Origin of the sequence: Bradyrhizobium liaoningense (assembly GCF_018130785.1) — a bacterium.
Taxonomy (GTDB): Bacteria; Pseudomonadota; Alphaproteobacteria; order Rhizobiales; family Xanthobacteraceae; genus Bradyrhizobium; species Bradyrhizobium liaoningense_A.
In genome coordinates, this window is record NZ_JAFCJT010000001.1 from 1 (window position 1) to 57,671 (window position 57,671).

47 protein-coding genes (1 of these 47 running past the window's edge) are annotated in these 57,671 nt (G+C 61.9%); 19 read left to right on the forward strand and 28 right to left on the reverse strand.

Annotated elements, in window-relative coordinates; all coding sequences use genetic code 11:
* Window positions 1–57 precede the first annotated feature (57 nt).
* The 4 genes from JQ627_RS00005 (at window position 58) to JQ627_RS00020 (ending at window position 7,438) form a co-directional block, all read left to right on the forward strand.
* Complete coding sequence (locus JQ627_RS00005; RefSeq protein WP_212483115.1) at window positions 58–783, forward strand: SOS response-associated peptidase; 726 nt, start codon at window positions 58–60, stop codon at window positions 781–783.
* Window positions 784–1,324: 541 nt separating this feature from the next.
* On the forward strand, window positions 1,325–2,995 hold the full coding sequence (locus JQ627_RS00010) for a hypothetical protein (RefSeq protein WP_212482130.1): 1,671 nt from the start codon (window positions 1,325–1,327) through the stop codon (window positions 2,993–2,995).
* Window positions 2,982–6,605 (forward strand): AAA family ATPase, encoded by a 3,624-nt coding sequence (locus JQ627_RS00015; protein WP_212482131.1) that lies wholly within the window; start codon window positions 2,982–2,984, stop codon window positions 6,603–6,605. Before JQ627_RS00010 ends, JQ627_RS00015 begins: the two co-directional genes overlap by 14 nt.
* Before the next feature lie 80 nt (window positions 6,606–6,685).
* Window positions 6,686–7,438: a DUF3800 domain-containing protein gene (locus JQ627_RS00020; protein WP_212482132.1), complete on the forward strand. Its 753-nt coding sequence runs from the start codon at window positions 6,686–6,688 to the stop codon at window positions 7,436–7,438.
* A 122-nt stretch (window positions 7,439–7,560) separates the two neighbouring features.
* Here JQ627_RS00020 and JQ627_RS00025 read toward each other — a convergent pair whose 3' ends face one another.
* Window positions 7,561–8,967 (reverse strand): DUF2130 domain-containing protein, encoded by a 1,407-nt coding sequence (locus tag JQ627_RS00025; protein WP_212482133.1) that lies wholly within the window; start codon window positions 8,965–8,967, stop codon window positions 7,561–7,563.
* A 394-nt stretch (window positions 8,968–9,361) separates the two neighbouring features.
* Between JQ627_RS00025 and dcm the strand changes: the two genes are divergently transcribed.
* The 3 genes from dcm to JQ627_RS00040 are packed head-to-tail and all read left to right on the forward strand — an operon-like array spanning window position 9,362 to window position 12,249.
* Window positions 9,362–10,582 (forward strand): DNA (cytosine-5-)-methyltransferase, encoded by a 1,221-nt coding sequence (gene dcm, locus JQ627_RS00030; RefSeq protein ID WP_312015719.1) that lies wholly within the window; start codon window positions 9,362–9,364, stop codon window positions 10,580–10,582.
* The gene (locus tag JQ627_RS00035) at window positions 10,575–11,024 is read left to right on the forward strand and encodes a very short patch repair endonuclease (protein WP_212482134.1); all 450 of its coding nucleotides are present in this window, start codon (window positions 10,575–10,577) and stop codon (window positions 11,022–11,024) included. The genes dcm and JQ627_RS00035 overlap by 8 nt, the downstream gene beginning before the upstream one ends.
* A 1-nt stretch (window position 11,025) precedes the next feature.
* Window positions 11,026–12,249, forward strand: coding sequence for a type II restriction endonuclease (locus JQ627_RS00040; protein WP_212482135.1), 1,224 nt, complete (start codon window positions 11,026–11,028; stop codon window positions 12,247–12,249).
* 21 nt (window positions 12,250–12,270) lie between these two features.
* Here the strand turns inward: JQ627_RS00040 and JQ627_RS00045 are convergent, their stop codons facing one another.
* The 7 genes from JQ627_RS00045 to JQ627_RS00075 all read right to left on the reverse strand — a co-directional run bounded on the left by JQ627_RS00045 (window position 12,271) and on the right by JQ627_RS00075 (window position 22,795).
* Window positions 12,271–12,912 carry a hypothetical protein gene (locus JQ627_RS00045; RefSeq protein WP_212482136.1) on the reverse strand — a complete coding sequence of 214 codons (642 nt, stop codon included), beginning with the start codon at window positions 12,910–12,912 and terminating at the stop codon, window positions 12,271–12,273.
* 14 nt (window positions 12,913–12,926) lie between these two features.
* Window positions 12,927–14,708, reverse strand: a complete 1,782-nt coding sequence (locus JQ627_RS00050) for an AIPR family protein (RefSeq protein WP_212482137.1) — start codon at window positions 14,706–14,708, stop codon at window positions 12,927–12,929.
* Window positions 14,705–15,721 (reverse strand): PD-(D/E)XK motif protein, encoded by a 1,017-nt coding sequence (locus JQ627_RS00055; RefSeq protein WP_212482138.1) that lies wholly within the window; start codon window positions 15,719–15,721, stop codon window positions 14,705–14,707. Before JQ627_RS00055 ends, JQ627_RS00050 begins: the two co-directional genes overlap by 4 nt.
* Complete coding sequence (locus JQ627_RS00060) at window positions 15,705–18,539, reverse strand: Z1 domain-containing protein (RefSeq protein WP_212482139.1); 2,835 nt, start codon at window positions 18,537–18,539, stop codon at window positions 15,705–15,707. Before JQ627_RS00060 ends, JQ627_RS00055 begins: the two co-directional genes overlap by 17 nt.
* Before the next feature lie 13 nt (window positions 18,540–18,552).
* Window positions 18,553–20,046, reverse strand: coding sequence for an ATP-binding protein (locus JQ627_RS00065; RefSeq protein ID WP_249142804.1), 1,494 nt, complete (start codon window positions 20,044–20,046; stop codon window positions 18,553–18,555).
* Window positions 20,043–21,878: a sigma-70 family RNA polymerase sigma factor gene (locus JQ627_RS00070; protein WP_212482140.1), complete on the reverse strand. Its 1,836-nt coding sequence runs from the start codon at window positions 21,876–21,878 to the stop codon at window positions 20,043–20,045. The genes JQ627_RS00065 and JQ627_RS00070 overlap by 4 nt, the downstream gene beginning before the upstream one ends.
* Window positions 21,879–22,444: 566 nt before the next feature.
* On the reverse strand, window positions 22,445–22,795 hold the full coding sequence (locus JQ627_RS00075; RefSeq protein WP_212482141.1) for a hypothetical protein: 351 nt from the start codon (window positions 22,793–22,795) through the stop codon (window positions 22,445–22,447).
* A gap of 346 nt (window positions 22,796–23,141) precedes the next feature.
* On the opposite strand from JQ627_RS00075, the gene JQ627_RS00080 reads away from it, so the two are divergent.
* On the forward strand, window positions 23,142–23,438 hold the full coding sequence (locus tag JQ627_RS00080; protein WP_212483118.1) for an AlpA family transcriptional regulator: 297 nt from the start codon (window positions 23,142–23,144) through the stop codon (window positions 23,436–23,438).
* Here JQ627_RS00080 and JQ627_RS00085 read toward each other — a convergent pair.
* Both JQ627_RS00085 and guaA read right to left on the reverse strand, forming a co-directional pair.
* A complete protein-coding gene (locus JQ627_RS00085; RefSeq protein WP_212482142.1) occupies window positions 23,392–24,648 on the reverse strand; it encodes a site-specific integrase in 1,257 nt (418 codons plus the stop codon). The genes JQ627_RS00080 and JQ627_RS00085 overlap by 47 nt on opposite strands.
* 292 nt (window positions 24,649–24,940) lie before the next feature.
* Complete coding sequence (gene guaA, locus JQ627_RS00090) at window positions 24,941–26,539, reverse strand: glutamine-hydrolyzing GMP synthase (protein WP_212482143.1); 1,599 nt, start codon at window positions 26,537–26,539, stop codon at window positions 24,941–24,943.
* Window positions 26,540–26,689: 150 nt separating this feature from the next.
* Between guaA and JQ627_RS00095 the strand changes: the two genes are divergently transcribed.
* Window positions 26,690–27,061 (forward strand): nuclear transport factor 2 family protein, encoded by a 372-nt coding sequence (locus JQ627_RS00095; RefSeq protein WP_212482144.1) that lies wholly within the window; start codon window positions 26,690–26,692, stop codon window positions 27,059–27,061.
* A gap of 241 nt (window positions 27,062–27,302) precedes the next feature.
* Here the strand turns inward: JQ627_RS00095 and JQ627_RS00100 are convergent, their stop codons facing one another.
* Complete coding sequence (locus JQ627_RS00100; protein ID WP_212482145.1) at window positions 27,303–27,755, reverse strand: helix-turn-helix domain-containing protein; 453 nt, start codon at window positions 27,753–27,755, stop codon at window positions 27,303–27,305.
* Window positions 27,756–27,848: 93 nt separating this feature from the next.
* On the opposite strand from JQ627_RS00100, the gene JQ627_RS00105 reads away from it, so the two are divergent.
* The 3 genes from JQ627_RS00105 to JQ627_RS00115 all read left to right on the forward strand — a co-directional run bounded on the left by JQ627_RS00105 (window position 27,849) and on the right by JQ627_RS00115 (window position 29,993).
* Window positions 27,849–29,105: an MFS transporter gene (locus JQ627_RS00105; protein WP_212482146.1), complete on the forward strand. Its 1,257-nt coding sequence runs from the start codon at window positions 27,849–27,851 to the stop codon at window positions 29,103–29,105.
* Between the two features lie 80 nt (window positions 29,106–29,185).
* Window positions 29,186–29,518 carry a DHCW motif cupin fold protein gene (locus tag JQ627_RS00110; protein WP_212482147.1) on the forward strand — a complete coding sequence of 111 codons (333 nt, stop codon included), beginning with the start codon at window positions 29,186–29,188 and terminating at the stop codon, window positions 29,516–29,518.
* A 265-nt stretch (window positions 29,519–29,783) separates the two neighbouring features.
* Complete coding sequence (locus tag JQ627_RS00115) at window positions 29,784–29,993, forward strand: cold-shock protein (RefSeq protein ID WP_008141931.1); 210 nt, start codon at window positions 29,784–29,786, stop codon at window positions 29,991–29,993.
* A gap of 212 nt (window positions 29,994–30,205) precedes the next feature.
* On the opposite strand, the gene JQ627_RS00120 is transcribed toward JQ627_RS00115, so the two are convergent.
* Window positions 30,206–31,504 (reverse strand): RsmB/NOP family class I SAM-dependent RNA methyltransferase, encoded by a 1,299-nt coding sequence (locus JQ627_RS00120; RefSeq protein ID WP_212482148.1) that lies wholly within the window; start codon window positions 31,502–31,504, stop codon window positions 30,206–30,208.
* Window positions 31,505–31,540: 36 nt separating this feature from the next.
* Window positions 31,541–31,963 carry an MAPEG family protein gene (locus JQ627_RS00125; protein WP_212482149.1) on the reverse strand — a complete coding sequence of 141 codons (423 nt, stop codon included), beginning with the start codon at window positions 31,961–31,963 and terminating at the stop codon, window positions 31,541–31,543.
* Window positions 31,964–32,121: 158 nt separating this feature from the next.
* Here JQ627_RS00125 and JQ627_RS00130 point away from each other — a divergent pair, with 158 nt between their 5' ends.
* Window positions 32,122–32,736 (forward strand): acriflavin resistance protein, encoded by a 615-nt coding sequence (locus JQ627_RS00130; RefSeq protein WP_212482150.1) that lies wholly within the window; start codon window positions 32,122–32,124, stop codon window positions 32,734–32,736.
* Window positions 32,737–32,806: 70 nt separating this feature from the next.
* A complete protein-coding gene (locus JQ627_RS00135) occupies window positions 32,807–33,649 on the forward strand; it encodes a metallophosphoesterase (RefSeq protein WP_212482151.1) in 843 nt (280 codons plus the stop codon).
* Between the two features lie 14 nt (window positions 33,650–33,663).
* On the opposite strand, the gene JQ627_RS00140 is transcribed toward JQ627_RS00135, so the two are convergent.
* The 3 genes from JQ627_RS00140 to guaB all read right to left on the reverse strand — a co-directional run bounded on the left by JQ627_RS00140 (window position 33,664) and on the right by guaB (window position 36,945).
* The gene (locus JQ627_RS00140) at window positions 33,664–34,005 is read right to left on the reverse strand and encodes a hypothetical protein (RefSeq protein WP_212482152.1); all 342 of its coding nucleotides are present in this window, start codon (window positions 34,003–34,005) and stop codon (window positions 33,664–33,666) included.
* Between the two features lie 160 nt (window positions 34,006–34,165).
* Window positions 34,166–35,188: an NADP-dependent oxidoreductase gene (locus JQ627_RS00145; RefSeq protein ID WP_212482153.1), complete on the reverse strand. Its 1,023-nt coding sequence runs from the start codon at window positions 35,186–35,188 to the stop codon at window positions 34,166–34,168.
* Window positions 35,189–35,451: 263 nt separating this feature from the next.
* Window positions 35,452–36,945 carry an IMP dehydrogenase gene (guaB, locus tag JQ627_RS00150; RefSeq protein WP_212482154.1) on the reverse strand — a complete coding sequence of 498 codons (1,494 nt, stop codon included), beginning with the start codon at window positions 36,943–36,945 and terminating at the stop codon, window positions 35,452–35,454.
* A 472-nt stretch (window positions 36,946–37,417) separates the two neighbouring features.
* Between guaB and JQ627_RS00155 the strand changes: the two genes are divergently transcribed.
* Window positions 37,418–38,908 carry a DHA2 family efflux MFS transporter permease subunit gene (locus JQ627_RS00155; RefSeq protein WP_212482155.1) on the forward strand — a complete coding sequence of 497 codons (1,491 nt, stop codon included), beginning with the start codon at window positions 37,418–37,420 and terminating at the stop codon, window positions 38,906–38,908.
* Between the two features lie 619 nt (window positions 38,909–39,527).
* On the opposite strand, the gene JQ627_RS00160 is transcribed toward JQ627_RS00155, so the two are convergent.
* On the reverse strand, window positions 39,528–40,220 hold the full coding sequence (locus tag JQ627_RS00160) for an RlmE family RNA methyltransferase (RefSeq protein WP_212482156.1): 693 nt from the start codon (window positions 40,218–40,220) through the stop codon (window positions 39,528–39,530).
* Between the two features lies 1 nt (window position 40,221).
* Window positions 40,222–41,295 (reverse strand): Ppx/GppA phosphatase family protein, encoded by a 1,074-nt coding sequence (locus JQ627_RS00165; protein ID WP_212482157.1) that lies wholly within the window; start codon window positions 41,293–41,295, stop codon window positions 40,222–40,224.
* Between the two features lie 210 nt (window positions 41,296–41,505).
* Here JQ627_RS00165 and JQ627_RS00170 point away from each other — a divergent pair, with 210 nt between their 5' ends.
* Complete coding sequence (locus tag JQ627_RS00170) at window positions 41,506–43,878, forward strand: xanthine dehydrogenase family protein molybdopterin-binding subunit (protein WP_212482158.1); 2,373 nt, start codon at window positions 41,506–41,508, stop codon at window positions 43,876–43,878.
* A 55-nt stretch (window positions 43,879–43,933) separates the two neighbouring features.
* On the opposite strand, the gene JQ627_RS00175 is transcribed toward JQ627_RS00170, so the two are convergent.
* Both JQ627_RS00175 and JQ627_RS00180 read right to left on the reverse strand, forming a co-directional pair.
* On the reverse strand, window positions 43,934–45,376 hold the full coding sequence (locus JQ627_RS00175; RefSeq protein WP_212482159.1) for a DUF5107 domain-containing protein: 1,443 nt from the start codon (window positions 45,374–45,376) through the stop codon (window positions 43,934–43,936).
* Window positions 45,377–46,177 (reverse strand): hypothetical protein, encoded by an 801-nt coding sequence (locus tag JQ627_RS00180; RefSeq protein WP_212482160.1) that lies wholly within the window; start codon window positions 46,175–46,177, stop codon window positions 45,377–45,379.
* 107 nt (window positions 46,178–46,284) lie between these two features.
* Here JQ627_RS00180 and JQ627_RS00185 point away from each other — a divergent pair, with 107 nt between their 5' ends.
* Genes JQ627_RS00185 through JQ627_RS00195 form a run of 3 tightly spaced genes read left to right on the forward strand, consistent with a single transcriptional unit; the run spans window position 46,285 to window position 49,685 of the window.
* On the forward strand, window positions 46,285–46,788 hold the full coding sequence (locus JQ627_RS00185) for a YaiI/YqxD family protein (protein ID WP_212482161.1): 504 nt from the start codon (window positions 46,285–46,287) through the stop codon (window positions 46,786–46,788).
* 2 nt (window positions 46,789–46,790) lie between these two features.
* Window positions 46,791–48,602, forward strand: coding sequence for an ABC-F family ATP-binding cassette domain-containing protein (locus tag JQ627_RS00190; RefSeq protein ID WP_212482162.1), 1,812 nt, complete (start codon window positions 46,791–46,793; stop codon window positions 48,600–48,602).
* Between the two features lie 3 nt (window positions 48,603–48,605).
* Window positions 48,606–49,685 carry a D-TA family PLP-dependent enzyme gene (locus tag JQ627_RS00195; RefSeq protein ID WP_212482163.1) on the forward strand — a complete coding sequence of 360 codons (1,080 nt, stop codon included), beginning with the start codon at window positions 48,606–48,608 and terminating at the stop codon, window positions 49,683–49,685.
* 100 nt (window positions 49,686–49,785) lie between these two features.
* On the opposite strand, the gene JQ627_RS00200 is transcribed toward JQ627_RS00195, so the two are convergent.
* The 8 genes from JQ627_RS00200 to JQ627_RS00235 form a co-directional block, all read right to left on the reverse strand.
* Window positions 49,786–51,015: a TIGR03862 family flavoprotein gene (locus JQ627_RS00200; RefSeq protein ID WP_212483119.1), complete on the reverse strand. Its 1,230-nt coding sequence runs from the start codon at window positions 51,013–51,015 to the stop codon at window positions 49,786–49,788.
* Window positions 51,012–51,929 carry an SDR family NAD(P)-dependent oxidoreductase gene (locus JQ627_RS00205; protein ID WP_014495942.1) on the reverse strand — a complete coding sequence of 306 codons (918 nt, stop codon included), beginning with the start codon at window positions 51,927–51,929 and terminating at the stop codon, window positions 51,012–51,014. The genes JQ627_RS00200 and JQ627_RS00205 overlap by 4 nt, the downstream gene beginning before the upstream one ends.
* A 227-nt stretch (window positions 51,930–52,156) precedes the next feature.
* Complete coding sequence (locus JQ627_RS00210; RefSeq protein WP_212482164.1) at window positions 52,157–52,636, reverse strand: MaoC family dehydratase; 480 nt, start codon at window positions 52,634–52,636, stop codon at window positions 52,157–52,159.
* The gene (locus JQ627_RS00215; protein ID WP_212482165.1) at window positions 52,637–54,352 is read right to left on the reverse strand and encodes an AMP-binding protein; all 1,716 of its coding nucleotides are present in this window, start codon (window positions 54,350–54,352) and stop codon (window positions 52,637–52,639) included. It abuts the gene before it with no gap.
* Window positions 54,352–55,359, reverse strand: coding sequence for a 3-hydroxyisobutyrate dehydrogenase (mmsB, locus tag JQ627_RS00220; protein WP_249142858.1), 1,008 nt, complete (start codon window positions 55,357–55,359; stop codon window positions 54,352–54,354). The genes JQ627_RS00215 and mmsB overlap by 1 nt, the downstream gene beginning before the upstream one ends.
* Window positions 55,269–56,336 carry an enoyl-CoA hydratase/isomerase family protein gene (locus JQ627_RS00225; protein WP_212482167.1) on the reverse strand — a complete coding sequence of 356 codons (1,068 nt, stop codon included), beginning with the start codon at window positions 56,334–56,336 and terminating at the stop codon, window positions 55,269–55,271. The genes mmsB and JQ627_RS00225 overlap by 91 nt, the downstream gene beginning before the upstream one ends.
* Window positions 56,333–57,478 (reverse strand): isobutyryl-CoA dehydrogenase, encoded by a 1,146-nt coding sequence (locus JQ627_RS00230; RefSeq protein ID WP_212482168.1) that lies wholly within the window; start codon window positions 57,476–57,478, stop codon window positions 56,333–56,335. Before JQ627_RS00230 ends, JQ627_RS00225 begins: the two co-directional genes overlap by 4 nt.
* A 118-nt stretch (window positions 57,479–57,596) precedes the next feature.
* On the reverse strand, window positions 57,597–57,671 hold the final stretch of the coding sequence (locus JQ627_RS00235) for a CoA-acylating methylmalonate-semialdehyde dehydrogenase (protein ID WP_212482169.1). 1,422 nt of this gene lie beyond the right edge of the window; the window shows 75 of its 1,497 coding nt (coding positions 1,423–1,497); the start codon falls outside the window, past its right edge — the gene reads right to left on this strand; it ends in the stop codon at window positions 57,597–57,599.

A 57,671-nucleotide genomic window follows, 5' to 3' on the forward strand; every position in this document is an offset into this window, starting at 1 on the left:
ATAGCAAGCGATCTGGCCAAAAGTCTGCTACAATCCTGACAAGTGGGGGCCGTCCACATCTGCAATCTCTACTCGATCACAACCAACCAGGCTGCCATTAGCGCGCTTTTTCGTGTGGTGAACCGATACGTTGGAAATCTGGCACCGATGCCGGGGGTCTTCCCCGATTACAAGGCACCGATCGTCCGGATCGGAGCCGAAGGCCGCGAGCTCGCTACGGCGCGGTGGGGAATGCCATCGTCATCAAAGGCGCTGATGGACGCCACAAAGAAGCGAGCCGAGAAGCTGCAGGCCAAGGGCAAGGCAGTGGATTTCAAGGAATTGCTCAGAATGGAGCCGGACGGCGGGACGACCAATATCCGCAACGTGAAGAGCAAGCATTGGACGAGATGGCTGGGAGTCGAAAACCGCTGCGTAGTGCCGTTCAACTCTTTCAGCGAATTCAACAAAGCCGAGGGCGGCGACATATGGTTTGCGCTCGATGAGACCCGTCCCCTCGCCTGCTTCGCTGGCATCTGGACCAACTGGACGTCCGTTCGGAAGGTCAAGGAAGGTGAGACGACCAACGACCTCTTCGCGTTCCTAACGACAGAGCCGAACGCCGAGGTCGGCGCCATCCATCTCAAGGCGATGCCAGTGATCCTGACGACGCTGGATGAAGTCGAGACTTGGATGACGGCGTCTGCAGACGAGGTCCTGAAACTGCAACGGCCGCTTCCGGACGATAGCCTCCGGATCGTGGCCCGCGGAGTCAAAGAAGACCCAGCCAAACAGACAACATGATCGAAAAGGCGAAAGCCGGACAGGGTCTCGCCTCGCGGCAATGCCCCGTGAAGCCCGATTTCAAGTTTACAAATAGTCCCCCAAACACATCCGGGAGATCTCCGATCAGACCCCGATCATCGAGCCGCTCGCGACGACGAAACGACCACGTGCCCACCATCGGCGCAGCGCGCATCGTTTGCGATCCGCGCAAATCAGGCAGTCAGCGATCGATTCGTGACGGCTGTCGACACTCGTGCTGGAGGTGCGGCGTCGCAAAGCAACGCTCTTGTGCGCATTACCGCCTAGCCTATAAGTTGTAGCGAGGGCGATCACATCTTACTGGCGCAGTCAATTCACGTATGTCGACCAAGTTAAATACCGACAATTCGATGCTTATCTGCAAATTCATTTCACAATGATCAATGTCTCACGAGTCGACCTCACTGACCGAGGTGTCATAATACCGCACGATCGGGTAGGAGTAGTAATTGCTCAACCCCATCTGACATTGACGCAGCATGAGCCATATCGAACCCCACTCGCTGGCAAACCCGAGCTCTTGCGTAATCTGACCGCGACGCTTGCAGTCTCGAGGGCCGCGCCGCATCAAGCTGAGAAAACGCATTTCACTATCTTCCCGGAATACAGCATCCCCGGTCTAGATGGGATCGGCCTGATCGACGCGGCGCTCGCGGACCAGCAGTGGCCGACGGGAACAATCGTCATCGGCGGGGTGGATGCGCTTTCGAAGGCAGATTTCGAAAATCTGGCGGGTCGCGCGGGTAGCCAACTCGATACCGAGCATAACGCGTTGGGCAACATCGGCGCCAACGAATGGATCAATTGCGCGATCACTTGGACTAAGGCTGCCGATGGTACGGTCGAGCGTTGGTTGCAACCCAAGCTTTGGCCGGCTTGGGAAGAGCAGAACATCAGCTACCAGAATATGTACCGGGGCAAGTCGATCTTTTCCTTCAAGGGGGATTTGTCCAATGGCTCGAAGTACCGCTTCTCCTCGCTGATCTGTTTCGACTGGATCGCGACGATCAGTGCCAAGCCCTCGTGGCGGTGGGCCCTCGATGATCTCGGCATCCAGGCCGGCGAAGGCGAGCTGCCGCTTTCATGGATGTTCGTCATTCAATACAACCCACGCCCTTCCCATCCAACATTCATGAACGCGACAGTATCCTTCTTCGATGGGACGATCGTGCCGAAGGTCCAGCGGGATCGGACATGCCTCGTGTTCGCCAACAGCGCGGGCAAGCCTGCCCCTGGGCGATCCGAACTCTACGGCGGCACCAGCGTGGTTTTTTCACCTAAAACTCTATTTCAGGAAACCGCTTCACGGCCGACCGTCACGAGGGGCGGCCCGCGCTTCAGAGGCAATCCGCTGTTAAATGCCTTCCGCGATGCGTATTTCCGTGAAAAAGGCGCGTGCATTCATTCGTTTGTCCAGATCAATCCCGACTCTGTAACTGCTGGTGCCGCAAACCGCTCGTTCGCGGTCGATAGGCCGTTCGTCTTCCCGCTGGCCGCGGCCGCCGACCCACGCACGCCATCCGACCTAGTCCCGGCCTGCGTCAAATGGATCAACGATGAGCTTGACGATGTAACGAGCCTCAGCGATTTCCAACCTGCGGGCGACCTCGGTGCCTGCGCCGACGCCGCACATGCGACATCGATTCAGGAATTGCGCGCGCTCTCCGCGCCCTCTTGCGACAAGGTTATACGGTTGGCCACCGCGCGCGACGGTCAGACAAGCGGACGCGGCGCCGCCGAAGTCGACGCCGATGCATGGGACGCCGATGAACGGGACGCCCTCGGTCATGTGGTGCACACGCTCGATCTGCTCGCCATGAGCGGCGGGGCTGCTGCAAGCGATCAGGACGTCGGACATGCGACCGTGTCGGTCGGCGGAAAGACGCTCGACCTGCTCGCCGTACGGGGCAAGACGCATGACCAATGCCACAAATACGCAAAGGCCAAGTTCACGCCGAATACCCGCCGGCAGACGATCCTGGTAACGCGCGATCGTGACAACTCGCCGCGCAAACGCCGAGCTGGCAGCATCCTTCAAACCACCGCGCCGAAGCTCGGTGAGGAGCGCAAGATCACGGATCCTGAAAGCGCGATTATCCACGTCGATTATCAAGGGTTGGTAGCCGCCTTCATCGATGCGGCCACCGTCGAAGAACTCTCACAAAAAGTAGCTGCCCATGCCGGCGCTTAACGAAGGTCACGCGGAAGCGGTGAAGGCGTGCCTCGGTCAGGTGCCGGGTGGCACCCTGTCGATGTTGGAGACTGGAATAGGTCTTCCGGTCACAATCCTGCAAACCGATCGGGTCATCGCCGCCTTCGCCTTTGCAGGTTCCGACCCGCACGCAACATTCGAGGAAAGCTACGAAGCGTTTAAGGACGAGGCCGAGCGATCGAAGGAATGGGATCAATACGATCTATCTTACGTGCTTTGCGTCGCAAGCGACACTGATAAGCTCGACCAGTTCGCATCGGATATCGAAACCGACGTCTATTTTTGCCGTAAATTCGTGGTGCCGCTCAGCGAGCACGTCGGGAACGCACTCGCGCGGCTGCCCTTCCTTCCATTGACGCAGCTTGACGGCCCAGCCCTTCGTCCCGCATCAGCGCAAACATTCCTTCAACAGTCTGGAGTTCCGACGAACTTAGCCAGGCAGATCGTCGCTCAGCATGAACGAAGCGCGGAACGGATCGTCGAAGCGTGTCTGACCGACGAGTATGGAAGCCCCAAAATACCGACACGTGTAGCGACCTTATCCGCAGCCTCTGACGAGCAGACCAGCGCGCCTGTGCTGCTGGAATCCGTCACGATCGAGAACTTTCGCGCGTACCGCGTTCCGATGACGTTCGAGATCGGCCGCGAGATCACCGTGCTCTTTGGTCCCAACGGGTTCGGCAAGACCTCGTTCTTTGACGCGATCGACTTCGGGGTCACCGGATCGATCGGCCGACTCAAGGTTACCGACAAGAACCGGTTCAACGAGGTAGCAGCCCATCTCGACAGCAAGCCGGAAGAGGCTCGCGTCGCCTTGACGTATCGATCAGACGGGAAATCCCACACGATCGAGAGGACAGTTTCCGAGCCAGCGCGTGCATTACTGGATGGATCCCCGGCCGACCGTAAGCCGATCCTCAAACAGCTAACCAAGAGTGGCGAGGCCGTCGCCGAGCGGGTGGACAATCTCATCAACTTGTTTCGCGCTTCCCATTTGTTCAGCCAGGACAATCAGGCGCTGATGCAGAACTTGAAGGATCACTGCACCTTGCCGCGCGAGATTGTCTCGCGCATGTTGGCGTTCGAAGACTATGAGAACGCGCTGAAGAAATCCGCCAACATCGTGGCAATACTCAAGAACAGCCTCGATACGCTTTCTTCCGAAATATCGGAAACCACGGCTTCCTTGAAGGCGGACAAGTCCGAGCTCGACGGGCTTCGACGTACCATCAAGGACAAGTCGAACATCGGCGCTCTCAATGCCGAGCTTCGCAATTTGCGCGCCGCGTTGAACGATATCGGCGTCGATGCGGGCTCTGGTGCACCCGACGCCACGAAGGTGCGTGGCTGGCGGGCAACGCTGGAGGTCCGCATCGCTGAAAGCGACGGCAGGATTGCCCTGCTTTCCGAACTCGCCAAAGAAGTCGTCCGGCTTTCGCCCCTGATCCAGGAAGGGAAGGACCTGCGCGCGCAGATCGGAGCGGGCGATTCTCGCAGACTGGCTTCCGAGCAAGTGAAGGCATCCGCCCAGCAGCAACTGGACGCCGTTCGCAAGCGCGTTGCTGAGATCGCCGCACAGATCCGGCAAGCTCAATCTGCGCTCGACAACCTCAAATGGGTGCGCGATCAGCGCCCGGGTTACGCGAGCGCGCTTAACTCGCTCAACGCACAGATCGCACGGCTCAATCAGGCGACGGACGCGGTGGCCGCTGATCGCAGCCGGTCAGCAACCGCCTCAGCCGATCTGCAGCAAAAATCAAATCGGCTAGCGACGTCTGTTGAATGGCAGGCTGCAGCGAGGAAGCGTTTTACCGATCTGGAAGCACTTCGTGCGGCCCTGAGCCCGTGGAAGGCGAGTACCGACCGCCTTGCCGAAATCAAGCAGCAAGAAGCCACTCTGAATGAGACTTTGCAGGAGTTGCGCTCCGCAGAGCCAACGCTTCAAGCGCAACTGGATTCGAATGCGCCGCAGCAGGCAGCGCTTGAACGGGTGATAGCCGATGCCGATCGCAGCCAGTCTGAGCTTCGACAATTGCTTTCCCAGCTGCAAAAACATATCGCGGACGGCAACTGCCCTCTGTGCGGGGTCGATCACGGAAGCCAAGATGATCTGGTCCGCCACATCCAGGAGAAGATGACCCTCGACGGCGCGGGGACAGCACGCATCGAGCTCGCCGGATTGCAGCAGCGTATCCAGGAAATCGCCCGACAGCTCGCGGGAAATCGTCAGGCCCAAAAGTCCGTTCAAGCGCAATTGACCCATCTCGCAAACGATCGCATCGCCCGTGATCGCGAGATCAATGATTGGGCGAATACCGCTGACGACCTCGGCTTGGATGCATCTGCGGGTTTGCCTGATCTGACCCGACAGATCGCGGCCAATTCCACCGAAGCCCGCAAGGATATCGAAGACAGCAATGCTGCCGTGAAGGCGGCCGCGGATGCCGCCGACGCCGCAAAGACCGCCCTTGACGTGCTCACCAAGTCGATCGCCCAGCAAGAGACGGCGAGGACCAGGCTAAATACGGAACTGGAGCGAATTCGCAAGGGGCTCACGACATTACGTAGCGACCCGCGCTTAAGCGGCGTGACGTTGGATGCGAGCAATGATGAGTTGGATGAAGCGGAGCAAGATCGCTCGGGACTGCTCGACGAGCTTCGCCAGTCTCACGATGCCGCGACGGAAGAACAGACAAGGCTGCAGGGACTGCTCGATGCGGAATCACGCATCATCGCGGAACTCGCAGGCCAACTCCCTATCCTTCGCAGGCGTGCGAACGAGAACGAACAGGCCCGCAAGACCATCGTCGCGCGGCTGGTCGACGCCGAATTGCCGGAAGATTCCGACGAGCAGGAATTGATCGGCAAACTGGGAGAAGAGACGCAGGCACTTGCGCGCCTTCGCGCGCTACATCAGCGTGTTGCGAGTGCCGAAATTGGCCTCGATGCCGCAACGACAGCCGCGGCGCTCGCCCGACTTGAAGCAACCATATCGGCGAAAGAGAAACTCATTGCCGACAAGAAAGCATCGAGCCACGCGCGTAAGCCTTGGCGGGAATACTTCGCAGCGATTGAGAAGATCCTGTCCGACGAACAGGCCGCGGCCATCGCCAACTTCACGCGTCAATACGGCCCGCGGACGTCGGTCATTCAGCGACGGCTTCGATCGGTCTACGGCTTTGACGACGTCGAGATCATCAACCGCAGGTCCGAGATTTCGGTCACGGTTAAACGGCATGGTGTTGAGCTGCGACCGGTCGACTATTTCAGCGAGTCCCAAAAGCAAACACTACAGCTCGGTCTCTTCTTGACGGCCTGCAGCGGACAAAACTGGTCGGCGCTGGCGCCTGTCTTTCTCGATGATCCCGTAACGCACTTCGACGATCTCAACATCTATGCTCTGTTGGATTTGATCATGGGTCTGTTGAAGTCAGACTTTGGCACCCGGCAATTCATCATCTCGACGTGTGACGAGAAGTTCTTTCAGCTCGCGCGGCAAAAATTCAGTTACCTGAGGGACAGCGTGCGCTTCTACCGTTTCAGCGCCATAGGCGAAGACGGTCCGCTCATCGAGCGTATTGGTCAATGAATCGATCCATGCCGCTACATCAACGGCTGCTATGGTTAGTCGAGCACGACATCTAATTCACTCAAGCTAGAGGCGCTGCTGTGATCAAGATCTATGTTGATGAATCCGGAACCCATGGTGACGCGGATGTCGTAACCGTCGCGGCCTACGCTGGCCGGCCCAAAGCTTGGCTGGAATGGTCGCGGGAATGGAAGAAGGCAAAACGCCCTATCAAGGTTTTTCATGCAGTTGATGCTGCGAACCGCGTGGGCGAATTCGAAGGTTGGTCGCCAGAAGAGCGTACTGAACTGGTGAAGAAGCTTCTTCCGGTCATCATGGGCAACAAAATTTCCGGGGCTGTTATCGCGCTCAATAAAAAGGAGTTTCGCGAAGCCACCGAGGGCAAGGAAGAGCTGCTGAAATCGCTCGGCAATCCGTACACTACCTGTTTTCACTGGCTGGTGCAGTCCTTGCTCGAACTTCTAAAGCCCAACAAGAAAGAACTTCTCAAATTTATTCACGAAAACAACAGCTACGAGAAAGATGCCATTACTTCATTTGATTTCATCAGCAAGAACGCGAACCCAAACAAGGTACCGATGAGGCTGCTGTTTGGCGGCAAGCTTGAGCAGATGCCGTTACAAACTGCGGATATCTTGGCCTACGAGGCCTACAAGCGATTTCTGGAGCCAGACAAGCCAGAACGGAAACCTTGGCAGATTCTCAAACCCAAAGTCGTCGCGGTCCATATCGGAAAACATAACATGGGTCGAATAGTGCAATCGCTCGAAGGGATCGTAAAGAATATAAAAGATCAACCCGGGCCCTCGGCGCAAAAGAGCGTGGCTTCCTGACAGTTTGCCGATCTGGTGGTTGGCCGGTGCTACATGACCTCGTTGTCTGCCAATCCCTAGCTGAGGAGGAAGTGAAATGGTTTTTAGGTGAGTGCTTTATGCAAGGTCGGCTCACGGCATTATCACTCGGCGGCCTCAACCTGGCTTTTTAACTCCGCAAATTTCGCTGCCATCGTCGGATTGCCCCGCGTTAGCTTCTTGATCGTCACGTCCTGAGCCTTGTCATTCGCGAGGCGCAGGTTGCGGTCTGCGCCGATCAGTGCGTCCTTCGTCTTCTGGAGATGGTCGATGGACTTGTCGATCTCGTTGATCGCCGTCTGGAAGTTTCTGGACGCAAGATCGTAGTTTTTGGCAAAGCCGTTCTTGAACGTCTCAAGCTGGCTTTCAAACTGGGTGATGTCGATATTCTGCGCCCTAACGAGCGCCAGCTCCGTCTTGTATTTCAAAGAGTTGGTGGCTGCGTTTCGCAGAAGCGTAATTATCGGCAGAAAGAACTGCGGCCGGACGACATACATTTTCGGGTAGCGGTGGAAAACGTCGACAATACCGGCGTTGTAGAGTTCGCTGTCGGGCTCGAGCAATGAGACCAGAACGGCATACTCGCAGCCTTTTTCGGCGCGATCCCGATCGAGCTCCTTGAGGAAGTCCTCGTTCCTGCTCTTCGTGCCGGTTCTATCGCTCTCGTTCTTCATCTCGAACATGATGGAGATGATCTCGGTGCCGGCGTCGTCCGAGTCTCGAAAGATGTAGTCGCCCTTGCTGCCAGTCCGTGCGTCGTTGTCCTTCTCGAAGTACGCGCGCGGAAAGGCCATCGAGCGTACCCGGTTGAACTCGGTCTCGCAGTGTTGTTCGAGGGTCTCGCCAACCATCTTGGTCGAGAGCCGGGCTTTCATATCCTTCAGACGATCGATCGTGTCATCGCGATCCTTGATCTGGGTTTCGTACTTGTCCTTGAGCGACTGTTCAGAGAGCTGCTTTTCAAGCTGTACCTGCTTGATGCCGTTCTTCAGCTCATCGCGCTCTTTTTCGATCGTGCCGACGGCTTCGGTCACCGCAAGCTTTCTCTCAAGGTCGACGGCCTGGAGCCTGGCCTTCAGTTCCCGGATTTCTTCTTCCTTGGCAGCGGAGACCTTGTGCAACTCGCTGGCCAGAAGGGCATCAGCAAGCTCTGAGGCAGCGTTCTTCTCGCGTTGGGCTTGCGCAAGCGCGTTCGCGAGCGTGTCACGCTCTTTTTCCACCGCACTAAGTGCTTCTGTAACGGCAAGCTTCCGAGCAACTTCACTCGTGGCGAGTTTGGATTTCAGCTCAAAAATCTCTGCTTCCTTGGCGGCGGCGACCTTCTGCATGTCGCTGCTGACTGTCGCCTTTGCCAATTGCACAGCGTTGTGCTTTTCCCGCTCAGCCAACTCCAGCCGTTCGTGCAGTTGTTTTTCAAAGTCCCCGTCACGGACCTGCTTCAGAATCTCCGCATAGCCGGATTCGTCGACCTTGAAAGCCTTGGCACAGTGGGGACAGATGATCTCGTGCATGTTTCCCTGTCTGAGGGTTGAGCCGGTTGCTGTTGTCCAAAAGGAGTTGGTCCAACCTTGCTGGTCGGCTTTCGCCGGCTCCCGACAATGAGAACAAAATTAGAACGTGTCCGTCTGGATGGTCAAGGCACGCTCAACGCTTCGGGGGCATCCTCAACCAGAAATCCCCCGGTTTTCGAAGGAGCGCCAAGTCGGCGGGGCGCGAAACGGAGAAAACAGCCGCCCCACAAGACGCGCCCTTCTTCTCAACAGACACTGCCTACCCCAAGCTATGCGGCGCTAATTTTCCTGTGCGCCACCCGCGCCACGAGAACAAATTAGGAACATTTTAATTGTTAGCTGGGAATCTTTGTGTCACGGTGAGACTCGATGACACAGATTCGGGGGACAAACGGTGGTCGGTAAACTGACGCGATTCACGACGTTACGCCAGCAGGCCGGCCTGTCCTTCGACGAAGCCATTCATTTGATTGGTGTTTCCCGCAGCACCGGGTTCCGTTACCAGAACGGCAAGACTAGGCTCGAAGGCGCCGAGCTGAAGCTGTTGGAGCAGGCTGCCGCGGCCCGCGTAGCTGACACTCCCGGCTGGTTCCGTTTCATCGACCTGTTCGCCGGCATCGGCGGCCTGCGAAAGGGCTTCGAGAGCATCGGCGGCCGCTGTGTTTTCACGTCCGAGTGGGACAAGAACAGCCAGAAGACCTACGCCAACAACTTTCCCGATAATCACCCGATCGCCGGTGACATCCGCGAGTTTTCAGAGAAACCCGATCTGATCCCGGAGCATGACGTGCTGCTGGCGGGCTTCCCCTGCCAGCCCTTCTCCATTGCCGGTGTGTCGAAGAAGAACGCACTTGGAAGAAAGCACGGCTTCCTTGACGAGACGCAGGGCACTCTGTTTTTCGACACAGCTCAGATCATCAAGCATCATGAACCTTCGGCGTTCGTGCTGGAGAACGTCAAGAACCTCGAGAGCCATGACGGCGGCAAGACCTTCAAGACCATCATGAAGGTGCTGACTGATGAGCTGGGCTATCATGTCCAGCATCGTGTCATCAGTTCGGAGCCGTGGGTGCCGCAGAAGCGGCAACGCATCTTCATCGTTGGCTTCAAGAACCCGACCACATTCAATTTCAAGGCGCTACAGTTGCCGCCGGCCGACAAGGGACCGAAGCTCGGCGACATCCTGGAGCCGGAGGTCGATCCAAAGTACACGCTGACCGCACACCTCTGGAAATACCTGCAAGACTATAAGAAGAAGCACAACGCGGCCGGTAACGGTTTTGGCTTCAGCTTGTTCGGCCCCAACGATGTCACGCGCACGCTATCGCAGCGCTACTACAAGGACGGTTCGGAGATCCTGGTAGAGCAAAAGGGAAACCGCCCTCGCCGTCTGACCCCGCTTGAATGCGCGCGCCTGATGGGTTTCGACCGGCCGGGCAAACCATTCATTCTGAAGGACGTGTCTGACACACAGCTCTATCGGCAGTTCGGGAATGCCGTCGTCGTGCCGGTTGTTGAATTCGTGGCCAAGGCAGTGAAGCCGCATCTCGTTGAGGCCATCAAGCCTGAACAGGACGCTCAGCGAGCGTTGGACCTACGCGTCGCCAATGGCTGACGTCGTCTCTCCGGAGGTTCGCAGCCGGATGATGTCCGGCATCCGGGGAAAGAACACCAGGCCCGAGATCTTCTTGCGCAAGGGCCTCCACGCGCAGGGCTTTCGCTTCCGCATCCATGCGCCATTGCCCGGAAAGCCCGACATGGTTTTCCCGAAGTGGAATGCCGTGCTTTTCGTTCACGGCTGCTTCTGGCACGGCCATAACTGCCATCTTTTCAAATGGCCCTCCTCTCGCCCGGAATTCTGGCGGACAAAGATTAATGGCAACGTCACGCGTGACGAAGTGAACATCACGAAGCTGCAGGAAGCAGGCTGGCGGGTCGGAGTCGTGTGGGAATGCGCCCTCAAGGGGCGCACCCGTCTTGACTCTTCGCGCGCCATCGAGAGGTGTTCGAAGTGGCTGAAGTCCAGCAGAAAACGCTTTGAACTCACCGGGGCATAGAATGCAGCGAGGGCTTCTGTCCGATTACTTCGATGGAGTTGCTGTCAAACGCCTCAGCGCCGTCGAGGCCGATCCAAGGCGTTCGCACCAGCACGAATTTCAGGGCGGCCATCTCCGCAGGCTGCTCGGCGATGATGACCGGCTTAAGATCCCTGCCCGGTTCATCTGGCTCAGCGATGAGCAGGAAGCAATCTCCGAGGACAGCGTCGTAAGCTGGTACGACGCTCGCAGGAAGCAGGCGCACAGATCCGCGGAGTACCGTCTCTACTATTATGCGAATGGCGTCACAGCATTGATGGGCGCAGGCGACACATTCTTTGTTGCGATGCGACCTGACGGGACGGCGATGATCATCGTAACGCCCAGGGACAGCACGATCCAGAGCCAGCTCTTTTACCTGTTTGGCCTCGAAGAGCAGCCCGACTTGACCTTCAGAGTGAAGGAGATCCCGGAAGACCAGTCATCGCGGCTCGACTTTGCGGCACGGTACATTCTTGACGAGCTCGGGATCGATGCCGAGGAGCCGGAAGCAGACAAGCTCGACAGCATCCTTGAGCCGTTTGGCATCAACTTTCCCGCCACTGCTGACTTTTCAAAGCTGGCAAGGGACTCGCTGGCGGACGTGAGTGCCAACGACAACGCTGATGCCGTGCTCATGGCGTGGATCGAGCGCGAAGAACTTTTATTCAGGCGGCTGGAGCGGCTCGTCGTTGCCGACCGCCTGCGAGCCGGCTTTCTTGCTGACAAGGTTCCGGATGTGGACGGCTTTATCTCGTTTTCCCTCAGCGTTCAGAACCGGCGCAAATCGCGCGCGGGCAAGTCGCTGGAGCATCACGTCGCTGCGTTGTTCTCTGCCCGCGAGCTGAAATTCGAGCGCGGTGTTGAGACCGAGCTGCGCAACAAGCCCGATTTCCTTTTTCCCGGCAAGGCCGCGTACCACGACTCGGAATTCAAGGCCGAAAAACTGACTATGCTCGGCTCCAAGTCGACCTGCAAGGACAGGTGGCGCCAGGTGCTTTCGGAAGCCGAGCGCATTCCGCACAAGCACCTGCTCACGCTGGAGCCCGGTATCTCGGAGAACCAGACCGACGAAATGCGCGCCAAGAAGCTGCAGCTTGTGCTGCCGGCCGCCCTCCACGTCACCTACCGTGATGTCCAGAGAAGCTGGATGATGAATGTCGAGGACTTCGTAAATCTGGTCCAGACGAGGCAGATTGCCGAGTGACGACCGGACGTCACATGCCCCTCACCATTCGCCATCTTGAGACTGAAACTGGTTACCAGATGTCGATGCCTTGCTTAGTCTCCGTTGCAGCTCCCGAACAGCGGATCGTATCTCCGGCCGCTCCTCCTCAAGTGCTGCGTGACTCTCAGCTTCCCAGGCCGAGGGCAACTCGGAAAGACCGATTTGCAATCCTTCACTCAGTCGCTCTTTATCCGTGCGCTTGAGATCCAGAGCCGCAAACGCAGCACCCGGCTTGATTTCGATACCGAACAGCCATGCAATGCGACTGGCAGCTGCTCCGGTAGACGGAGCCGTCAACAAGAATGTCGAACCATCGAACTTGCGACCGATGAGCAGCGAATCTCCTGCAGACGCCTTTTGCGTGACGGAGTTATCGTAGTAGTAGAGCCGATACTCAGTCCGGGTCGGGTGTCGGGCTCTCGCGTCGTACCAGGTCAACATTCCTGATGCAGACGTCAACTCGCCCGCGCTGGACATTCGATGAAAGTCCGTTTGAAGACGCTGTGGCTGTTGCCGTCCGAACAAATCAATCAAGGGCTTCGAGCCATTAAACTCATGTTGATTTGATCGTTTGGCGTCGACCTCCACCGGGGCCAGCTGCTTTACCACTACACCGCGAAATAGCTTCGAAAGAATGCCCATATCGATCGCCGTGTCTATCGAGACAACTCCGGAATGCCGGCTGGTATCGGTGGAAACGTGCCTGATTGAACCCTCGCCCAGCACTCCTCCTTCTTGGCCCATTCTGAGATCTGGGCGCCGGCCGCAGTTTGTCGCAGGACCTCATCCATTCTGGATGCGAGTACCTTTGCAAAAGCGGACAACTGAGGCGAAATTGACTGACGCTGCCAAATCGACTCCAGCGATATTTTATCCCGGACTTGCTCGGCAAGCCAGGAAACCGTGTACGCAGTGATGTTCGCCTGCGCCTGATTGAAGTCGCCTGCGAGGACGATCTTGTGCACTGCCTTGAAGATTATAGCTTGAGCGATCAGCTGCTTGTAACCGGCAACATCGAGCGATACCGACGCGGCGGCACTTTCAGGGTCCGACATAAACCGATCGAAATTCTTCTGGCTCCCCAGCGAAACAATATGTGGGTTGCCTGACCAGGCCTGGATGTACTTTGCCAGATCTGTCTTGCCAAACTTTCTGGACGAGGGAAGCATCTCCCTGATCTTTTTGAGCTTCGCTGGCGTAGTGCCTTCCCGTGCAAGCATGACATTGTAGCTACCCGACGCACGCTCGTAAAACCACCTACCAACACCATCGGGGCAGTAGGTCGCTAGGGCCAGCTTCTCGAGCTCGATGTGGAAGGGCTTGTTCGCAGAAAGGTCCGACACCTTCACCGCGTTCTGGCTGTTAGCGTATTTTGAGATATCGCCAATCAGAATGTCTTCCGATTCCGGATCATGACGATGAAGAATAATAACCTTTGCTGGCACTCTGACGCGTCCGAGATCGACTTCGGGGTGCTTGCGTTTGGTAAAGTAAATAGACGCGGTAGTTTGACCGCCATTAACAATTTGCATTCCTTTCAGCCACGACAGCCCGGTAGAACCGTCAGATGTGCGTGAGAAGCTTGCTTCATCAGCGATCAGAACGATTCCATTGTTGTAAGCCATGAAGCGCTCTGGCGCATCGCGCAATGTATCCCGGATACCCTTGTTCACTTTTCCAGTCTGGCTCAAAAACGACCGCACGTTGGCCTCCAGAAGGCGCGCCCCGTACCGATCATACAATAGACGGAGAGCGTTGCCCGGCATCGCCGTCAGCGCATAGTCGTAGTCCTCGTCTTCGCCAGGGACATACACGCACGGTATGGCAGATCCACATATTTCCTCGAAGTTCACCACCAGTTCATCACGCGGCTTGCCCTCGGACCAATGTCGGTAGAGGCGCTCTATGTCCATCGCCTCAAGTCGCACCGACCGGCCCGCGACTTCCTTCGATTTGAAGGACTTCGTCTTGGCCTGACGGTCAGTGATGACGTAGACCCGGATTTGCTCCAGTTCGGCGTAGCAATCCCTGATCGTCAGACAGAGCTCATATGCATCATCCGAGGGATCAATGGCGTTCGCCAGCGTTCCATCTGCAGCCTTGCCCAAAAATCTCAGGCACTGCTCTGCAGCTTTAACGACTTCGCTGTCTGGAATGCTCTCTACGGTGTCCGTTCCGGCATAGAGCGTAACAAACAGATCAAGCTGGTCGGCATCATCCGAAACAGCGTAGCCGTTCAGCTTCAGCATCGCTCCACTGATTTTACGCTCGATATGAAGCGGCCGCGTATCGAACGTCATGCCGCACTCCGACAGGTGCTGCATAACCACATCTGTGAAGGCCGCCTCTGCTTTTAGGTACCCTCCTTCTGCCATCCGTTCGCTCACGAGCTTACGAACGTCGCCTTGTGTCTGTACGAGAAACTCTTCAAGGGTCATGGCTGACTCACTCCAAAGCGTGCGAGCGCCTCCGCATGCGAGACCGTCGCTCCGTTCACAAGTTCAAGATCGATCTCATAGGTTGCCGATCTTATGGCGGGTGGTACCGAACTGCGAACAAGGCATGGAAATGCGTTATCGACTTCCAGAATACGCATTTCGATGAGCGCCAGCCGCCGAGTGTACAGTGCTTCAGCCTGCGGCTCGTAGCCTGCCAACAGCAGAGCGCGGTCGAGCGACGTCAATATGGAAGGCAAATGCGCGACTTTATCTCGCAGATCGACGACCAGTTCCGGAAGTGTCTCCCCGGACTGCTGCTCACACAGGCGCATCGCCGCGAGCAAGATAGCGCGACCGGCCAGACTATCGAGCTGTTCAAGGGAGCTTATCTGGGAGGGAAAGCCATTTGCGGAAGTCGTCGACTTGACCTCAATTCCTACCGTATCGGTCTGGAAGTCCTGAAGCCCTCCGCGCGGGCCTACCCACGCCTGAACCAGCAGGTTGGCAACTGCTCCAGCAGCCAGCGACGAGCGAAGGAATGACAGCTCGCCAAAGAGGCCAATCTCCTCCTCCAGCGAGAGCCGGTCAGACTTGGGCCTGCGCATAAAATCTTGCCACGCGCGGATTCTGGCCAACATGAGAGAGAGCAACCAGGCTTCCGACTGCGGGGTCGATCCTGAAACAGCGGCGACCACGTCAGCCGCCATCTGCACGAACAAGGCAAGACTGCCTTCACGAACGAGACAGATTCCAGTTTTGAAGCCCGGCACGGGCGACTCTTTAGTGACCTCAACCCGAAATCCGAAGCCCTCCGGCAACTGAGCTTTGGGGGGCGCCGTTTCAACGTCAAAGCCGACCAGCAGAACTTCGCTGGCCTCCGGGAATTTAACGCCCCCCCGGAACCGGGGTCCGGAATGACCCAACGCGACCGAAAGTATCCCGTGTTCCGGCTTCTGCCCAGCAAGCGCATTCCAGGCCGCCTCCAGCTCTTCCGTGTCAGTCAGCACCGCCATACTCCTGCATCCAGGCGACGTTGTTCACCTTGTACTCAACCTTCGTGCCAGACTCGCTTGCCGGAAAGCTGATGCCGAACCCAACGACGGGAGGCAGCCCGGCCAGACGGGCGTCATCGGCTTGAGCGGGGTCAAGCAAATAGAGAAGAAGGAGGCCGCGTTCCGGATGACCGTCTTGCCCGTTGATGCCCTCACCTCGTACCCGCCTGATTGCGGGGCCCGATGGCTCCGACGGTGCCTCTGTCGACTTCGAGCGGGCCGGGTCAGGCTTCCAGCTCGCTTGCGTGGCCGACAGCGCCGCATTCCACTCAGCGGCATTCAGATCGAGACCCTCATCGCGTGGCGAGAGCAATCGACCAATTGAATAACGCCCCTCAGCCCCTTCTGAAGCACGCTTTAGCATGGATACACTCAAACCATCAGAAAGGCTGCAAGACTCACCGCGACCGCCTCCGATAACAGCGACGGTCCACTTCGTAAGCTCTCCCACCGCATTCATCTTGCCGATGAACTCCGCCAGAAGGATGCTATTGACCTTGTAGGCGACCGGGTGCGTCTTATAGCCATTCAAAAACGCAATGACATCACTTCCAGCGACCCCTTCCCACAACCTACCCTGCCAACGTTGCGTCGTTTCTCCTCTATTGCGCTCGGGATCATCTTCTCCGTCTCCAAGACGCGAAACGAATTGTCTGGCCGCGTCCAGATTGCGGGCCAATATCGCAGGATCGGTGAACAGAGTGACTGTTTCGGAAACCTGACCGCTGAACGACAGCATCAGGCTCTTGGCCGCCCTCATTTTCAACCGCGAAGTCACGAGCAAGACCGGATGCGACTGCACCTTCAACCCGTATTCCCTTGGGGTTGCGCCTGAAGCCGCCATAATATCGAATTCTTCCCGCAGCTCCTCCGCGGCGTCTGCAATGTGGCCAAACCAGTCTGCGAGCTCAGCCGTGGTGTAGAGCCGACAAAGATCGATGTAGCCCGGCCGATAACCGAACCAGCGCCCCATCTGCATCAATGTGTCGTACATTTTGGATGTGCGCAGGAAGTAGCTGACACACAGGCCTTCGAGTGTCAGACCTCGCGATAATTTATCTCCGCCGACCGCGATGACCTTCAGACCAGGTCCGGTCTGGTCGGCATAGTCCAGAGCATCCTTTGCGGTACCGTTGATCATCCGCACATCGACATCTGCCACTATCAAGCGAACTGATTCAAGAACATCCGACCATGCAGGCGGGTCCATCTGATCAACGAAAGACGGAAAATTGCGCCTTGCACTTTCGATTGTTGGCAGGAAGTCACTGTTCCATAGATGCTCAAGTCGCGCTTCGGCATCTTCGTGACCGATGCGACGCACCAGCCGCTGCCGCAGCGACAGCACGTGCTCTTCGACACGTTGATGGACAATCTTCTGAACGGACGTGAATCGTGTGACATGCACGAGCATCGAGCAATGGGCAGCTCCCTGACCGCGCAGCTTTCTGACAGCGCAGGAAATCAGGAACGACTCTATCGCACGCTCGAGCGATTCCGGGATTCCCGTGTCCCTCTCGGAGACTGGAACGTACCCGTTTTTGTGCGTATGTGGCATCCAGCCACCCTTGCCATCTTCGCTGACGTGATCCTTGATTTCACGGTACAGGGGAAGCCCAAGAGTCCGACCTGCATCCGATCGCAATCCAAAAATCTGGGCTGGGCCAACGTAGGTCGAGGGAGCGGCCAGGTTTGCAATAAAGGCCGACGGAAACAGGTCGGGCCCCTCCTCTGCAGTTTGTCCCCGTTCGTGAATGAAGATGTTCGCGAACGGTGTTGCCGTATAGCCCACATAGGCAGATCGGACGAACGTGTTGAGAATCTTGCGCGTCAGACTATTGATGGCCGTGGGCTCGTGCTCTTCATCCGGCAGGCCATTCTCGTCGAAGATTTGCTCTCCGGTATCCACCGACGCGTGGTCGGCCTCGTCATCGATGAGCAGCAGCGGCAGCCGTCTCACAACCTTGCGCCCGTTTGCGTCCTGATTGTCGGCGACGTGATGCCGGATCCAGGCCAGCAGCCTCGTCAGGATCGTTTTGTTTTTCTTGACCACAAAGAGCCACGGCCGCTGCTCTGGCGTTATGCCCAGCGTGTTCGCGCGTGCGGTGTTAAAATCGCCATTGTTCGTCCTGTTGGTAACGTAGTTCGGCCGAATTGCTGGGTCACGATCGATCAATCCAACGCCAATTTCGCGAATGTCGTCTGCAATCGGCCGGGTCTCGTAGCCCAAAAACCCCTCATCCAGCCGCATCTGGGTCTGCGATCGCAGATTGTTGTGAAGCCCGGCGAGGACGATGATGATCTTGTAGCCAGCGTCCGCCGCCTTGCAAACAAGCCCGGTGTAGTTTCCCGTTTTACCGGACTGAACGTGACCAACTACAAGGCCCCGCCGATCCCACGGACCTTCTCGTAGTGGATCCTCGAGCATTCCGAGTATCGTGTCGGTAGATCGATCGAGTGCATCGACGGCCAGAACCGACATTCGCGATTCAAGATATTCACGATAGCGCTGCCAGTAGCGCCAGTCTGTCTTGCGCGCGGCCTCAAGCCACGGCTTGTGACCGTCGTCATTGTGGATCGTTGAGTCCGTTCCCACCCACAGACTGAATCGCCTCACAAGTTCCGCAATGGCTGCCTCGCGATCAAACCCGTTCTGCCAGCTTGGCTGGAACGCGAGCACCTGATCAATCTTCGCGTTGATAAGCGCCGGACTGACGGTATTACGCTCCTCGTTGAGCAATAATTCCTGGGCAAACTTGATAACACTCTGGTTGCTCACGAGATCGATTCCTTCATGTCCGCTTCAACGTCGCGATGAAGCCGGTCCAGTTATCAAACGGCTCGGTGACTGCGAGCTGACGGCGTGCAGCGTCCTCGCTCATGCCTTTCCGGATCACGAGGTTGTTGAACAATGTCTGAGCGATCGACTTGACTTCTTCGGGGGGCATTCCATCAAAGCCAATTCGCGGCGCCTCCTTTGCCTCGGCAGTGTCGAGCCAGATTTGCTGAACCGGAACAGTCTCCTCGATGACTCTCAGCATTGCGACGACGTCGTCGCGCATTGCACCAGACTGGTCGAGGACGGAAGCCACTGCCGGGTGATCACGCTCAATTCTGTAGCGCAAGCCGTCAGCACTGCGCGTCGCTCGCCATGCAGGCGAAATCGGACCGGATTTTGACCCGCGTTCCCTCTTCCCACGGAATGCAAAGACCCGGCGCGCCCGCTGGCGAACGTCTTCAGCAAAAAGAGAAAGCCGCTGTCTTGCCTCTTGTGGCGGGCGCGCGGTCGACTTTCGGATGTCGATCTTCCAGTCTTCATCCGCGCTGTTCGGAATGTCCAGCCTTATGCGCGCTAACTTGAACGGCTCTTCTTTTGTCCACGATCGCCCCTGACCAAGACCGAGCCAGTGACCGGCGACAAGAAGGCGTTCATGTCGATAAACGTAGAAACCTTGTTGGGAAGTCCAGCCGTCGGGACCCGCCGCGTCTTCATAAACTTTTGGCGGGAGCCGGTCCTTGTGGGGCAGCACAAAGCCTTCGACAGTGATCTCACGTCCATTAACCGGGAATCGGTCGGCACCGGATCTCCAGGTGTCGGAGCGAGCAGACAGGAATGGATCCCATGGACGAATTGGCGATCCGTTAATTCGCACCGTGAGCCGGCGCCCCTCCAGAAATCGGTGAAATACCATCGAGAGATGCTTTTCAACTCGATCGACCAACGTAAGGAAATGCTTGTCAGTCACTCCGGCGGAAACGATACGGTCCAGGTTCTCCCAAAGGACAATCGTGCCTGACGTCATCTTCTCCAGAGGCGCCAGCAGGGTCGCGGATTCGGGGGCCGCGCCTTCCAGCAGCGTCCACTCGCCTTTTGGGTCGTCTCGCAGCACATCAAGATCCCAACGAAGACAAGAAACCGGTCCCTCGCGCCTCGAAGCGACCGTAAGTCTCCTGGCTTGGGAAAACGATGCAGTCTTCAGACCAAGGCCGAAACGACCGAGATCGCTCTCACAACGGTGATCGAGAGGGCTCCGCTCACCAAGCCTCATCGCCAAGTCGAGAGCAGTCGCGTCCATGCCCGAGCCATTGTCCACTATGGCAATTGAACTTTGTTTGCCACTCCAGTTGAATTGAACGTCAATTTCTGACGCGCCCGCGGCAATGCTGTTGTCTATGACATCCGCAATGGCTGCCGCTGGAGAATAGCCCAGGCCTCGCAGGGCCTCGATCATGGCGCTGGCACGCGGCGGTGCGTTGCGCGAAGCCGGCGCAGATCCTTTGCTCATCGGGATGCCTGCAGCAGCTTGAGACGCGCGGGGTGACTGAGAATTCGCAACGCCTTCGCCTCGATCTGACGAACCCGCTCTCTGGTAACATCAAAGCGCTGGCCTATTTCCTCTAGCGTCTGGTCGTCGATACCTCCCAGCCCGAAACGAAGGCGAATGACGTACTCGCTGCGCGGTGGCAGCTTGCTCAACAAACCTCCCAAAAGGCGCTTCAGAGACTTCTCGTGCGGGATTTCATCTGCAGGGGCCAATTCCGTGTCGGCCAGTCCTGCGGGGATATTCCCGGTAACGACGCTGGGTATCTTGAAGAGCCTGCTTGCAACAGCGGTCGAGCACTCAAGTTTTACGGCCAATTCTTCTACGGTTGCATCCCGATTAAGCGCCGCCTTGGTCGCTTCGCGAACACGCGCCGATTTTCTCAAAGTTTCGGCGAGATGAACCGGAATCCGGATTACGCGCGACTGATCATCAACGGCGCGTAACATACTTTGCCGAATCCAGTATGTTGCGTAAGCGGCGAAGCGTGTCTGTTGTGAAGGATCAAACTTTTCAACCGCACGCATGAGACCAAGAGTGCCTTCCTGGATGAGATCTTCCAGCGGAAGCCCTCTGCGAGAATATTTCCGTGCCCAGAACGGCAAAAGCTTAAGGCCGCCCTCCATCGCCCGGTCTCTGGCCTTGCGATACTTCGCGAGAGTTTTCTGAAGCGTGAGCACGGCAGGGTGAGACTGCTGGTCGACAAGCCTTGAAAGCAATTGGCAAGCCGTCTCGAAAGGTAGACGACCGAGCTGAGCTTCAGTGTCTTGCACAACAATACCGGAGAGCGGATCTGCCTCATCTAGCGTTTCCGCTGCGTCGTCGTCCGACACGGTTTCAGCCTGGTCTTCAGATACTGCGCCGGCAACGCGCATGCAAACCGCAATTCCCTCAAGCAACTCTTCTTTGGCGTTGGCGAGCTCTCGAAAAATGCGTCTTTCGCGATCCAGGCTGAAAGACGTGTAGCGATCGATATCGCCCAAAAATCTGTCGGCTATCGTGAGATCCTGGGCTAGCTCATCCTCTAGGTGAGCAATTGCACTCTCGACCTTGTCAACATCAGACGGAGCGACGGCGGCCTCGCCGCGGCTGCTCCAGGTCGCATCTTTTCGACCAGACGTGACCTTGATTCCAGCTTCCTGCATGACAGTGCAGAACAGCTGAAACTGGGCAGCAGTGGCGCCCGGCCAAACGCTTCGCAGCTTCTTGACCGGGATGGACCCTGCCGCGATGGCCGCGGCCATCGTCGATCTTGCGTCAACAGAGAAAGCCAACGGCTGGCTTTGCCTACTGCTCGGAAGCGCAATCTCGACGAACGACCATTCGTCGTGTTCTTCCTTCAGACGATATACGGAGATCGCATCCTGGATTTCGTGACACACTTCGTTGGAGGAATGCGTGGAAGCGGGAAGGAGAAACTCTTCTTCGGGTTCCCATTCGCCCGCGATATCGTCCCGGTCGACGTCGGACGCGGGATCTTCAACCGGCCGGGTCTGAAGAACGGTGATTGGCTTCGAGAGCCGAACAGCCAAATCGTAATGTCCCTCCACCTCAGCGAGCCGCGAGGCAGTCCGACCTTCCGAGTCTTCGAGAAAAGGATCCGCTCCTTCTTCAAGCAACAACAAACAAACGTCAGTGCGTCCTGCCTGAGCCGAGATCATGAGAGGTGTGCGGCCCGAGGAATCCCGACCGTTTGGCGAAGCGCCTCTCCTGAGATGCAACAAGACGAGACTCTGCTGGCCCTTCGAGAGAGCCAGGCGAAAGAGCGGCGGGATCGCTACCGTCGGATCAAGCAAAGCCCCACATGCCGCAACGCAACATCCCCCGTAAAATCCCGTACATACGAATCGAGCCCCGCCAGAACAAATTCAGCCAATCGAGTAACGAAGCCAATTATGCTTTAGGAGCAGCTTAAACTGGTGCGCGGTTCCGATGTATACTCTTACTGGCGTTCGAAATCGAGCTTGGCGATGTGCGCGTCAGAGTCCGGCCGGCACAATTTCCGCTGGATTTTTCCTGCATAATTCCAGTCAGCTCGCGGTTCTCCATCGGCCAGAAACCGGGGCGCATTTGATTTCCTTCCAGAACGCACTATCGCTACTCGTCAGCGCAATGAACAGCTGATCGACTTCTTCCTTCACCAGCCGCAAGCGTCATGGCGGCACGAGCCTGACGTCAACGTCTCTATTCTGCCTGGAAGAGCCGTTGGCGCTGACCATAAAACCGAAGTTCGTGAGCATGTTGGTTGGCATCCGCGCGCGAGCAAAAGCAGACCAACCGCTCCTCTCGCATGTTCATCGCGCGCCCGCTCCGAACTCGAATTTGCAAGAGCTATCCCGACCAGTTCGCCGCGCTGATGAGGTCAGGGTCGTAACTTTCGCTTCCAAACGGGTTGCGGCACCTGAGAATGGATACTTCGAGGCTCAATCGGCGGTGGAACGCCGAGTGGGCGGCTGTCCCTTATGCGCTTGAGCTCATCCAACTCCTCTTGCGCCCATTGCCTGCTTTCTCGAACCAAGCGCGATATCTTTTCAAGTTCCTTATCTTGCTCGGCTTGCCATTTTCCGAGTTCGACCGGGTCCTCGGGATCGGCACAACCCTTCCTGCGCATCTCCTCAACCCATTCATCGAACTGCGCCATTCGCTCAAGCTCTTCCGCTTCAACTTGGCGCAAGTCCCTAAGTACCCGACCAGTCCTTGGTTTATCGTTCATCGTGCCCCCTTGCCGGACGCGGTATAGCAAGCAGTTGAGCGCATGGAAGCCCTCCCTTTGGCGGTGGTCGTCGTAGCGATCCAATAGCCTGCATCGTGGCGTTCCAAGGGAAATGCCCGACCAGCTTGACGCTGACTGGGCTGTTCAAATCTGCGGGGTCGATTTTCCTGTTGGACGTTTTGCTGGAAGTCTACAGCACAACGGGGTTCGAACCCTGGATGGATTAGATTGCCTGAAGGTCGTCGCCGGATGTTTCTTTTTCCACGATCACTCACCAAGGAAGCTTGCACGACGCGCTCAATTTCCTACCGCTGGAACGATCAAGTTCGATCTTGTGAGCAGCAACTTGGCACATCGGGAAATAACACCCATCAAACGCACCATCCGGCGAGATCAGCTTCGCGAGATGGTCCCGCTCGCCGACAGCACCATCTATGAGATGGAACAGCGCGGAGAGTTTCCAAGGCGGTTCGCGCTCTCGCCCCGGTGTGTCGTGTGGGACCTCGCGGAGGTCGAAGCATGGCTGGCTGCGCGCAGAGCGACACCTCTTGCTCGTGCGCCTCATCCTGATGTCAGGCAGCGACGAACCCGGCCGGTCAAAGTGCCGGGTCGAGCTGCAGGAGCGGCATTGAAGGGGGAATAAGGATCGGGATGTATTTCTGGCCACCAACCCAGGCATCAATGATGTTGGACCACTCCTGCATCATATGACGACGCTGCACCTCGTATTCGGCCTTGTTGTAGACGCCCCTTGATGACCGCCCGTCCTCGTGCGCAAGGCACTTTTCAATCCAGTCGCTGTTGAATCCGAGCTCGTTCAGAAGGGTTGACGCGGTCCTGCGCAGATCATGAACTGTGAACGGCTGCAGCGGAAGCCCTTCCTTGCTTGCCTGCTCGACGACCGAATATGTGACCCGGTTGAACGTTGCCCGCGACATGGGAGCGTCGGCGTCATAGCGCGACGGCAGGACATACCTTGAATTTCCCGCACAGGTCTTCAACGCGATGAAGATATCAAGCACCTGGCTCGAGAGATACACGTTGTGCGCCTTCGAACGCTTCATGCGTTCCTTGGGGATCGTCCAGACCGCATTCTCGAAATCGACTTCGTCCCATGTGGCATCCTGCAGTTCGCTCTTGCGGACCATGGTGAGCAGATAAAGACGCAACCCAAGCCTGATGGTTGGCAGTGTCGCAACATGAGCCAGTTGTTTGAGCATGATGCGGATTTCGGCGGGTGAGAGCGAGCGGTCTCTCGGGACAAAGCTTGCGATCGATGCCGGTCCAACCTCGTCGGCCGGGTTTGCGATATTCTCTCCGTGCAGGATCGCGAACCCGTAGATCTGTTTCACGATGTCCCGGACGTGGATCGCTGTTGCGGGAGCACCGCGCTCGACGATAGCTGCGCAATGGGCGCGAAGGTCGCCAGGCGCGATCTCATTCAAAAGGCGCTTGCGCCAAACGGGAAGCAGTTCGCGCTCGAAGATCGATCGCCGCATTGCCCGGGTGCTATCGGCCATGGGCGCCGCGACGAGCCACTTCTCTCCGAGCTCACCGAAACTCCTGGCTTCAAGGAGACGTCGCTTCTCGCGCTGCTTCTCAATAGCGGGGGACCGCCCCTCGCCTACTGCGCGCTTCGCATCGATGCACTTCTCGCGAGCGCGTGCGAGCGACAACCCTGTCGGGCCGTACTTTCCGAAAACCACAGTCTCGCGTCGACCATGCAAACGGTAGTCGAGCCGGAACGATAGCGTCCCCGCGGGCGATACAACCACGTACATGCCGTCGCGGTCGGTGACCTTGTACGATTTTTCCTTTGGTCTCAGCGCCTTGAGCGCAGCGTCTGTCAGCAAGGACTTCTCCTCCAGGCAAAATACCGTCTGCCACTTTTGAGCTGCGTTTGACCGGAGATTTCCTTGTTTTACAGTCACTTGAACAAAGAAAAATGCCGTCAGACGCATCTTCGCGCATGACGGTATTGATCAGGATCGGTGGTTTCAATGGACGGCGACACCGTCAGGTGCTCCGTCAGCCCGGATTCGTGCGTGCCGATAGTTCTCGAATGTCTATGACGAATTCGATCGCAAAATCAGGCCGTTAAGTCGCGCAATTGGATGGATCGGGATAGTCCCGGACGGGCCCGAATTATTCCCACTCAATCGTCCCGGGCGGCTTGCTCGTCACGTCGTACACCACCCGGTTCACGCCCTTCACCTCATTGATGATGCGCGTGGCCGTCTCGCCGAGAAACTTCATGTCGAACTGGTAGAAGTCGGCGGTCATGCCGTCGGTTGAGGTGACGGCGCGGAGGCCCACGACGTAGTCGTAGGTGCGGCCGTCGCCCATGACACCCACCGTCTTCACCGGGAGCAGCACGGCAAAGGCCTGCCAGATGTCGTCGTAGAGGCCGTGCTTTCTGATCTGGTCGATGTAGACGGCGTCGGCCTTGCGCAGGATGTCGAGCTTGTCCTTGGTGATGTCGCCGGGGCAGCGGATGGCGAGGCCGGGGCCCGGGAACGGGTGACGGCCGACGAAGATTTCGGGGAGACCGAGCTCGTAGCCGAGCTTGCGCACCTCGTCCTTGAACAGCTCGCGCAGGGGCTCGACGAGCTTCATGTTCATGCGCTCGGGCAGACCGCCGACATTGTGGTGCGACTTGATGGTGACTGAAGGTCCGCCGGTGAAGGAGACGCTCTCGATCACGTCAGGATAGAGCGTGCCTTGCGCCAGGAAGTCGGCGCCGCCGATCTTCTTGGCCTCCGCCTCGAACACCTCGATGAAGAGGCGGCCGATGGTCTTGCGCTTGGTCTCGGGGTCGGTGACGCCTTCGAGCTCGCCCAAAAACTGCTTGGAGGCATCCACGTGCACGAGCGGGATGTTGTAGTGGTGGCGGAACAGGTCGACCACGGTCTTGGCTTCGTCGAGGCGGAGCATGCCGTGATCGACGAACACGCAGGTGAGCTGGTCGCCGATCGCTTCATGGATCAGCACGGCGGCCACGGCCGAATCGACGCCGCCGGACAGGCCGCAGAGCACCTTGCCCTTGCCGACCTGGGCGCGGATCTTCGCGATCTCCTCCTCGCGGAAGGCGCGCATGGTCCAGTCGCCGGACAGGCCTGCGATCTTGCGGACGAAATTGCGGATCAGCTTGGCGCCGTCGGGCGTGTGCACCACTTCGGGGTGGAACATCAACCCGTAGTATTTGCGCGTCTCGTCCTGGATGATCGCGAAGGGCGCGTTCGGCGAGGTGCCGGCAACCGAGAAGCCCGGCGGCATCTTGGTGATGCGGTCGCCATGGCTCATCCAGACCTGGTTCTTGCTGCCTGATGACCAGACGTCCTCGAACAGCTTGCTCTCGGCCTTGACCTCGACATCGGCGCGGCCGAATTCGCGGTGATGGCCGCCCTCGACGGTGCCGCCAAGCTGCTCCGCCATGGTCATCTGGCCGTAGCAGATGCCGAGCACCGGCACGCCGGACGCGAAGATCAATTGCGGGGCGCGGGGCGAGCCGGCCTCATGCACCGATTCAGGCCCGCCGGAGAGGATCACGGCTTTCGGCTTCATCTCGTTGAAGGCCTGTTCGGCCTTGTTGAACGGGACGATCTCGCAATAGACGCCGTCCTCGCGCACGCGACGCGCGATCAGCTGCGTCACCTGGCTGCCGAAGTCGACGATGAGAATCTTGTCGTGCGCCGAGGCCACCGAGGGCGTCGACGCGGAGCGGTCGTTCTGTGCTGCTGTCATGGCCAGCAGATACGCGACCGCGCCCCTGCCCGCAACCGCGTGGGTGCGCGCGCCCACATTCTTCTTTGGGCATGGACAAACGGGTATAGGTAAGTATTATTGACCTAATTTGCCTCGCACGTCAAACAGGGGCCAATCAGGGAGACCGCCATGTCACAGCACCATCAGCCGTCAACGCTTGCCAGGCTCGGCCGGACCTGGGTCGAGGCCTGGAACACTGGAGATCTCGAGCGCGTGCTCACGCTCTATGACGAGGCGGCCGTGATGACCTCGGACCGCATCCCGGCGATGGGGTTCGACGCCAGCGGCACCGTGCGCGGCAAGGACACGCTGCGGGCCTATTGGGGCAAGGCGCTCGCCCTGCTGCCGGAGCTGCATTTTACGCTGATCGACCTGTTCGTCAGCCCGGACAGTGTGGTCGTGTTTTACGAGAACGAGCGGGGCAAGCGGATCTGCGAATATCTGCGGGTGAATGATGCGGGGCTGATCGTGCAGGGGTCGGCGAACCATCCGGCGCAGTGACGCTTGCGTCTCTTGCGCAGTGGCGCCCCCCTCTCCCCGTCATCCTGAGGTGCGAGTTCTGCGGCGCGTAGCGGCGCAGGGCGAGCCTCGAAGGATGCATGGCCACGCTGCGAGAGCCGGGCCGTCGCCCTTCGAGGGCCGCTGAAGAAGCGGCCACCTCAGGGTGACGGTCGGATAGTTGGGCGTGCTGCACCTAAGCTCGTCATTGGAGAGCGCGTGCGCTGACAACGGCCCCGCGCCGTCAGCGCTTCCGCGCGCCGACCTTACGCACCCTCGTATCGGACCATGCCAGCGGCCGCCCGGTTCGCGACGGCAGCACCAATTGCCCGACCGGCTGGCCCGTCTGATCCAGCAGGTCGGAATGCGCCTCACCGCGCGCATAAAGATGGGCCTCGCCCCATTGGCGCAAGGCGACGACCACCGGAAAGAGGTCGTGGCCCTTCCGCGTCAAGGCATATTCCTGATAGGCGCTGCCGTCCGAGGCGGGAACCAGCTCGAGCACGCCGAGCTCCACGAGCTTGTGCAGGCGCGCGCTGAGCATGCCCCTGGCGATGCCGAGATTCTTCTGGAAGTCGCCGAACCGGCGCAGCCCGTCGAACGCATCCCGCACGATCAGCAGCGACCACCAGTCGCCAATGGCATCCAGCGCCCGCCCCACCGGGCACTCAACCTTGGCAAAAGCGGTCCGCTTCATCAGGCCCTCCCAACTGGTCCTAAAATAAGACTAGACAGCGCGACGCGCAACTGGTCTTTTTATAGAACCAGATTGAACGCACCGGAGACGACGATGACGAACGAGAATGCGAGGGCTGGGTTGCGAGACGACCCGGCAGCCGGCGAGATCGCCGGGCGCGGGCTGTCGCGCCCGATGGCCGTGCTGTTCGCGCTGACCTGCGGCCTGAGCGTCGCCAACGTCTACTTCGCGCAGCCGCTGCTCGATGCGATGGCGCCGGATTTCGGCATCGCACCTGCCGCGATCGGCACGGTGATGACTTTCACGCAAGTCGGCTACGCCTTCGGCCTGATCCTGATCGTGCCGCTCGGCGATCTCTGGGACCGCCGGCGTCTGATCGTCGGCCAGATCACGCTGTCGTCCATCGCCCTGCTCGTCGTCGCAACCGCCTCGCATGCCGCCGTCCTGCTCGCCGGAATGGCGCTGGTCGGCGTGCTCGCGGTCGTCATCCAGGTCCTGGTCGCCCTCGCCGCGACCATGGCACGCCCAGAAGAGCGCGGCGAGGCGATCGGCACGGTGACGAGCGGCGTCGTTGCCGGGGTCTTGCTCGCGCGCTTCGCCTCGGGCACGCTCGCCGATATCGGCGGCTGGCGCCTGGTGTATCTCGTCTCGGCTGGCCTCATGCTCGCCATGGCGGCCCTGCTCCTGCGCGTGCTGCCGCGCGGCCGGCGGACCGTGTTGACCGGATCCTCCTATCTGGCGCTGCTGCGCTCGACCGCCGCCCTGTTCGTCGAGGAGCGGATCATGCGCGAGCGCGCATTGTTCGCGTTTCTGATCTTCGCAAATCTCAACGTGTTCTGGAACGCGATCGTGCTGCCGCTTTCCGCGCCTCCGATCTCGTTGTCCCGCACTTCGATCGGGGCCCTCGGGATCGCGGGCGTCGCCGGAGCGCTCGCAGCCCGCAATGCCGGCCGCCTCGCCGATCTCGGATGGGGCCAGCGAACCACCGGCCTGTCGTTGCTGCTGATGCTCGCGGCCTGGGTTCCGATCGCCTGCCTGCAAACCTCGCTCTGGCTCCTCGTGGCCGGCGTGATCATGCTCGATTTTGCGATCCAGGCCGTGCACGTGACCAGCCAGAGCCTGATGGTTGCGGCGCGCCCCGATGCCGCGAGCCGCCTCGTCGGCGGCTACATGGTGTTTTATTCGATCGGAAGCGCGACCGGCGCGATCGCATCGACGATCGTGTACGCCATGACCGGCTGGATGGGCGTCTGCATGCTCGGCGCTGGAATCAGCGCCGCGGCGCTGCTGGTCTGGGTCATCACGGCAAGCCGGATCGAGGCGCCCACGGGCTGTGCAGCGATGCACTAACGCAGCAGGAATGGAACGAAGACTTGCGCGGATTCCTGCGCTAGCACTGCGCCCGCCGGCTCTGAGACAGGATTCCCACCATGAAACTCCCCGCCTCCCCCTTCACCGTCACCGACTGGAGCAAGGTCGAGGCCACCACGCATCCCGGCGAGACCGGGCAAGCCCTCTGGCGGACGCTCAATATCGGCGATCTCCGGGTGCGGATGGTCGAGTATTCGCCGGGCTATCTCGCCGACCATTGGTGCGACCGCGGCCACGTGCTCTACGTGCTCAAGGGCGAGCTCGACTCGGAGCTGCGCGACGGGCGGAAATTCAAGCTCACCGCGGGGATGAGCTACCAGGTCTCCGATTTCGGCGACGCCGCGCACCGGTCCTCGACGGCCACCGGCGCGACGCTCTTCATCGTGGACTAAAGCGCGCGGCGGCCCCTGTTTGCACCGCAAAATAGCAAAGTCCCGCGACGTGCCGGCTCACGGGTGGTGCCTTGAAGTAGCCCCAAATTCTCGCTATATTGTGATCATCGATACTTGGCCGAACGACTGGGCCGCTTCGCTTCGTTGCACACGGGCGCGCACGCTTCAGATGTCTTCTCCAAACATCGACGGAACAGGATCATGGGCGCAATGCTGCGTACCGGTCCACGTGCGTATCCTCTTTAACTAACTAAAGGAATTTCCCATGGCTATGGGCACCGTGAAGTGGTTCAACACCCAAAAGGGTTATGGTTTCATCCAGCCGGACGACGGCCAGAAGGACGTGTTCGTGCACATCAGCGCGGTCGAGCGCGCCGGCCTCTCCTCCCTCAACGAGGGTCAAAAGGTCTCGTTCGACATCGTTGCCGACCGCCGCAGCGGCAAGTCGTCGGCTGACAATCTCCGCGTCGGCTAACGCCCACGCACCGTTCTGACCACGGACGTACCGGCAGAACGTCGAGTTAGAAAGTCCCGCGAGCTTCGGTTCGCGGGGCTTTTGTTTTGGGGTGCAACCGGGCCACGGCACAAGCGGTGCCGTAGGGTGGGCAAAGGCGCGCGCTCTTCGCGCCGTGCCCACCATTTTACCGCGAATGGTGGGCACGCTTCGCTTTGCCCACCCTACGAGGGCTATCTCTTCTTCAGCACCGACACGAAAAACCCGTCCGTGCCGGTCCGCCGCGGCGTCATCAGCCAGCCCTCCGGTGATTGCAGCGCGGCGTCCGCAAACGCCTCCGCCTTGTCCCAGAGCACGCTCGCGGTCTGCTCGGGCGGAACGACTGCGAATTCCGGATGGCGCCCCACGAACGCCCTCACCTGCTCGCCGTTCTCTTCCGCCAGCACCGAGCAGGTGATGTAGGCAAGGCGGCCGCCGGCCTTGACCAGCGGCACGGCACGCTCCAGCACCCCGGCCTGGTCGCGCAGGCGGATCTCCAGAGCGCCCGGCCGCATGCGCCATTTGGCGTCCGGATTGCGGCGCCAGGTGCCGGTTCCCGTGCAGGGCGCGTCGATCACGACGAGGTCGGCGGTGGCGCTGATGTCGGCCAGCGGATCGGCCTCGCCCTTGGGCGTGCGGACATCGGCATTGTGGACGCCGGCGCGCGACAGCCGCTCGTGGATCGGCGCAAGCTGGCGCTTGTCGCTGTCGGTCGCGATCAGCCGGCCCTTGCCCTGCATCATCGCTGCCAGCGCCAGCGTCTTGCCGCCGGCGCCGGCGCAGAGGTCGATCACCTGCTCGCCGGGTTTTGCCGCAGTGAAGCTGGCCGCAAGCTGCGATCCCTCATCCTGAACTTCAACGCCGCCCTTGATGAAATCCTCTTCGGCCTGGACGCCGGGGTTGCGCGCATCGGCCGAAAGCTCGATGCGCAGGCCGTTTGCGGACCATGGGGTCGGTTTCGCGTGAAGATGAGCAAGCGCCCGCAGCACCTTGTCGCGACTGGATTTTAGCGTGTTGACGCGCAGATCGAGCGGTGCCCGGCTCGCCATCGCGGCGGCCTCCGCGGCGCGTTGTTCGCCGAACACTTTTGCAAAGTACGGGTCGAGCCATTCCGGATAGTCGCCGGCGACCGCAGCCGGTGCGTCCTCCAGGGAGCGCGAGGCCAGCGCGGCCTGCTCGGCCTCGGTCAGCGGCGCCGGTGCAAACCGGCTGCCGTCGAACAGCGCGCCCATAGTGGCCGCGTCCATGTTGCGCTCGAGGCGGAGCATGCCGATCAGCCGGGCGCGCGCGGTATCGGCGTCCATCAGGAAGGCGCTCGAGGCATAGCGGCGCAGCACGTCCCAGACGAGGCCGGCGATCGCGGCGCGGTCGCCGGAGCCGGCGAAGCGATGCGCGGTGCCCCACTCCTTCAGCGCCTTGGCGGCGGGCACGCGGTCCTTCTCGATGGTGTCGATCAGTTCGATGGCTGCGGACAGCCGGGCAGCGGGAGTCATTTGAAATCTTTCAGATCAGGATTGGCGGATAGGCGCCTAAATCAGCAACAGCATCTTCAGCGCGAAGTAGATCCACATCGCCAGCAGCACAAGCACGCCGGCGAGCCAGATCGTGGAGCGCCGGCCGAGATTGTTTGACGAAACGAAAACGCCGGCGTGCGCGAACCGCGTCACCACGAACACCCAGGACATCAGCACGATGAAGAGGTCGGCATGGCGCAAGGGCAGCGCCAGCGCGATCAGCGCGTAGAACAGCACCGGCAATTCGAACTGGTTGCGGTAGCTGTTGGCGAATTGTGTGGCACCCTTCGGCCAGTTCGGCTCGCCGAGCGCAATGTCGCGGCTCTTGGTCTCGCCGGAGACCAGCGCCTTCCGGCGCCCGAACACCATGCCGATCAGGAGCGCGAAGGTGAGACCGACCTGCACGAAGACAGGCAGCAAAACCATTTGGATGGACATCGGAACTTTCCCGTAAGGCGGACCGCCGCGGACCGTCATTAGCCGCGACTTCTGGCGCTGACAATCAACGAGTTGAACCGGCGTTCCCAATGAGGCGACCAACTGGCGATAGTTAAAGGCGATTTTGCCCCCGTCGGGCCGCAAGGCGAGAGAGCGCCATGAATTCCCTGATCGGCGTTTTGACCGAATCCGCTGACGGCCGGCTCGGCATCCTGATGTCGGCGCTATCGGGCATCGCGGCGGCGCTTGCGGTCGCGCTGGCAATGACGGTCTATTTCCGCATGAGCTACCGCAGCTGGCGCGACGTCGTCAGGCACGGCCTCGCCGCTCTGGCCGCCCTCGCCCTGTTCGCCTTTGCCGCCTACGACATGCGCCACGCGGCGCTGGCCTATCTCGGCCTCAATCCGTCAAAACCCGCGGTCGAGTTCGAGATCCGCATGCCAAGGGAGACGTTGACGGCGGTCACCGACAGCCAGATCGAGCTGCACACCGACCGCAACCAGACGCTGGCGCTGATCGACGGCGTACGCGAGCTCGGCGACGGACGCTCAGTGCTGCGCGGCGCGGTCGCGCTTAACCACCACACCGCAGACCGCGTGCTGGTCGTGAACCTGCCCGGCAAGGGCACGTTTGAATTCCGCCTCCGCCTGCCCGCCGAGCCGCACCGGTCCGAGCAGTTCGGGCCCTGGCACCTCGCCGACCGCATCGCGTCGCCGGCAACCGGCAGCGTCGCGCCGCAGGACGCCTACACGATCCGCTATCGCGTGCTTTAAACTTTGTTTCATCGCGATGCATGCGCGCGCCGTCATCGTTCCGACGTGCGACAACGCGTATGCTGATCGCATGTCCGAATTTCGCCTCACGCAGATTTCCGACACGCATCTCGGCCGGCGCTTCCCCGGCCTGATCGCCAACTTCCAGGCGGTCAGCGCGCACATCGACGCCGACAGGCCCGACCTCGTCGTCAACACCGGCGATGTCTCCTTCGACGGCCCCACCGGCCGCGACGATGTCGAATTCGCGAAAGGCCTGCACGACGCCCTGCCCGTCGCCTGCCGCTACATTCCCGGCAATCACGACATCGGCGACAATCCGACCGCGATCGGGCCCGCACCCAAGCCGCCGGTCACCGAGGCGCACCGCCAGCAATTCCGCGACATCATCGGTGAGGATCATTGGTCGTTCGAGGCCGCGGGCTGGTGCTTCATCGGCCTCAACTCGCTGGTGATGCACTCAGGGCTCGCCTTTGAGGCCGAGCAGTTCGACTGGTTGTCCCGGGAAATGGCGCGCATCAACGGCCGGCCGGTCGCGCTGTTCGTGCACAAGCCGCTCTTTCTCAACCTGCCCGACGATCCTGAAACCCCCGAGACCTCGATCCGCTACGTGCCGCAGCCCGCACGCGCGCGGCTGATCGAAATGTTCGGGACTATCGACCTTCGCCTGATCGCCAGCGGCCACGTGCACCAGCGGCGCGACTTCACCTGGCGCCACACCCGCCATGTCTGGGCGCCATCGGCCGGCTTCAGGATCAATGACGCGCGTCAGGATCGCGTCGCGATCAAGGAAGTCGGTCTCGTGGAATACCGCTTCCGGCCGGACAGTTTTGAGGTCCGCCACGTCAGGGCCGCGGGCCAGGTCGATGTCGACATCGAGGAGCTCCTCATCCAGATGGGCGGCGAGCACTAGCCCCCACCGGCCCCTTACGCGACGCTCTTGAGATCCTGCTGGATTGCAGCCAGCAGCGACTGCAGCGCCGCGCTGTTTACGGGCCTGGCCTCAGGGAGCGCGGGCCGGACGTTCGCAGGCTGGACGCTGGCGCTCGGCGCACTGACGGTCTGGACACTCGCGCGCGGCGCAGCCTTGCCCGGACGTATCGGGAATGGCGGTGGTGGCGCTGGCATCGCGGCTGGCGCGAAATCGCCCTCCTCGTCGACGTGGACGAACTTGCCATGGATGACGTCGTCGCGACGGCCCATGACGAACAGGGTCGCCCAATAGCCGGCAGCCAACAGGATTACGCTGAAAATACCAATCTCTAACATCGCAGCACCTAAAATATGCGCGATGATTCAATGCCTTCGCTCAGCCGTCAATGAACCGACGGTCACACCTGCGGCTTTTGCGGGCAGGTGTGGCCGATCGGTCACTCTTTGTTAACCATCGATGTCCGGGGTGTGACGCCCCTGCAACTAAGCCTTGCAGCTAAACCCTATCCGGCCCGACCCGCACCAGCTGCTTGCCGAAATTGGCGCCCTTCAGGAGCCCCATGAAGGCGCCGGGCGCGCTCTCCAGGCCCTCGGTGACGAACTCCTTGTACTTGACCTTGCCGTCGCGGACCCAACCGGACATGTCGCGCAGGAAGTCGCCATGGCGGCTGGCAAAGTCGGAGACGATGAAGCCGCGGAAGGTGAGCCGCTTGGTCAGCGTCGCGCGCATCATGCTTGCGGCCCATTTCGGTGGCTTGGCCTCGGTGTCGTTGTAATGGGCGATCAGGCCGCAGACTGGCACGCGGGCAAACGGATTGAGCAGCGGGAAGACCGCTTCGAACACGGCGCCACCGACATTCTCGAAATAGACGTCGATGCCCTTCGCGCAGGCAAACTTCAGCTTCGCGGCGAAATCGGTTTCGCGGTGATCAAGGCACTCGTCGAAGCCGAGCTCCTTCACGACGTAGTCGCACTTGTCCTTGCCGCCGGCGATGCCGACCGCACGCGCGCCCTTGATCTTCGCGATCTGGCCGACGGCCGAGCCGACTGCACCGGAGGCGCCGGCGACGACGACGGTCTCGCCTTCCTGCGGCTTGCCGATGTCGAGCAGACCCGTATAGGCGGTCATGCCGGGCATTCCGAGCACGCCGATGGAGGTCGAGATCGGACCGAGCTTCGGATCAACCTTGATCAGGCCCTTGCCGTTCGAGATCGCGTGCGACTGCCAGCCCGACCGTATCCGCACGATGTCGCCCTTGGCGAAGTCCGGATTGTTGGAGGCCGCAACCTCGCTGACGGCCTCGCCTTCCATCACGCCGCCGATCGGCACAGGTGCTGCGTAGGACGGGCCGTCGCTCATGCGTCCGCGCATATAGGGATCGAGCGAGAGCCAGATCGTGCGCAGCAGGACTTCTCCCGCGCCGGGCGTCGGAATCGCGAATTCCTCGATGCGGAAATCGGACGGCTTTGGCTCGCCGACGGGACGCGCTGCGAGAACGATGCGTTTTGCTTGGGACATGGCTTCCTCCGAATTGTGTTTCGGCGTGAACGGAAGCGGAGCAAGCGAGGCGCGTCAATACAAAAGCGGTGGCGTGAAAGGTCGCGGACGCGACGCGCCTCTCGTGTCCCGGACGCGCTGCGGCACGCAGTGACGCTGCGCAGAGCCGGGACACACGCGGCTTGCACGCCCGGCGACATGGGCCCCGGCTCTGCAGCGCGTCACCGAAGAGGTGCTGCGCCGCGTCCGGGGCACGAGAGTGCTGCTAGAGGCGCGACCGAGGACTAACCCCCGCCCGGATAGTTCGGGGCTTCGCGCGTGATGGTGACGTCGTGGACGTGGCTTTCGCGCAGGCCTGCGCCGGTGATGCGGACGAACTGCGCCTTGTCATGCAGGTCCTTCATGTCCTTTGCTCCGACATAGCCCATCGCGGCGCGCAAGCCACCGGCGAGCTGGTGCATGACGTTGCCGACCGGACCCTTGTAGGGCACCTGGCCCTCGATGCCTTCGGGCACGAGCTTGAGCGTGTCCTTGATATCCTGCTGGAAGTAGCGGTCGGCCGAGCCGCGCGCCATCGCGCCGACCGAGCCCATGCCGCGATAGGCCTTGTAGGAACGTCCCTGCCAAAGAAACACTTCGCCGGGCGTCTCGTCGGTGCCGGCGAGCAGCGAGCCAACCATCGCGATGTCGGCGCCGGCCGCGAGTGCCTTGGCGAGATCGCCGGAGAACTTGATACCGCCGTCGGCGATGACGGGAATGTCGGACTTCTTTGCCGCTTCCACCGCATCCATGATCGCGGTGAGCTGGGGAACGCCGACGCCGGCGACGATGCGCGTGGTGCAGATCGAGCCCGGGCCGATGCCGACCTTGATGCAGTCCGCGCCCGCATCGATCAGCGCCTGCGCGCCCTCGGTGGTGGCGACGTTGCCGGCGACGACCTGCACGGAGTTGGAAAGACGCTTGATGCGGTTCACCGCATGCAGCACGTGGCGGGAATGGCCGTGCGCGGTGTCGACGACGACGAGGTCGACGCCGGCATCGATCAGCCGCTCGGTGCGCTCGAAGCCGGTATCGCCGACGGTGGTGGCGGCGGCGACGCGCAGGCGACCCTGCGCGTCCTTGCAGGCGAGCGGATGGGCGACCGCCTTCTCCATATCCTTCACGGTGATCAGGCCGACGCAGCGATATTGCTCGTCGACCACGAGCAGCTTCTCGATGCGATGCTGGTGCAGCATCCGCCGCGCCTCGTCCTGGCTGACATTCTCGCGGACCGTGACGAGGCCGTCATGCGTCATCAGCTCAGAGACTTTTTGCCGGCGGTCGGTGGCAAACCGCACGTCGCGGTTGGTGAGGATGCCGACCAGCTTGCCGGGCGTATTCTTGCTCGCACCGGTGACGACGGGAATGCCGGAGATGCCGTGGTCGCTCATCAGCTTGAGCGCATCATCGAGCGTGGCCTCGGGGCTGATGGTGAGCGGGTTCACCACCATGCCCGACTCGTAGCGCTTGACCTGCCGCACCTGGGCGGCCTGCCCTTCGGGATCGAAATTGCGGTGAATGACGCCGAGGCCGCCGGCCTGCGCCATGGCGATCGCCATGCGGGCTTCGGTGACCGTGTCCATGGCGGAGGCCATGATCGGGATGTTGAGCGGAATGGCGCGGGTGACGCGGGAGCGGATGTCGACCTCGCCCGGCATGACATCCGACAGGCCCGGCTTCAACAGCACGTCGTCGAACGTAAAGGCTTCGCGAATGCCCTGAAGTTGCACCGTGGCCATCTGCCAACTCCTTCCTGCGGCCCTGCCGCAAATAGCTATGGATGAGCGCCGCCCTCGGCGTACCTTGCGGCATCGCCGGAGAATCGGAGCCCATCGGTGGGGTTGACGCGGGTCGATAGCACGGTCACGCGACGAATCAAAGCAAATCGGACTGCTGGCCAGCCATGCACAGGCTTTTTAGGCAAATTCAGCGGGGATAGCCGGGCGGCGGCCACCCGCCGTCAGTCCGGGGCGCGACGAAGTCGCGAGCCCGGAATCGATCCGGCAGCGCTCTCCGCGGATCCATAGCTTCCGGGCTCGCGCCAAGGCGGCGCACCCCGGAACGACGAGGGAGCGAGGGCAACCGGTTTCGGCGTCACACCGTTGTTACGCAGGATTTAGGTGCTATGCGTTGATCCACAATGGTCCCGGCCGAGCGGCGGTGATAAGCCGCGAGTCCACCCGTCCTTCTGATTTTCATTACCAATCCGTCATGGTCGACAAGCAACGCGTCATTCCGCTGATCGTGGCCACTGCTCTCTTCATGGAGAACATGGACTCGACGGTGATCGCCACCTCGCTGCCTGCGATCGCGGCCGACATCGGCACCAGCCCGCTGACGCTCAAGCTTGCCATCACCTCCTATCTGCTGTCGCTCGCGGTGTTCATCCCGGCGAGCGGCTGGACCGCGGACCGGTTCGGCGCGCGCATGGTGTTCGCGATCGCGGTCGGCGTGTTCATGGTCGGCTCGGTCGGCTGCGCGCTCTCGACCTCCGTCACCGATTTCGTATTCGCCCGCATCCTTCAGGGCATGGGCGGGGCGATGATGACGCCGGTCGGGCGTCTCGTGCTGCTGCGCTCGGTCGACAAGAGCGCACTGGTCAACGCCATGGCGTGGGTGACGGTCCCTGCCCTCATTGGTCCCGTGATCGGCCCGCCGCTCGGCGGCTTCATCACGACCTATGCGTCATGGCACTGGATCTTCCTGATCAACATTCCGATCGGGCTGCTCGGCATCTTCATGGCCTTGCGGTTCATAGATCCCATCAAGAGCGAGACGCGGGAACCGTTCGATCTCTACGGCATGGTGCTCGCAGGCATTGGCCTTGCCGGCATCGCGTTCGGTCTCTCCGTTGCCGGGCTCAACCTTCTGCCCTGGAGCACGGTCGCGGCCCTGGTCGTGGGCGGTGCGATCTCGATGACACTGTATGTCCTGCACGCCCGGCGGACGGGTTCGCCGGTGCTGGACTTTGCGCTCCTGAAGCTGCCAACGCTGCGCGCGGCCGTTTTCGGCGGCTTCATGTTCCGGCTGGGCATCGGCGCGCTGCCGTTCCTGCTTCCGCTGTTGATGCAGATCGGATTCGGGCTGACGCCGTTCCATTCCGGCCTGGTCACCTTCGCCTCCTCACTCGGCGCCATGGGCATGAAGACGCTGGCCGCGCGCATCATCCGTACCTTCGGCTTCCGCAATCTGATGACGGTGAATGCGGTCGTCAGCGCGTTCTTCCTCGGCGTCTGCGCGCTGTTCACGGTGACGACGCCGCTGCTGATCATCATGGTAATCCTGGTGGTCGGCGGCTTCTTCCGCTCGCTCGAGTTCACCGCGATCAACACGGTGGCCTATGCCGACGTCGAGCCCCCACAGATGAGCCGCGCCACCACGCTCGTCAGCGTCAACCAGCAGCTCGCGGTCTCCGCCGGCGTCGCGGTCGGCGCGGCCTGCGTGGAAACGACGATGTGGTTCAACCACGTCAGCGAGATCGACGCCACCGTGTTCGCGCCGGCCTTCGTCGTGATCGCGCTGACTTCGGCGGCGTCGAGCTGGTTCTTCTGGCAGATGCCCGCCGACGCCGGCCACGAGATCTCCGGCCGCAAGGCGGTGGACATTTCCAGCCGCAAGGGTGCCGCCAAGAGTGCAGCGACCGCCGCCGTCAAGACGGCGACGGAGGATACCCAGGACGTGCGCGATCAGCGGCTCGGCTAGGGCCGACGGTCGACGGCAACACACGGTAGAGCGAAACCCCAGCCCCAGCGTGTCTGACAGGGTGAGCTTTCCGCCGGTGACTGTTCCCGTCAGCGTGGCCTTCTGCAGATCGGGCGACTTGCTCGAATCGGCAAGGAAGAGCGCCAGATTGCTGTGGGCCGTATCGATCAAGTAATGCTCAACCGTCACAGGTCCGTTGCTGAAAGGCAGATTGTCGACAGCGAGCGAGAATGCCTCCGGTACCTCGGTCGACGTGTTGCTGCCGAAGACGCGCGTCGCATCGTAATTGTACAGCATGATGTTGGCGGTGGAGCTGCTGCCATCCCATGTCGCGAACGCATTGAGGTGGGAGCCGGATCCGCCGGTCAGAGCAGCCTGCACGCGCTGGCCGGACATCTTGTTGTAACGGATGAAGCCCCGGTGTCTGCACGCGACGGCGTGGCCGAACCAAGGCCGAGTGACACCAACGCAAAAGGAAGCCGAGGCAAGGGAAAGGCGATGCTTGCAAACGCGCAAGCGCATTGCATGGATTGATCCCACCCGCTGGAATTGCAGATGATGAATCCACCAGCTCAAGATGTTATCGATTTGAATGTTATGTTAGTGCGAGAGTGACACGTCAGCCCGGGTCCGGCTGCCCGCCCCGAAACCCCGTCGCCAGCACGTAGCGTTCCGACGAATCCTGCCGGCTCGCAGCGGGCTTCACATGCCGCACGGTCGCGAAATCGCGCTTGAGCTGGGCGAGCAGGTCGGCGTCGGCGCCGCTCTGGAACGTCTTTGCCAGGAACGCGCCGCCGGGCTTGAGTACGTCGCAGGCAAACGCGGCCGCCGTCTCGACCAGGCCGACGATGCGAAGCTGGTCGGTCTTGCGATGGCCGGTGGTGTTGGCGGCCATGTCGGACATCACGATATCGGCGCCACCGCCCAGCATCGCGGTGAGTTTTTCCGGCGCGTCATTGGCCATGAAGTCGAGCTGGGCAAATTCGACGCCCGGAATCTCGGGCATCTCCAGCAGGTCGATGGCGACGACCTTGCCCTTGCCTTCCGTGGAGCCGACGCGCTTGGCGGCGATCTGGCTCCAGCCGCCCGGCGCGGCGCCGAGGTCGACCACGGCCATGCCTGATTTCAGCAGCCGGAACTTGTCGTCGATCTCCAGCAGCTTGAACGCCGCGCGCGAGCGATAGCCCGCCGCCTTGGCCTTCGCCACATAGGGATCGTTGAGCTGCCGCTCCAGCCAAAGCTTCGACGACAATTTGCGCTTGCCGCCGGTCTTGACCTGGACGTGCAAGCGGCCGGTGGTGTCCTTGGCCATCTCACCAGCTCCTGAGCGCGCCGTCCTCACGCATCATCTCGACCAGCATGCCTTCGCGCAGGCCCCGGTCGGCGACGCGCAGGCGCGGCAGCGGAAAGGCGCGGCGGATCGCATCGAGGATGGCGCAGCCAGCCAGCACGAGATCGGCGCGCTCGACGCTGATGCAACTGTTGCCGGCGCGCGCCTCGTAGCTCATGCCGAGCAGCTTGTTGATGGTCGCGGTGATGTCGGAATCGTTCATCCAGATGCTGTCGATGCGGCGGCGGTCGTAGCGCGCGAGGTTGAGATGAATGCCGGCAAGCGTCGTCACCGTGCCTGACGTGCCGAGCAGATGCATATCAGTGAGATCTCCGCCGTGCGCTTCCGCGAACGGCGCGACGTGGTTGGCGACCTCCTGCTCCATCGCGGCATAGATCTCCGGCGTCACGTCGCGACCGCCGAATTGCTCGGCCAGCGTCACCACGCCCAGCGGGATCGACATCCAGGCTTTTATGCGTGGCTCCGGACTCGTGGGGTCGCGCTCGATCCGCACCAGCTCGGTCGAGCCGCCGCCGATGTCGAACAGGATCGCCCCCCTGCCCCTTGGGTCGACCAGCGGCGAGCAGCCGAGCACGGCGAGCGAGGCCTCGGTCTCGCGGTCGATCACCTCGAGCTCGATGCCGGTCTCGGCCGCGACGCGGCTGCGGAACCCCTCGGCGTTCGAGGCCGCGCGGCAGGCTTCGGTCGCGATCAGCCGTAGCCGGCGCGCTTTCCGCAAATTGATCTTGTCGCGGCAGATGCTGAGCGCGGCGATGGCGCGGTCGATCGCGGCCTCGCTGATGCAGCCGGTCGCCGAGACGCCCTCGCCGAGCCGGATGATACGCGAGAAGGAATCGACCACGCGAAAGCCGTCGTGGGTCGGACAAGCGATCAGCAGCCTGCAATTGTTGGTGCCGAGGTCCAGCGCCGCGTAGACGCCGGTTCCCGGCGCCTGCACGGGGACGGCCGGTTCGGTGGCAAACGCCACCGCCGCCATCGACCCCTCCAGCTCACCGTGCGGCACATGGCCGTCGCGGAGCCGCGTGTGGTCATTCATACAAACTGTCTTTCCACGACCCTATGGGGCCGATCCGGAATTGATTTTTCGCCTGAAACATTAGCAGCGCGGCAGGCCTGCGCAACAACGCATCACATGGGACCATGCCCATTCGTGCGTTGTCGTGAACGGGGTGGTGGGTTATCTGAACAGGGTCCGGTCCCCCGCTGCCGCGAAAATGCGCAAATGCCGGCTTTTCAGGTCAGTTCCATGCAAGAACACACCCAATCCTCGACGCTCGAAAACGCTATTGCACTGCAAAAATACGGTGTCGGGCAGCCGGTCCGCCGCAAGGAAGACGACACGCTGGTGCGCGGCAAGGGCCGCTACACCGACGATTTCAACCTGCCCGGCCAAGCCCATGCCGTGATCGTCCGCTCCCCCCATGCCCACGGACTCATCCGCGGCATCGGCACCGACGCCGCCAGGGCGATGCCGGGCGTGCTGGGAGTGTGGACCGGCAAGGACCTCGACGCCGCCGGCTATGGCCCGTTCACCTGCGGCCTGCCGCTGAAGAGCCGCGACGGCTCGCCCCTGCTCCAGACCAACCGACAGCCGCTGGCAACCGACAAGGTCCGCTTCGTCGGCGATCCCGTCGCCTTCGTGGTCGCGGACACGCTGGCACAGGCGCGCGACGCGGCCGAAGCCGTCGAGCTCGATATCGAGCCGCTGCCGGCGGTGACCGATCCCGAGGACGCTGCCAGGCCCGGCGCGCCGCTTCTCTACGACCACATCCCCAACAACGTCGCGCTCGACTACCATTATGGCGACATGGACAAGGTCAACGCGGCCTTCGCCAGCGCCGCCCACGTCACCAAGGTCGACATCGAGAACACCCGCGTCGCCGTGGTCTCGATGGAGCCGCGCGTGGGGCTCGCCTCCTACGACAAGAAGACCGAGCGCTACACCATCCAGATTCCGACGCAGGGCGTTGCGGGCAACCGCGCCAACCTCGCCAAGAACCTGAAAGTGCCGAACGAGAAGGTGCGTATCCTCACCGCCAATGTCGGCGGCTCCTTCGGCATGAAGAACGTCAACTACCCCGAATACATGTGCATCCTGTACGCGGCCAAGGAATTGGGAAAGCCGGTGAAGTGGCTCGACGAGCGCTCGACCAGCTTCCTCTCCGATAGCCATGGCCGTGCGCAGAAGATTCATGCCGAGCTGGCGCTCGATGCGGAGGGGAACTTCCTCGCGGCAAAGCTGTCCGGTTACGGCAATCTCGGCGCCTACATCACCGGCGTCGCGCCGGGACCGCTCTCGCTCAACACCGGCAAGAACTTTTCGAGCGTCTACCGCACGCCGCTGATGGGCATCGACATCAAGACGGTGCTGACCAACACCACGCTGATGGGCGCCTACCGCGGCGCCGGCCGGCCCGAGGCGAACTACTACATGGAGCGGCTGATCGACCGCGCCGCCGACGAGATGGGCATCAACCGGCTGACCTTGCGCAAGCGCAACTTCATCAAGCCGAACCAGATGCCGTTCCCGGCCTCCTCCGGCGTCACCTATGACAGCGGCGACTTCCAGGCCGTGTTCAACAAGGCGCTCGAAATCTCCGACCACGAGAATTTCGCCAAGCGCAAGAAGGACAGCAAGAAGGCCGGCAAGCTGCGCGGCATCGCGGTCGGCTCCTATCTCGAGGTCACCGCGCCGCCGAGCCCCGAGCTCGGTAAGATCGTGTTCGATGCCGACGGCAGCGTGCAGCTGATCACCGGCACGCTCGATTACGGCCAGGGCCATGCCACCCCGTTCGCGCAGGTGCTGTGCGAGCAGCTCGGCGTCCCCTTCGACAGCGTCAAGCTGGTGCAGGGCGACAGCGACATCGTCCACACCGGCAACGGCACCGGCGGTTCGCGCTCGATCACCGCGAGCGGCATGGCGATCGTGGGCGCCGCCAAGCTCGTGATCGAGAAGGGCAAGCGCGCTGCCGCGCACATGCTGGAGGCCTCCGAGGCCGACATCGAGTTCGCCGACGGCAGCTTCACCATTGCCGGCACCGATCGTAGCATCGACATCATGGAGCTCGCCAGGAAGCTGCATGACGGCAAGGTGCCGGACGGCGTGCCTGACAGCCTCGACGTCGACCATACGAGCGAACCGGTGCCTTCGGCGTTCCCGAACGGCTGCCACGTCGCCGAGGTCGAGATCGACCCTGATACCGGTGTGGTGCAGATCGTGCGCTACAGCGCCGTCAACGATTTCGGCACGGTGATCAACCCGCTGCTGGTCGCGGGCCAGCTTCACGGCGGCGTCGTCCAGGGCATCGGCCAGGCGCTGATGGAGCATGTCCGCTACGACGAGAGCGGCCAGCCAGTCACGGGCTCGCTGATGGACTACGCGCTGCCGCGCGCGGAGGACGTTCCGAACATGACGGTCGGCGATCATCCGGTGCCGGCCACGACCAATCCGCTTGGCAGCAAGGGCTGCGGCGAAGCCGGCTGCGCCGGCAGCCTGTCGACGGTGGTGAACGCGGTGGTCGATGCCCTCTCCGACTACGGCATCAAGCACATCGACATGCCGCTGACCCCGGAGCGGGTGTGGCGCGCGATCCAGGATGCCAAGGGGAACGCGGCGTAGGACGAGTTCCGCGATCGTGACAACGCCGGGGGATCGACCGGCATTCCGAAAGAGATCACTTGATCGCCGTTTCGGCGGCGATCAACTCCTTTCCCTCCGTCGTCGTGATCGTTAGCCGTATCTTTTCCCCGCTGCGGCCGTCGGCAATCGCTGCCGAAATACGATTTCCGTTGTTCGGATCAGCGCTCACGACCCCGCTGAACAGGGCCGTGTCACCCTGTTTCAACGTGACAAGCAGCGGGATGGCCGGTTCGACGCTGAAGAACTCGAGAACGGCGCGAGACGCCTCGGCCGAGAAATTGATCAGGATTTTCTCGTTCGCGTGCGTCACGTTGCTCATGCCGACGGTTGGGCTGTAGGTTTCCGGAATCGACACCTCACTGCGTGCGGGAAAGTCTGCGCCGTGGAAAAACTGGTCTGACACGCCCGCCCATAATTCGACATACGGCCGCCACTCGTTCGGATCCTTCCGGGCATCGGTTTCGCCGGTGAACGACGGAAACCCCCACGTCCACATTTTCAAGCCCCGCGTGAGGGTATTGTCCGCAATGCGAATAATTCCTTCTGCATTGTCATGGTTGATGACGCCCCAGAAATTCCCGCCCTGCATATCTGGCGCAGCATAGGCGATGCCCATCGTTGGCCAGTTCTTGAAGTAACGCAGGTTTTCGAAGCGCCACCTGCCGATACCCGCGCTCTCGTCGCCGTCTGCCAGACTGGTCGACCAGGCAGGCGTCGTGAAAGTTCGGATCGGCGCGATGATTTCGGCGCCGCCCGTCGCCCTGGGATTTTTCGGCTCCGATCCCGGAGCGAGCGTCGTGCACGTCCAGTACTCGTATTGGATAGCCTCGTCGCTCGGATTCTTCAGCACCACGCGCGCATCGAGTGCGGCACGATCGGCCTTTAGCGTGACGTAGTAGTTCGCCTCAATGCCGGTCGCGCCCCTGAACTTGCTCGGCCGCGCGGAATAGTCGAAGTCATCCCGGAACGACATCACGACCGTGACTTCGTCGGCGCCCTCCTTCACCACCCGGAAAGCCCACGGCTTCAGCCACGTCTTGCCGTGCTCGGCATCCGGGAACGTGGGAAAAATTCCGCCGTACACCATCAGCCAGTCGTAGTAGAAATTTCCGGCCTTCATGCCGTAGGGCACTCCGACTTCCGTTCGATAAAGCTGCTCGTGGCCGGTCGGCTTGTAGACCATGGAAAGAATACGCCCTCCGAATTCGGGCACGAGCGTTACCTTCAGATATCGATTCTCAAGCACGTAGGATTTGAAAGTGCGTTCGACGATCACGCTCTTGTCGAGCGCCCCGCTGACAAAGCCATTCTCCGCATCGACGGCGAACTTGACGGTGCTCCACGTCGCCGTCTGCTCGCTGAGCGACACGCTATCGGACACCGGTGCGGCGGCATGCACGACGCAGAGCGCAGGGAGCGCCAAAAGAAGGGCTATGGCAAAACAAACGAGGGCACGCAAGGAGACCTCAACTGGCATTCAGGCCGCCGCCTGCTCGCGCGGCTGGTAGATCGCGGTGTGCTGGCAATGCGCCAGCGGCGTCGTGCCGTTGGCGACGACGAGTGCGTCGAGCTCGACGAAGCGGTGGCCTTTCTTCTCGTAGTTCGCGATTACCTTGGCCCGCGCGGTGATCTCGTCGCCGGCGCGTGCGGCCGACAGCAGCTGCATGCGGCTGCCGACATGGATCCACGGGCCCAGAATGGTGTTGTCGACCAGCACGCGGTTCATGACACGCTGGATCAGGCCGGGATGGCCGAGCCCCTCGCGCGCAAAAATCGGATCGGTTTCCCTGACGTCGGCGAGATAATCGGTCGCGTCCTGCCCGGCCCATCGGCGCGGAATCGTGCCCAGCCATTTACCGGTCTCGAAGGTCGCCGGACCGACCGGCTTGCGCTCGGCCACGGCGGGGACCGCGACATAGCCGCCCAGCGAGACCGTAGGCACAGCCGCCGGCAACGACGCCGTTCCGGTCGCGCAGAGCTCGGTGCGGCTGAAGACCTCGATCGTGAGCAGGCCATTGTGCTCGGTCGCATCGACATCGGCGGTCTCGCCGTCATAGACCGGCTTGATGAAGCGGGCCTCGACCAGCCCGCGCGACAGGAAATCGCGGCCCCAGCGAGCTACCGGCACGTGCATCATGTAGGCGAAGACGTCGACGCCGGGCACCAGCCCGCCGGAAAAGCCGAAGCGGCGCGCCACCGTGTCGTCATGCATCTTGTTTTCGGACTGTTTGGCGGTGTTGTAGGCCTCGACGCGGTAGGTTTCGAGCCGGTTCGGCATGGCGGGCCTTCCCTGAATTCTTGTTGTTTCAGGGTTGATCGTAGGCCCCCGGGAACACCGGTCAATCCCCTCGCCTTTGCGGCCCGAATGGGGTAACCACGCGGCGAATGACCGACACCCCCACCCGCATCTATGTCGACGCCGACGCCTGTCCGGTGAAGGACGAGATCTACCGCGTCGCGCTCCGGCACGGCGTGCCCGTGAGCGTGGTTGCCGGCAATTTTATTCGCGTGCCCCAAGATCCGCTCATTGAGCGGATTGCAGCGGGCGCCGGCATGGATGCCGCCGACGACTGGATCGCGGAGCGGGCCAAGCCGGGTGACGTCGTCGTGACATCAGACATTCCGCTGGCGAGCCGTTGCGTGAAAGCGGGCGCCGACGTGATCGCACCGAACGGCAAGCCGTTCACGGAAGAGTCGATCGGGATGACGCTGGCGGTGCGCAACCTGATGACGGATCTGCGTTCGGCCGGCGAGGTCACCGGCGGCCCACGTTCGTTCGCGCCGCGCGACCGCTCCGCGTTCCTCTCTGCGCTCGACCAGACGCTGCGCCGGATCGAGCGCCGCCGTGCCGACCAGGCCGCGACGAGCCAGAATTTGAATCAAGGCTAGTCATGGCGCCGCCCCTGATCCAACTCAAAGACATCAAGCTCACCTTTGGCGGCACGCCGCTGCTGTCGGGCGTCGAGCTCAACGTCGCGCCGGGCGAGCGCGTCTGCCTGATCGGCCGCAACGGCTCGGGCAAGTCGACGCTGCTGAAGATCGCAGCCGGCCTCGTCGAGCCCGACGGTGGCACGCGCTTCGTCCAGCCTGGCGCGACCGTTCGCTATCTGCCGCAGGAGCCGGATTTCGGCGACCACAGGACCACGCTCGCCTATGTCGAGGCGGGCCTCGCGCCCGGCGACGATCCGTACCAGGCGCGCTACCTCGTGGAGCAGCTCGGGCTCACCGGCAACGAGAACCCGGCCAACGTCTCCGGCGGCGAGGCCCGCCGTGCCGCGCTGGCACGCGTGCTGGCGCCCTCGCCCGACATCTTGCTGCTGGACGAGCCGACCAACCATCTGGATCTCTCCACGATCGAATGGCTGGAAAAGGAGCTCGACAGCCGCCGCAGCGCGCTGGTGCTGATCAGCCATGACCGCCGCTTCCTCACCAATCTCTCGCGCTCCACGGCGTGGCTTGACCGCGGCAAGATCAAGCAGATCGACCGCGGCTTCGCCTCGTTCGAGAGCTGGCGCGACGAGGTGCTCGCGGAAGAAGAGCGCGACCAGCACAAGCTCGACCGCAAGATCGTCGACGAGGAGCACTGGCTGCGCCATGGCGTCTCCGGCCGCCGCAAGCGCAACGTCAAGCGGCTCGGCAATCTGCACGCACTGCGCGACCAGCGGCGCAATTATCGCGGCACCGCCGGCAGCGCCAATCTCGCGGCCGCTGAAGCGGAGCAGTCCGGCAAGCTGGTGATCGAGGCCAAAGGCGTCACCAAGGCCTTTGGCGACCGCGTGATCGTCGACAGTTTCTCGACCCGCATCCAGCGCGGCGACCGGCTCGGCATCGTCGGGCCGAACGGCGCCGGCAAGACCACGCTGGTCAACCTGCTCACCGGCGGTGCGGAGCCTGATGCCGGCACGATACGGCTCGGGGCCAATCTGGAAATGGCCACCCTCGACCAACACCGCGAGAGCCTCGATCCCAAATCGACGCTGGCCGAGGCGCTGACCGGCGGCCGCGGCGACCAGATCATGGTTGGCGGCAAGCCGAAGCATGTCGTCGGCTACATGAAAGACTTTCTGTTCGCGCAGGAGCAGCGCGGCACACCGCTCGAGGTGCTCTCCGGCGGCGAGCGCGGCCGGCTGATGCTGGCCCGCGCGCTGGCGAAGCCCTCGAACCTGCTGGTGCTGGACGAGCCGACCAACGATCTCGACCTCGATACACTCGACGTGCTCGAAGACATGCTCGGCGACTACGAGGGCACTGTCATCCTGATCAGCCATGACCGCGACTTCCTCGACCGCGTCGTCACGTCAGTGATCGCACCCGAGGGCAACGGCAAGTGGACCGAATATGCCGGCGGCTACAGCGACATGCTGGCGCAGCGCGGTGCTGACCTCAAGCGCGAGACGACGAAGGCCCAACCCCCCGCGGAGAAGAAAGAGGATCGGCCAGCTGCTCCCGCTGCCGCAACGAGGCGGCGGCTGAGCTTCAACGAGAAGCATGCGCTGGAAACGCTGCCGAAGAAGATGGAAGCGTTGCAGACCGACATTGCCAAGCTGCAACGCGTGCTCGACGATCCCAACCTCTACGCGAAGGATCGCAAGAAATTCGACGACACCTCAGCAGCCATCGCCAAGGCGCATGAGGAATTGTCCGCCGCTGAAGAGCGCTGGCTTGAACTGGAAATGCTCCGCGAAGAAATTGAACAGGCATAACCTATGACCACTCCCCTTGCCGCAAAGATCGCCCGTGAATATGGCACGCCCTGCGCCGTGATCGACATGGACAGGGTCGAGCGCAACATCGCGCGCATCCAGAAGGCCTGCGACGACGCAGGTGTCGCCAACCGGCCGCACATCAAGACGCACAAGAACCCGACCATCGCCAGGATGCAGGTTGCGGCTGGCGCCAAGGGCATCACCTGCCAGAAGCTTGGCGAAGCCGAGATCATGGCCAATGCCGGCATCGACGACATCCTGATCAGCTACAATCTGCTCGGCGAAGAGAAGATGGCGCGGCTCGGCGCGCTGCAGGCGAAGGCCAACATGACGGTCGCTGCCGACAACTCGACGGTCGTCGCCGGCCTGCCCAAGGCAGCCGCGGCCTCTGGTCGTCCGCTCTCGGTGGTGGTCGAATGCGACACGGGGCGCAAGCGCGCGGGCGTCGAGACCCCGGCCGAGGCGATTGCGCTGGCCCGCGAGATCGCCGGGTGCAAGGGGCTCGAATTCGCAGGCTTCATGATGTACCCAACCGAGACCGGCTGGGCAGATGCGCAGAAGTTCTACGACGAAGCGCTGGCCGGTGTGCGTGCGCACGGCCTCGATGCAAAGATCGTCTCGACCGGCGGCACGCCGAACCTCGTGAACATCGGCAAGCTCAAGGGCGGCACCGAGCATCGCTTCGGCACCTATATCTACAACGACCGGATGCAGGTCGCCGCAGGCGTCGCCACCTGGGACGACTGCGCACTGCACATCTATTCGACCGTGGTGAGCCGCGCCGCCCCTGAACGCGGCATTCTCGACGCCGGCTCCAAGACGCTGACCTCGGACACCGGCGGCCTCGACGGCCACGGCCTGATCCTGGAGCACCCCGAAGCCAAAATCGCGCGCTTCGCCGAGGAGCACGGCTTCCTCGACCTCTCCCGCAGCAACACGCGGCCGAACGTCGGCGACGTCGTCCGCATCGTGCCCAATCACGTTTGCGTCGTCGTCAACATGATGGACGAGGTCGTGATGGTGCGCGGCGAAGAGATCATCGGCACGCTGCCCGTGGCGGCGCGGGGGAAGCTGCGGTAAGGGGCAAGCTGCCGTAGGGTGGGCAAAGCGAAGCGTGCCCACGACTTCTCGTCATGACGGCGAAAGATGGTGGGCACGGCGCTTCGCGCCTTTGCCCACCCTACGATTTCTGCGATTGGGCGAGCCACGCCAACACACCCCTGCCCGCGGCGGCGCCGGTCGCAAACGACGCCTGCAACAGGTAGCCGCCGGTCGGCGCCTCCCAGTCCAGCATCTCGCCGGCCGCGAACACGCCCGGGAGCTTGCGGATCATGAAGTGGTCATCGAGCTCGTCGAAGCCTACTCCGCCCGCAGTCGAGATCGCCCTATCGATCGGGGCGACGCCGGTGAGCTGAACCGGAATTGCGTTGATCAGATGCGCCAGCTCCGCCGGCGAGAACGATGCCAGCGGCCGGCCGGATGCGATCGCGGCCTCCTGCATCAGCCCGATGCCAACCGGCGACACTTGCGCCGCCTTGCGCAGGAAATTCGCGAGCGATTGCTTGCCGCGCGTCCCTGACAGCCGCGTGGTCAGCGCGTCGGCGTCGAGATCGGGCCGCAATGCGATCGTAAGCCGCGCCTGCCCGATGCCCAGCAGCGCCTCGCGCAACTCCGCCGACAGCGCATAGATCGCGCCGCCTTCGATGCCGCTGCGCGTGATCATCGCTTCGCCGCGCACCGTATGCGGACCGATCGTCAGCGCAACGCCCTTGAGTGGCTGGCCCTCGAAACGGCCGCGGAACACTTCGGACCATGCGACCGTGAAGCCGGAATTGGCCGGCCGCAGCTTTGAGATGGCAATGCCTTTTGCGGCGAGGATATCGGCCCAGCCGCCGTCCGAGCCCAGTCGCGGCCAGCTTGCACCGCCGAGGGCGAGGACTGTGGCCTTGGCTTCGATCGGCCGTTGCCCATCGTTGGTGCGAAATAGCAACCGCCCCTCACCGTCCCATCCGCTCCAGCGATGACGAAAGGCAAACCGTACGCCCGCGGCATCGAGCCGCCGCAGCCAGGCGCGCAGCAAGGGCGAGGCCTTGAACGCCTTTGGAAACACACGCCCGCTGCTGCCGACGAAGGTCGGCTCTCCCAGCGCAGCGCTCCAGGCGCGGAGCGCATCGGGCGAGAACGCCGCGATCGCCGCTTGCAGCATCGGCGCCGCCTCGCGATAGCGCGGCATGAAATCCGGCAGCGGCTCGCTATGGGTGAGATTGAGCCCGCCACGGCCGGCCATCAGGAATTTGCGACCGGCGGACGGCATCGCATCATAGACAGTGACGCGGGCGCCGCCGTGCGCCAGCGCTTCCGCCGCCATCAGCCCGGCGGGACCGGCACCGATGACGGCGACGTCAGTCAGAGCTTGATCCCCGCCCGTGCCGCGGCCTGCGCCACGTATTTCTGCGTCTGCTCGAACGCGCCCTGCAACGCCTTCGCCTTCGACATGTCGCTGATCTCGGCGAAATGCGCGGCGACCGCGTCCGGCGTCCATTCGGATTCCGGCAGGTTGATGCCTTCGCTCTCCAAAATCTTGATCACGGCGAAGGAGCCGGCGCCGGCGCCCATGATGGTACGGGTGGGCGCGTCCTCGCTCAGCATGTATTCGACGGCCGGCGTGATCGCGTTCGGCTTCATCAGTTGCAGCGCCTGCGGCGGCAGCAGTTCTTCCGTCATGCGGGTCGCCGCGGTCGGCGAGATGATATTGACGCGGATGTTGTTCTTGCGGCCTTCTTCGGCGAGCACATTCATCAGACCGACCATGCCCGACTTCGCCGCGCCGTAATTGGCCTGGCCGAAATTGCCGTAGAGGCCGGAGGACGACGTCGTCAGCACGATGCGGCCATAATTGCGATCGCGCATGCCGGCCCAGGCCGCCTTGCAGCAATAGAAGGTGCCGACGAGGTGCACGTCGAGCACCTTCTGGAAATCGGCCGCTTCCATCTTGCCGAACGACTTGTCGCGCAGGATGCCGGCATTGGCGCACATCAGATCGACGCTGCCCCACTCCTTGGTGGCGCGCTCGACCATGGCGGTGACCTGCTCGAAATTGGAGACGTCGGCGCCGTCGGCCATCGCGGTACCGCCGGCCTTGCGGATCTCCTCGACCACGGCTTCGGCCGGCGACAGCGAGCCGCCGCTGCCGTCACGCGCGCCGCCGAAATCGTTGACGACGACCTTGGCGCCGCGGCTGGCCAGTCCCAGCGCGTGCGCGCGTCCGAGGCCATTACCCGCGCCGGTGACGATGGCGACGCGTCCGTCGAACCTGATTGCCATAGTGCAGTTCCTGCTTCTTCTTCCTTCTCTCCTTGTGGGAGAAGGTGGCGCGAAGCGCCGGATGAGGGGTCTCTCGCAACAGATGCGTTCGCGGAGAGAGACCCCTCACCCGCCTCGCGTTCCGCGAGGCACCCTCTCCCACAAGGGGGAGGGTTCGAGCGCACCGATTTGGTCAGCTTTTGAGCAGCGATGGATGGCCGGGTCAAGCCCGGCCACGACGGCCCAGCTTACGCGAAATAGATCAGGCCGAGCCATTCCGCGACCAGCGCGGGCTTGTCCTCGCCTTCGATCTCGACGGTCACGTTGGTGCGGGACTGCAATTCATTCGGCTTGCGCAACTTGGCTTCCGCCAGCACAAAACGGCCGCGGACGCGCTTGCCGGAGCGGACGGGCGAGATGAAGCGCAGCTTGTCGAAGCCGTAATTGACGCCCATCGTGGTGCCGGCGATCACGGGCATCACCTCGTAGGACATGATCGACAGCAGCGACATCGTCAGAAAGCCGTGCGCGATGGTGGCGCCGAACGCGGTCTCCCTCTTCGCGCGCTCCGGGTCGACATGGATGAACTGGTGATCCTCGATCACGTCGGCATAGGTGTCGATGCGGGGCTGATCGATCAGGTGCCACGACGAGACGCCGATCTCCCTGCCGACCATGGCCTGATAGGCGTCCAACGCGATCGGCGGCTTCTTCCAGACTTCGTTCACTTAGGTCTCACTCCGTGTTTTCGGCAACTCCGGAAAATCCTCCTCGCGGAATTCCCGGCCACGCAGCGGATCGTTGCGATCATCGTCGCGCTCCAGCCGTCGTAGCTGCACGCGGCGGATTTTGCCAGAGATCGTCTTCGGCAGCTCGGTGACGATTTCGAGGCGGCGGATGCGCTTGAACGGTGCAAGCCGCGTATGCAGGTGCTGGAAAATCGACAGCGCCGTCTCAGGCGAGCGCTCCGCGCCAGACGTCAGCAGCACGAAGGCCTTGGGGATCGCGAGCCGGATCGGGTCCGGGCTCGGCACCACCGCGGCTTCTGCGACGAGCTCATGCTCGAGCAACACGCTCTCGAGCTCGAACGGGCTGATGCGGTAGTCGGAGGATTTGAAGACGTCGTCGGAGCGGCCGACGAAGGTAAGATAGCCATCCTCGTCTTTGAACACGACGTCGCCGCTGCGATAGAGCTCGCCTTCCGCACCGGACAGTTTGCCGTCGTCGCCCTGATAGCCCTGCATCAGGCCGGCGGGACGGTCAGCGCCCAGCACGAGCGCCACCTCACCCTCCTTGGCCGGATGGCCGTCAGCGTCGCTGACCTGCACGCGATAGCCCGGGAGCGGCCGGCCCATCGAGCCGACCTTGATCTTCTGGCCCGGCGAGTTGCCGGCGAGCGCCGTAGTCTCGGTCTGGCCGTAGCCGTCGCGGATGGTCAGGCCCCAAGCGGCCTGCACCTGATCGATCACTTCAGGATTGAGCGGCTCACCGGCGCCGCAGACTTCGCGCAACGCGACCTTGAACGAGGCCAGGTTCTCCTGGATGAACAGCCGCCACACCGTCGGCGGCGCGCACAGCGTGGTGACGCCGCAGCGGCCGATGGTGGCGAGCAGGCCTTTCGCGTCGAAGCGCGGCTGGTTGACCACGAACACAGTAGCGCCCGCGTTCCACGGCGCAAAGAAGCAGCTCCAGGCGTGCTTGGCCCAGCCGGGCGATGAAATATTGAGATGAACGTCGCCCGGCTTCAGCCCGATCCAGTACATGGTGGAGAGATGGCCGACGGGATAGCTGCGCTGGCTGTGCCGCACGAGCTTTGGTTTTGCGGTGGTACCCGAGGTGAAATAGAGCAGCATGGGGTCGTCGGCGTTGGTCGGGCCGTCGGGTGCAAAACTCTCGGAGGCCTTCGTGGCTTCACCGTAAGCGAGCCAGCCATCGGAGGCCGCGCCCACCACGATGCGGACGATGTTCTCGGCACCAAGGCTTGCGAATTTCGCGACCTGATCTTCGGCAGCCACCACCGCCTTCGCCTTGCCGCGGTCGAGCCGATCGCGAAGTTCCTCGGCGGTGAGCAGCGTCGTGGCGGGAATCACAACGACGCCGAGCTTCATCGCGGCCAGCATCGTCTCCCACAGCGGAACCACATTGCCGAGCAGCAGCAGGAGATGGTCTCCGCGCCTCAGGCCCTGTGCGCGGAGGAAGTTTGCGACCTGATTGGAGCGCTGCGAGAGCACCGCAAAGGACAACTTCGTTTGCTTGTCCTGCGCGGCATCGACAATCCAGAGCGCGGGCCGGTCTTTGGCATCCGCATCCTTCGCGAGCTCGTCGAACCAGTCGAGCGCCCAGTTGAAGGGAACCGGATCGGGCCAGCGGAAGTCTCTGACCGCTGTCTCGTAATCCGTGCGGTGTTTTAGCAGAAACGCGCGCGCGTCCTGAAATGTCGTCATTAGGCTTTCCCGGCTAGCCCCCTAACGTGCTTGATAATTCCGGAAAAATCCACCCCGCCCTGCCCTGCGGCATCGAAGGACTGATAGATCTCCTGCGCATGCTTGCCGAGCGGCGTCGCCGCGCCCGCAGCCTTGGCGGCGTCCTGCGCCAGCGTCAGGTCCTTCACCATCAGCGCCGAGGCAAAGCCCGGCTTGTACTCGTTGTTGGCCGGCGAAGTCGGCACCGGACCCGGAACCGGGCAATAGGTCGTCAGCGACCAGCACTGGCCCGACGAGGTCGAGGCGACGTCGAACAGCGCCTGATGCGAGAGGCCGAGCTTCTCACCGAGCGCAAACGCCTCGCTCACCGCGATCATGGAAATGCCGAGGATCATGTTGTTGCAAATCTTTGCCGCCTGGCCCGCGCCGGCGCCGCCGCAATGCACGATCTTCTTGCCCATCTTCTCCAGCACCGGCTTGGCCGCCGCAAACGCGCTCTCCTCGCCGCCGCACATGAAGGTAAGCGTCGCCCCCTTCGCACCACCCGTGCCGCCGGAGACCGGCGCGTCGACCGAGAGCACGCCGTTCTTGGCGGCGAGCGCATGCGCCTGCCGCGCGCTCTCGACGTCGATGGTGGAGCTGTCGATGATCAGCGCGCCCTTGGTCATGGCGGGCACGACCTCGTTCCAGACGCCGAGCACGTGCTTGCCGGCCGGCAGCATGGTGACGACGACATCGGCACCCTTCACCGCGCCCGCGGCGCTATCGGCAATGCCGGCGCCATCCGCCTTGGCTTGCGCGCGCGAAGCCTCGACGAGGTCGAACGCCACCACCTTGTGGCCGGCCTTGACCAGGTTGGCAGCCATCGGGCCGCCCATATTGCCGAGACCGATGAATGCGATCGTGGCCATTTTCGTTTCCTCCGCTTCAATCGTTGTTAGCTGAACTTCAGCTCGTCGGCGCCGATCCCGGCGAGATACGGCGCGAGCATCTCTGGCGTCACATCCCCGATCCGCGGCGGCGACCAGCTCGGATTGCGGTCCTTGTCGATCACGGCCGCGCGCACGCCTTCGCGGAAATCGTCGCTGCGGAAGACCTCCAGCGCCGCACGATATTCGCGCACCAGGCACTCTTCCAGGCTGGACGCGGTGCGCGCGAGCCGCAGCAGCTTCAGCGTCACCACCATGCCGCGCGGCGATTTTTCGTTGAGCGTCTTCAGCGTCGCCAGCGCGAACTCCGAGCCGTCGCGCTTGAGTGCAGCAAAAATGTCCTCCATGCGATCGAAGCCGAATAATGCGTCGATAACAGGCTCTCTTGCAGCGACCGGCCCCGCGGCCTCACCGGTCGCAAAACCGTTGATGAGCTTGGTGACATCGGACGCGGTCACGCCGGGGCGAACCTTCGTCAACGCCTCGCGCAGCCCTGGCCATTTGGCCGCCGGCACCACGGCATCCGCGAATTTCGCATGGATCGCGTCGGGGCCGTTCATGGTCTGGCCGGTCAGGCCGAAATAAGTGCCGATCTCGCCCGGCGAGCGCGACAACAGCCAGGTGCCGCCAACATCCGGGAAGAAACCGAGCCCGACCTCGGGCATCGCAAGCTTGGTGCGATCGGTGACGACGCGGTGGCTGGCATGGGCGGAGAGCCCGACACCACCGCCCATCACGATGCCGTCCATGAAGGCGACGTAAGGCTTTGGGAACTTCTTGATCCGGGCATTTAGGATGTATTCCTCGCGCCAGAGGATCTTGCCGAGGTCGCCATTGACCTTCGAGCTCTCCCAGAGCGTGCGGATGTCGCCGCCGGCGCAGAGGCCGCGCTCGCCGGAGCCCTCCAGCAGGATCACGGCAACGGCGGGATCGGCCTCGAAACGGTCGAGCGCCTTGTCGATGTCGCGAAACATCTCCAGCGTGACGGCGTTGATCGCCTTCGGACGGTTGAGCCGGATCACGCCGGCCGCGCCCTCGACGCGCGCGACCAGATCGCCCTCTTCCACTCCGCTCATCGCGCGCCCTCGATCAGTTTGCGCGCCACGATGAGCCGCATGATTTCATTGGTGCCTTCGAGAATCTGGTGCACGCGCAGATCGCGCACGATCTTCTCGATGCCGTATTCGCTGAGATAACCGTAACCGCCGTGGAGCTGGAGAGCGTGGTTGGCGACCTCGAAGCCGACATCAGTGCCGAAGCGCTTTGCCATGGCGCAGAGCATGGTGGCATCGGGGTCCTTGCGGTCGAGCGCGGCGGCGGCGCGCCACAGGAAGGTGCGCGCGGCCTCGAGCTCGATCGCCATGTCGGCGAGCCGGAATTGCAATGCCTGGAATTCGTCGAGACGCTTTCCAAAAGCCTTGCGCTCCTTCATGTAGGCGCGCGCCTTGTCGAGCGCGGTCTGCGCGCCGCCGAGCGAGCATGCGGTGATGTTGAGGCGGCCGCCGTCGAGGCCGGCCATCGCGATCTTGAAGCCGATGCCCTCCTCACCGAGGCGGTTGGCGACCGGCACGCGGGCGTTCTCGAACATCACGGCGCGGGTCGGCTGCGCATTCCAGCCCATCTTGCGCTCATTGGCGCCATAGGAGACGCCGGGCGTGTTGCCGTCGATCACGAGGGTCGAGACGCCGCCGGCACCGTCACCGCCAGTCCGGACCATGGCGACAAGAAGATCCGTGCCGCCGGCGCCGGAGATGAACTGCTTCTGGCCGTTGAGGACGTAATGATCGCCGTCGCGCACGGCACGGGTGCGCAGCGCTGCCGCATCGGAGCCGGCCCCCGGCTCGGTCAGGCAGTAGCTCGCGATCAGCTCCATCGAGCAGAGTTTTGGCAACCATTTGTGGCGCTGGGTGTCGCTGCCGAAGGCATCGATCATCCAGGACGCCATGTTGTGGATGGAGATGAAGGCCGAGGTGGTCGGACAGCCCGTCGCCAGCGCCTCGAAGATCAGCGCCGCGTCGAACCGCGTCATCGCGGAACCACCGACATCCTCGCGGATGTAGATGCCGCCCACGCCGAGCGCGGCAGCCTCGCGCATCACGTCGACGGGGAAATGCTTTTCCTCGTCCCAGCGCAACGCGTGCGGCGCGATCTTCTCGGCCGCAAACGCCAACGCCATGTCGCGAACCGCGACCTGATCCTCGTTCAGAGCGAACTGCATGTCGGGCTGCTCATTTTTCTCTCGTCATTGCGAGCGAAGCGAAGCAATCCAGACTGTCTCCGCGGAAAGATGCTGGATTGCTTCGTCGCTACGCTCCTCGCAATGACGGCCGAGGAGATTACTTCATCAGCGGGATCGAGAACTCCGCACCTTCCTTGACGCCGGACGGCCAGCGCGAGGTCACCGTCTTGGT

What these genes read in the sequence shown, in the direction of transcription:
- JQ627_RS00015 (WP_212482131.1), top strand. Translation starts at nt 2,982, where the DNA reads ATGCCGGCGCTTAACGAAGGTCACGCGGAAGCGGTGAAGGCGTGCCTC.
- JQ627_RS00025 (WP_212482133.1), bottom strand. Translation starts at nt 8,967, where the DNA reads ATGCACGAGATCATCTGTCCCCACTGTGCCAAGGCTTTCAAGGTCGAC.
- JQ627_RS00035 (WP_212482134.1), top strand. Translation starts at nt 10,575, where the DNA reads ATGGCTGACGTCGTCTCTCCGGAGGTTCGCAGCCGGATGATGTCCGGC.
- JQ627_RS00040 (WP_212482135.1), top strand. Translation starts at nt 11,026, where the DNA reads ATGCAGCGAGGGCTTCTGTCCGATTACTTCGATGGAGTTGCTGTCAAA.
- JQ627_RS00045 (WP_212482136.1), bottom strand. Translation starts at nt 12,912, where the DNA reads ATGGGCATTCTTTCGAAGCTATTTCGCGGTGTAGTGGTAAAGCAGCTG.
- JQ627_RS00050 (WP_212482137.1), bottom strand. Translation starts at nt 14,708, where the DNA reads ATGACCCTTGAAGAGTTTCTCGTACAGACACAAGGCGACGTTCGTAAG.
- JQ627_RS00055 (WP_212482138.1), bottom strand. Translation starts at nt 15,721, where the DNA reads ATGGCGGTGCTGACTGACACGGAAGAGCTGGAGGCGGCCTGGAATGCG.
- JQ627_RS00065 (WP_249142804.1), bottom strand. Translation starts at nt 20,046, where the DNA reads ATGAGCAAAGGATCTGCGCCGGCTTCGCGCAACGCACCGCCGCGTGCC.
- JQ627_RS00075 (WP_212482141.1), bottom strand. Translation starts at nt 22,795, where the DNA reads ATGAACGATAAACCAAGGACTGGTCGGGTACTTAGGGACTTGCGCCAA.
- guaA (WP_212482143.1), bottom strand. Translation starts at nt 26,539, where the DNA reads ATGACAGCAGCACAGAACGACCGCTCCGCGTCGACGCCCTCGGTGGCC.
- JQ627_RS00095 (WP_212482144.1), top strand. Translation starts at nt 26,690, where the DNA reads ATGTCACAGCACCATCAGCCGTCAACGCTTGCCAGGCTCGGCCGGACC.
- JQ627_RS00100 (WP_212482145.1), bottom strand. Translation starts at nt 27,755, where the DNA reads ATGAAGCGGACCGCTTTTGCCAAGGTTGAGTGCCCGGTGGGGCGGGCG.
- JQ627_RS00105 (WP_212482146.1), top strand. Translation starts at nt 27,849, where the DNA reads ATGACGAACGAGAATGCGAGGGCTGGGTTGCGAGACGACCCGGCAGCC.
- JQ627_RS00110 (WP_212482147.1), top strand. Translation starts at nt 29,186, where the DNA reads ATGAAACTCCCCGCCTCCCCCTTCACCGTCACCGACTGGAGCAAGGTC.
- JQ627_RS00115 (WP_008141931.1), top strand. Translation starts at nt 29,784, where the DNA reads ATGGCTATGGGCACCGTGAAGTGGTTCAACACCCAAAAGGGTTATGGT.
- JQ627_RS00120 (WP_212482148.1), bottom strand. Translation starts at nt 31,504, where the DNA reads ATGACTCCCGCTGCCCGGCTGTCCGCAGCCATCGAACTGATCGACACC.
- JQ627_RS00125 (WP_212482149.1), bottom strand. Translation starts at nt 31,963, where the DNA reads ATGTCCATCCAAATGGTTTTGCTGCCTGTCTTCGTGCAGGTCGGTCTC.
- JQ627_RS00130 (WP_212482150.1), top strand. Translation starts at nt 32,122, where the DNA reads ATGAATTCCCTGATCGGCGTTTTGACCGAATCCGCTGACGGCCGGCTC.
- JQ627_RS00135 (WP_212482151.1), top strand. Translation starts at nt 32,807, where the DNA reads ATGTCCGAATTTCGCCTCACGCAGATTTCCGACACGCATCTCGGCCGG.
- JQ627_RS00140 (WP_212482152.1), bottom strand. Translation starts at nt 34,005, where the DNA reads ATGTTAGAGATTGGTATTTTCAGCGTAATCCTGTTGGCTGCCGGCTAT.
- JQ627_RS00145 (WP_212482153.1), bottom strand. Translation starts at nt 35,188, where the DNA reads ATGTCCCAAGCAAAACGCATCGTTCTCGCAGCGCGTCCCGTCGGCGAG.
- guaB (WP_212482154.1), bottom strand. Translation starts at nt 36,945, where the DNA reads ATGGCCACGGTGCAACTTCAGGGCATTCGCGAAGCCTTTACGTTCGAC.
- JQ627_RS00155 (WP_212482155.1), top strand. Translation starts at nt 37,418, where the DNA reads ATGGTCGACAAGCAACGCGTCATTCCGCTGATCGTGGCCACTGCTCTC.
- JQ627_RS00160 (WP_212482156.1), bottom strand. Translation starts at nt 40,220, where the DNA reads ATGGCCAAGGACACCACCGGCCGCTTGCACGTCCAGGTCAAGACCGGC.
- JQ627_RS00165 (WP_212482157.1), bottom strand. Translation starts at nt 41,295, where the DNA reads ATGAATGACCACACGCGGCTCCGCGACGGCCATGTGCCGCACGGTGAG.
- JQ627_RS00170 (WP_212482158.1), top strand. Translation starts at nt 41,506, where the DNA reads ATGCAAGAACACACCCAATCCTCGACGCTCGAAAACGCTATTGCACTG.
- JQ627_RS00175 (WP_212482159.1), bottom strand. Translation starts at nt 45,376, where the DNA reads ATGCCAGTTGAGGTCTCCTTGCGTGCCCTCGTTTGTTTTGCCATAGCC.
- JQ627_RS00180 (WP_212482160.1), bottom strand. Translation starts at nt 46,177, where the DNA reads ATGCCGAACCGGCTCGAAACCTACCGCGTCGAGGCCTACAACACCGCC.
- JQ627_RS00185 (WP_212482161.1), top strand. Translation starts at nt 46,285, where the DNA reads ATGACCGACACCCCCACCCGCATCTATGTCGACGCCGACGCCTGTCCG.
- JQ627_RS00190 (WP_212482162.1), top strand. Translation starts at nt 46,791, where the DNA reads ATGGCGCCGCCCCTGATCCAACTCAAAGACATCAAGCTCACCTTTGGC.
- JQ627_RS00195 (WP_212482163.1), top strand. Translation starts at nt 48,606, where the DNA reads ATGACCACTCCCCTTGCCGCAAAGATCGCCCGTGAATATGGCACGCCC.
- JQ627_RS00205 (WP_014495942.1), bottom strand. Translation starts at nt 51,929, where the DNA reads ATGGCAATCAGGTTCGACGGACGCGTCGCCATCGTCACCGGCGCGGGT.
- JQ627_RS00215 (WP_212482165.1), bottom strand. Translation starts at nt 54,352, where the DNA reads ATGACGACATTTCAGGACGCGCGCGCGTTTCTGCTAAAACACCGCACG.
- JQ627_RS00225 (WP_212482167.1), bottom strand. Translation starts at nt 56,336, where the DNA reads ATGAGCGGAGTGGAAGAGGGCGATCTGGTCGCGCGCGTCGAGGGCGCG.
- JQ627_RS00230 (WP_212482168.1), bottom strand. Translation starts at nt 57,478, where the DNA reads ATGCAGTTCGCTCTGAACGAGGATCAGGTCGCGGTTCGCGACATGGCG.